Origin of the sequence: Streptomyces sp. NPDC097595 (genome assembly GCF_044761525.1) — a bacterium.
Lineage (GTDB): Bacteria > Actinomycetota > Actinomycetes > Streptomycetales > Streptomycetaceae > Streptomyces > Streptomyces drozdowiczii_A.
This window is the reverse complement of sequence record NZ_JBIWCN010000014.1, coordinates 166,868-214,207: the sequence shown is the minus strand read 5'-3', so window position 1 is coordinate 214,207 and position 47,340 is coordinate 166,868. Positions and strand designations below refer to the sequence as shown.

The window sequence follows — 47,340 nt, the reverse complement described above, 5'->3', positions numbered from 1 at the left end:
GTCGCAATCCACACCGAACCCGGAAGGCCCTCACCCGTTCAAGATCCCTCAGCCGAGATATAACTCACCCGTCCACAACCTCCTCGGACAGAACAACGGCCCTGTCCGGGTCATGAGCGGCGCGGCGGTCCATGGCTGACGAGGAGGCCGTCCCGCGTCGCCGCCAGCAGTCGTCCCGCGTACGACGCGAGCGCCCTACTGGCCGGGAAGGGGCCCGCCGGTTCGAAGGGGGTTTTGGTGACGACCGGCGGGCGGGTCAGCAACGCGTCCGGGCCGGTCGCGTAGAGACGCGCGTTGAGCACGGTCAGCGATGCCGCCCCGCCCGCGGGGCCCAGCACCGTCCACGGCGCGTCCGGGTGCGGTGCGGGCCGCCCGTACAAGGTGTCGTCGTGCGGGGTCACCGCGAACAGCGTGTTGTCGCACATCGCCAGCCCCGTCGTGCCGGCGGGGACCTCGCCCACCGGGGTCCAGGGCGCCGGCCCGGGCACCGGGTCGCGTACGAGCAGCCGGTCGTCGGTGTCCACGGCCAGCAGGGCCAGCGGCATGGGGTGGCATGCCTCGCGCGGGGCGGCCAGGCACCGGATCCGCGGCGCGGGCCCCGGGGCCGGAGGGCAGGCGGCCCACGGCAGGTTCTGGTCGGACGGCTCACGGTGGAGCAGGGTCTCGCCGTCCTCGGCGACGGCGAAGAGCCGCCCCTCGCAGGCGGCGAGCGCCCGCAGCCCCGGTGCCTGCCCCACGGCGTGCCAGGCGGGCTGCGGAGCCGTAGCGCCGAGACGGTCCAGCACGTTGCGGGTGATCCGGTCCACCACCGGATCGGCCAGCGCCCGGCCCCAGTTGATGGTGGCGGCGTTGAAGACCGTACCGGCGCCCAGCCGGAAGACGCCCATGGTGGCCCAGCCGCCCTGCCCGTACGTACGCCAGTGCCGCAGGTCGGCGGTGGCGAGCACGGCGAACGAGCGCGGGGTGCCGTCCCGGCCCGTGGCGCGGGGCACCCCGGCCGTCCAGTCGAGTTCGGCGGCGTCCGTCTCGTACCCGAGGGCGCCCCGGGCGAAGGTGTCCCCGTCGCGGAGGCCGGTTCCTTCGAAGACCCAGTGGCCGGCGAACCGGACCGTGTAGGACTCGCGGCCGATGAGGCCCATGCCCGCGCCCCAGGAGCCGGCTCCGTTGCGGAAGCTGACGCCGGTCATCGCGTTCTCGGGGCGGTCGACGGGCGAGCTGGACCACTCGACGGTCGTGAGGCGGGGGTCGGGGACGGGGTCGGACGCGGCGTCGCGATGGCAGACCATCGTGCGGCCACCGTCCTCCAGGCGCATCTGCCACCAGGCCGTGTTGCCGGCGAAGAAGGCGAGGTTGCCGCCCTTGCGGGCGAAGGTCTCGACGCTGTCGCGCATCCCGGCCGACCAGTACTCGTCGTGCCCGTTGACGACCAACAGGCGGTAGGGGGCGAGGAGTTCTTCTCCGTCGTCCAGATCGAGACCGGAACAGAACTCGACCGGATAGCCGGCCCCGGGCAGCCAGCGCAGCAACGGCTCCTCCCAGCGCTCGGGCGGCGGGCCCCCTCCCGGGTCGGTGAAGGACACCCGGGCGGCGCGGCCCGGTTCCTCGGCGTAGTAGAGGCTCCGGCCCGGCTGCCCCGCGCGGTGGTAGGCGCGCCAGGTGGCGAAGGGGATGGAGACGAGCACGGACGAGGTGGCCGCGGGCCGCGCCGCCCGCACGACGAACCACACCTCGTGTTCGGCGTCCCGCTCCGGTTCCGGCGTCTGCGGACGGGCGTCGTGGAACCGGGCCACGTACAGCGAACTGGGCCAGTCGTGCGGGATGTCGAGGGTCCACTCGGTGCCGTGCACGGACGCGCGGGCCATCGGGCGCCCGGTCACGGCGTCGGAGACGATGACGTGGCCGGTGAGCGGGGTGCCCTCGCCGGAGGTCACCGCGAAGCGCATGGACCCGCCCTGTACGCAGGACGTCGTCCCGGCACGGGCGAGGGGTCTCGGGGCCGGTTCGGCGCTCACCGGGCGGCCTCCTCGGTCTTCGTGAGGAGTGTGGGCAGCTCCGTCAGAAGGGGCGGGTTTCCGGCCGACGCGGTCACGACGACCTCCTCGATGGCGCGCAGATGGGCGTGGATGGTGTGCGGCGGCAGATACGCGGTGTCGGCGGTCAGGGTGACGGTGAGCGCGCTGTCGTCCCCGCTGACGTGCAGGCAGTACCGGCAGGCCACGCGGTCCTGGGTCGCGGGGAAGTCCAGGACGCCGCGGCGGCTGAGGGCGGCGGACTCGTCCGGGCGCGGCGCGGGGCGGGGCGCTGCCGGGCGCTCCACCAGGCGCATGTCGTTGAAGCAGCAGTACGGATGGACCTCGGTGCCGCGCTCCGCGGACATCCGGTCCAGCAGGGCGTCGAGGTCGGCGGGGTCGTAGGAGGCGGCGCGGTATCCGGCGAGCGCGGCCGGCCAGGCGCCCGCCAGCAGATCCGTGAAGTCGGCGTCCGGCCCCGCCTCGTCCATGCGCAGGATGAACAGCGCGTCCTGGGACAGCGTGCTGACCAGGGTGCGGTGGCCCTCGGCCGCGCGGTTGCCCGCGATCGGCATGACCGCCGCGACCGGGTGGCCCTGACCGGCGGCGACCAGGGCGGCCGAGGCGGTCAGCAGCACCGTCGAGCCGCTGACCCGGTGCGCGGCGGCCAGCGCCTCGACGGCCCGGGGAAGCGCGGCGGAGACCAGCCGGCCCGTCCAGAAGCGGGGCGTGCTCGGCTCGGCGACCGGCGCGGGGAACATCGTCGGGGACGCCGCCCGCAGCCCTCTCTCCCAGTGCGCGAGCGCGGCCCGGCCCGCGCGGCGGCCGGCCGGGGACGCCTGATGGCGCGCCAGGTCGAGAGGGTTCGCGGCGCAGGCCGGTCCGGCCGACCCGCGGCGGGCGAGCAGCCGCAGATCGCGGACCAGGACCTCGGCGGCGTGCCCGTCGGCTGCCAGATGGCACAGCGCCAGCACGGCGTGCGTGATCCGCCCCGCGTGCCGGACGGCTCCGAACCGTACGGGCCACTCGCCCGCGTAGTCGAAGCGGTGGGCGGTCAGCGACGACAGCAGGGCGTCGGCGGCCGTCGCGGCTTCCTGCGGATCGTCCGCCTCGACGACACGGATTTCCACCTGCCCTTCGCCGTGCAGGCGTTGGCGCGGCTCCCCGCCCTCGTCCGCGATCCGGGTGCGCAGCGCTTCGTGACGGACGAGGAGCGCCGTGAGCGCGTCCGTCAGCCGGGGCAGGTCCACCGGCGCGCCCCGGTCGGCGAGCGGCAGGACGCGGCCGATGTTGAAGTAGTGGTCGTTGGGCCGGGTGCGCCCGATCGCGTGCCAGATCGCACGCTGGCCCCAGGTCAGCGGGGCATCGCCGCTCCGGCCGCCAGCGAAGGCGAAGGACGCGGTGGCGTGCGCCGTCGCCGCCGTCACTCGGTGCCCTCGGCGGCCAGGGCCCGCACTCGGGCGGTCAGGCCCGCGAGACCTTCGGTGTACAGCGCCCGGTCGCCGAGGTCGATGAGGACGCCGTACTCCGACTCCAGGCTGTCGGCGAGCCGCAGCAGGGACAGCGAGCTGACGCCCAGCGCGGCCAGGGGTTCGGTGGAGTCCATGAGCTCCGCGGCGCCGAGCCGGCCGTCGGTGGCCCGTTCGACGAGCCGGGCGACACTCTCCGGGGTGGGGGCGGGCGCGGTCACCGGGCGGCCTCGTCGGCCAGACGGCGGCGCAGGCTCAGGGGGCGGATGTCCGGCCACACCCGGTCGACGTGCGCGACGCATTCCTCCTCGGTGCCGGTGAAGCCCTCCGCCCGCCAGCCCGCGGGCAGTTCGGCGCCCTCCGGCCAGAGGGCGTGCTGCTCCTCGTCGTTGACGGCCACGAGGTAGCGGCTGGGTTCGGTCATGGTGCTACTCCTTGCGCAGTGCGGTGACGGCGGCGGCGATGCCGCGCACGGTGGGGGCGTCGAAGAAGACGTCGAACGGGAGGTCCACGCCCAGGGTGCGGTGGATGCGGGCGGCGATGGCGGTGATGGTCAGGGAATGGCCGCCGAGGTCGAACAGGTCCTCGTCGCAGCCGAGATCGTCCAGTTCCAGGACCTCGCGCCAGATCGCGAGCACCGCTTCGGTGGTGGGGTCGGGCCCGGTTCCCGCGCCGCCGCCCGCCGCGGGTCCGCGCGCCGGGACCGGCTCCGGAAGCGCGGCCCGGTCCAGCTTGCCGTTGGGGGTGAGCGGGAACGCCTCCAGCACCGTGTACGAGGCGGGGACGGCGGCGGCGGGAAGCGCGGCGGCGAGGTGGGCGTGCAGCTCCTGGGCCGTGGGCGCCGGGCCGGCCGGGACGACATAGGCGCTCAGCCTGCGCTCGCCGTCCGCGCCGTGCACAGCGGCGGCGGCCTGCGCGACCGAGGGGTGCGAAGCCAGCCGGGCCTCGATCTCGCCCAGTTCGATCCGGTGGCCGCGCACCTTGACCTGGTTGTCCGAGCGGCCGATGCAGACGAGGCCGCCGTCGGGCAGGCGCCGCACGAGGTCCCCGGTGCGGTAGAGGCGCGCGCCCGCAGGTCCGTACGGGTCGGGGACGAAACGCGTGGCCGTCAGGCCGGGGCGGTGGCGGTAGCCGTGCGCCAGACCGGCGCCGCCGAGGTAGAGCTCGCCGGGCAGTCCGTACGGGACTGGGCGCAGCCGGGCGTCCAGGACGTAGGCGCGGGTGTTGGCGAGCGGTTCGCCGATGAGGACCTGGCCGTCGTCGCCCGCGGCGGGCTCCGCCAGGGTGGACCAGATGGTGGTCTCGGTCGGGCCGTAGACGTTCACCAGTCGTTTGCTGACGGTGCCCAGCTCCGCGGCCAGCGCGGGTGGCAGCGCCTCGCCGCCGGACAGTGCGGTGAGTCCGGACGCGTCGTCGCCGAGCCCCGCGTCGAGCAGCAGCCGCCACCCGCTGGGCGTGGCCTGGACGTGTGTGACCCGGTGGCGATCGATGAGCCCGAGCAGCGCGGGCCCGTCGCGGTGGCCGCCCTCCGGCACCAGGACGACGCGCCCGCCGCTGATGAGGGGCAGCAGCAGTTCGACCGCCGAGATGTCGAAGGACAGCGAGGTGAGCCCGAGCCAGCGGTCGTCGGGGCCGGAGCCCAGGTGGTCGCGCAACGCGCCCAGGACGTTGGCGAGCGCCGAGTGCGGCACCTCCACGCCCTTGGGGCGCCCGGTCGAGCCGGAGGTGTAGAGCACGTACGCGGGATGGGCGGGCGTCGGGCCCGGGGGCAGCGCCGGGGTGTCCGGGCCGACGGGTGCCAGGGCCTCCGGGGTGAGGTCGCCGGGCCCCTCGGGGCGTGTGGTGACGCGCAGCGCGAGGCGGGAGTCGACCCTGAGGAACGCCAGCCGTTCGGCCGGGTGGTCGGGGTCGAGCGGCAGATGGACGGAGCCGAGGACCAGCGAGGCGAGGAGGGACACCAACTGGTCGCGCCCGCGAGGCAGTTCGATGCCGACGAGGGTGCCGGGTCCCGCGCCGTGCCTGCCCAGCGCGGCGGCCGCGTGTGCGACCAGGGCGGACAGCTCCCGGTAGGTCAGGGTCTCGTCGCCGCAGACGACGGCGGTCGCGTCGGGGCGGGCGGCCACCGCCTCGGCGAACAGCGAGGGCACCGTGCGCCGGGCGAGTTCGGGCCGCGGAAGCGGCGCTGCCAGTTGCGCGGCCCGTTCCCCGGGTGTCAGCAGCGGCAGATCGCCGACCGGGGTGTCGGGACCGGCCAGTACGCCGTCGAGGAGGGCCGTCCAGTGGTCCGCGATCCGTCGCGCGCCGTCGGCGGTGAGCGCCGCCGCGCGGAACTGGAGGCTTGCTTCGACCTCCGTACCCGAGTCGACGAGCTGGAGGTGTGCCAGGTTGCGCGCGGTGCCGCAGAAGCCGAGCCAGCGGACCTCGGCGCGGACCTCGGCGCCGAAGTCGGGGCGCGGTCGCTCCGGGCGCCGCCGGTAGCTGAGGGAGAGCGGGGTCAGCGCGGTGCGTGGGGTCAGTCCGCGTACGGAACGGCCGAGCGGGACGGCCCGGTGCCTGTACAGGGCGCGTAGTTCGGCCCGCACCGTCCGGGACCAGGACGCGAAGGGCGCGTCGAGGTCGGCGGTGGTGAAGAGGGGCAGCTCGTTGACGGCCAGCCCCACGCCCGTGGCCGTGCCCGGCGTACGCAGCGACAGCTCGATGGCCGTGACGGGGGCGGCCTCGCCGTAGCGGGCGAGCAGAGCGTGCCAGGACGCGGTGAGCAGTTCGAAGCGGGTGAGCCCGAGCCGTTCGGCCGTGGCGCCCAGCAGCGCGGCCCGCTCGGGGCCGAGGCTCCACGCGACCTCCGCGCCCGGAGCGGGAGCGGTACCGGCCACCGAGGAGACCACGAGCCCCGGCAGCGCGGGAGCGGCCGGATCGCGCCAGCGGGTGGCCCAGTACGCCTCGGCGTCCGTGAGGGCGTCGGGGGACGGTGCGGCGGCCGGCTGCGGGGCGGCCGGAGCCGGTGGCCCGCCCCGGTAGGCGGTGGCCAGGTCGTCGACCAGCCGGTCCTTGGACTCGCCGTCGAAGACGAGGTGATGGGCGGTCAGGACCAGGACGTGCCGGACCGGGGACAGCCGCAGGAGTACGAAGCGGTGCAGCGGGCCGTGGGCGAGGTCGAAGGGCAGGGCCCGTTCCTGGGCGAGCAGCGCGTCGAGTGTGCCGTCGGTGCACTCGACCGTGCGCGGGTGCCCGGGTCCGGGTCCGGGCCGGGGGGTGCCGTCTGCGGCGAACACCGTGGTGAGGGACGGGTGCTGGGCGGCGACGGCGGCGCAGCCCCGGTTCAGGCGGCTGGTGTCGAGCGGGCCGACGAGACGCACGGCCAGGGTCAGGTGATAGGCGGAAGCGGTGTCCAGGGTGCGCTCGGTGAGCCAGACGCCGTGCTGGGCGGAGCTGAGGGTCGCGTTCACAGGATGGCCTCGGGGTGGTCTTGGGCGAGGATGCGGCGCAGTTCGCGTTTGAGGACCTTGCCGGCCTCGTTGCGCGGCAGGGTGTCGTGGAACAGCACGGTGGCCGGCAGTTCGTGGACGGCCAGCAGGTCGAGCAGGAAGGCCCGCAGGGCGGTGGTGGTCAGGCCGTCGTCGGCGACGACCACGGCGGCGACGACGCTTCCCAGGACCGGGTGCGGCAGTCCGAGGGCGGCGGCGTCCCGGACCAGCGGATGGGCGTGCAGGGCGTTCTCGACCTGGAGGGTGGAAACCTTGTGGGCGCCCGACTTGACGACGTCCCGCTCCCGGTCGAGCAAGTGGAGGAAGCCCTCCTCGTCCACGCGGCCCAGGTCGCCCATGCGTATCCAGCGCCCCTGGAAGGCCTCGTCGTCCGCCTCACCCACGTACGCCCGCGGAGCCGCGGCCGATCGCAGCCACAGCTCTCCCGGCCGCCCCGCGGGCAGCGGCTCTCCCCCGGGTGTGGTCACCCGCAGGTCGGCCAGGGAGGCGGGACGGCCGGGCGAGTCCGGGCGGGCTGGGTCGAAGAGCAGGGTGACCTGGGCGGGGGCGGCTTCGGTGGAGGTGTAGTAGTTGACGATCTGCGCCTTCGGGAAGGCCCGGACGAGTCCGAGCGCGACCGGCTGAGGGAGGGCGGCGGCCGTGGAACCCACCAGGCGCACGGCGTCGCGCGCACCCGATGACCCCGCGTCGGTGAGCGCGGCGGACGCCAGCAGTTCGATCGCCATGGCCGGTACGAGGAACACGCTGCCGATGTCGTGCTCCGAGAGCAGGCGCAGGAAGCGGGCCGGGGTGAACTGCGGGGCCGTGACACAGGTGGCGTACGCGTTCAGCGCGTTGACCAGCATGGTCTGCCCGGCGTTCGTGCCGACCGGGAAGGCGTGCAGGAAGGCGGACGAGTGACGCAGCGGCCGCCTGCGCTCGTCCAGGGTGCAGCCGTACGCCAGGTTGGCGTGTTGGGCTCCGACCGCCTTCGGGGTGCCGGTGGTGCCGGAGGTGTAGAGGATCTGGGCGAGGTCACCGGGCGCGGGCTCGGGCAGGTCGGGCCGGGAGGGGTGGCCGTCGGCGTCGGCCTCCGTCAGCACGGTGGTGCCCTTCGGCAGCGCGGGCGGGATGTCCCCCGTGCCGTGCAGCAGGAAGCGGGCCCGCGTGTCCGCGAGCACATGAGCGGTGGTGGCGGGCGCCGTCCGGTCGGACAGTGGGACGGCCACTCCGCCCGCCCGCAGCACCGCGAGGAAGGCGACGGCGTATTCGGTCCACCGGGCCGTGCCGTGGTGGAGCACCACGCGGTCCCCGGGGCGCACCCCGGCGGAGCGCAGCGCGCAGGCGTACGCCCCCGACCGGGCGTGCCAGGACGCGAAGTCGAGCCGTTCGCGGCCGGTGATCAGGGCGGTGCGCTCGCCGTGGGCGGTGGCCCGGTGGGCGAGCAGGGCGGGCAGTGTGGTGGCCGCCGTCGCTGTCATGTCCGGCTCTCCTTCGCGCGGCGGGCGGCGGCGATACGGGCACGCTCGCGCAGACCGACCAGATCGTCCGGCTCGGCCTCGGGCACGTCGCGGTCGAAGCGCGCCAACACCGGAAGGCGCAGGCCGAGCGCGACCAGGCCGAGCATGGCGCACCCGAAGAGCACGTACATCAGGGCGATGCCGCGCCCGGGTCCGGTGCCGATCAAGGGGCCGAAGACGGGGGCGAGCGCCCCGCCGGGCTCCATCAGGGGCCCCAGCACCGAGGAGCCGAGCGGGGCGATGATCCCGTGGCCCAGCGGCAGGGTGGACCAGGCGACGAGGGTGTTCAGGGCGAAGACGCGGCCGTGGAAGCGCTGCGGGACCTTGACCTGGACGATCGTGGAGTAGACGCCGTTGACGAGGGAGAGCGCGAACGACATGCCGAACGCTCCGGCGGCGATCACCCAGAGACCGGCGTGCAGCCCGGTGAGGGCCCCGGCCAGGGCGAGCAGTGCGGCGAGGCCGAGCATGCCGCGCAGCCGGTGGCGCCGGGGGCCGCCCCAGAACCCCATGACGACCCCGCCCAGGATCGCGCCCGCGCCGCCCGCCATCGCGACCCGCGCCGCGCCCTGGAGGTCGTCGAAGGCGAGGACCAGCGGGGTGATGAGCAGGAAGAGCGGGGAGAGGAAGAGGTTCAGCCCGGCGAACCACAGCAGCATCGCCCGGAAGCCCCGGTTGCGCCAGGAATGGGCGAAGCCGTGCCGGATCTCGGAGACGAGGGACTCGCGCCGGGTCCACGGCAGCGTCCGGGGGAACTTGACCGCGAGCAGGACGCCGATGGCCAGGACGTAGCTGACCACGTCGATGACGAGGATGCCGCCCAGACCGATTGCGGCCATCAGCGCCACGGCCACCAGCGGTACGACGAACTGGGCTGTACCGAAAGCGAGTTGGACGATGCCGTTGGCGTGGCCGAGGTACTGCTTGGGTACCAGCTGCGGGACCGCCGAGGCGTAGGCGAGCCGTTGGAAGGTCAGGGCGAGGGAGAGCACGCCCAGCAGGACGTACACCTCCCAGGAGTGCAGGTTCCCGGTGAGCAGCAGGGCCAGGAGGCCGGCCTGCGTGGTGCAGGCGGTGAGGTCGCCCGCGAGGAGCACGGTGCGCCGGTCCAGCCGGTCGACGAGGGCGCCTGCCAGCGGGCCGACGAGGATGCCGGGGACCATGGCGATCACCGCGTAGAGCGCGTACCGGGTGAGGGAGCCGGTGTTCAGCAGGATCCAGAGCGGCAGCGCGAACTCGGTCAGCGCGGAACCGGTGATGGAGACCAGCTGCCCGCTCGCGACCGCGAGGAACCGTCGCATGCTGGGTTCGGGCCCGGCGTCGGACTCCGCTTCCTCGGCGGGGGTTTCCGTGCCGGACTGTTCGGCCGCCGCCGTCACCGGCCCGGTGTCCGCGTGGAACCACCACGAGTGCCGTGGATCGCGGGCGGGCAGCTCGTCGGTCACTCCGTCGCGCACCGCGAGGTGCACGGTGGTCACCGCCTCGGCGACCTCGGTGGCCCGGTACTTGAGGAAGAAGTGACCGCCCTGGTCGAGCACGGCGACGGCGGAGCGCTCGGCCAGCAGCAGCCACTCGCGGTAGCGCTCCTGGTAGAAGTCGGCCGCCGGGTCCTGGTCGCCGATGAGGCAGATGAGCGGGGCGCGCAGCCGTGGCGCTCCGGCGGCCACGTCGACGATGGCGCGGGTGAAGTAGTCCTCGGCGGCCTGGGTGTCCCTGCGCATGTTGCCGATGATGAAGGCGGCCTGCTCCTTGTCGAGGTCGGAGGTGTTCACTCCGAGCCCGATGAGCCAGTTCGCGTAGACCCGGTCGCCGAGCAGCGGTTCGAGTGAGGCGACGCGGCTCAGCGCGTTGAGCACCCGGCTGCGTGGCCGGGCGAAGGGGAACTGGGCTCCGGCGTAGACCGCCTCCAGCGGGTGCCCGGCGGCTTCCAGCAGCCGGGAGACCGAGATCGCCAGGGCCGTGCCGACCGCGCAGTGCCCGTAGACCACGACGGGCCCCTCGGTCCGCTCCCGTACCTCCGCCGCGATGCGCTCGGCGAGTTCGTCGAACGGCACGGATTCCTCGGTGACACCGACGTCGTGGCCCGGTACGGCGACCGCCCACAGCTCGGTGTCGGCGGGCAGCGCGTCGGCGACGGGTTGGTAGACGACGGGGCTGCCGCCGCCGTACGGCACGCAGACGAAGGTGCGGGTGCGGTGGGCGGCGGACACGGGCGGGGTGAGCCGGTGCAGCAGCGGCCTCGGGGAGTCGTCGCTCTCGTCCCGGGAGGCGACGGCGGCCAGGTCGCGGACGGTGCGGTGGGTGAAGAGGTCCATGACGCTGACGGGCCGGGCGCCCGCCTCGGCCAGCCGGGCGCGGGCCCTCGCGACGACCTGGGTGGCCAGGAGCGAGTGGCCGCCGATGTCGAAGAAGTCCTCGTCCGTGCCGACCTCCGTCAGCCCGAGCACCTCGCCCCAGACCCCGGCGAGCAGGCGCTCCACCTCGGTGGCGGGCCGGGTCGCGCCGGACCGCCGCAGCTGCGGCGCGGGCAGGGCGCGGCGGTCGAGCTTCCCGTTGGGGGTGAGCGGCAGGGCGGGGACGACGGCGACCACCGAGGGCACCTGGTGTTCGGGGAGCACCCGTTTGAGGGCCGTACGCAGCCGGGCCGGATCGGGCTCGTCCGGGCCGTCGGCCACGACGTATCCGACGAGGCGCTGGTCGCCGGGCCGGTCCTCGCGCAGGACGACCGCCGCGTCGGCGACGTGGGGCTGGGCGCGCAGCGCGGCCTCGGTCTCGCCGGGCTCGATGCGCAGCCCGCGCAGCTTGATCTGCGCGTCGACGCGGCCGAGGTGCTGGAGGGTGCCGTCCGGGAGGCGGCGGGCCAGGTCCCCGGTGCGGTAGAGGCGGGAGCCGGGCGGACCGTACGGGTCGGGGACGAACCGGGCCGCGGTCTGGCCTGGCCTGCGGTGGTAGCCGAGGGCCACGGCGGTGCCGCCGATGTGCAGTTCTCCGGGGGCCCCGGGCGGCACGGGGCGCAGGGCGGCGTCCAGCACGTACAGCCGGGTGTTGTCGATGGGCCGTCCGATCGGCACCGTCTCCAGGGGCCCGGCGCACTCCCACGAGGAGACGTCGACCGCCGCCTCCGTCGGTCCGTACAGATTGGCGAGGGCGCAGTGCGGCAGCCGGCCGGTCAGTTCGCGGGCCGTGTCGGGCGGCAGGGCCTCGCCGCTGCTGATCACGCGGCGCAGCGTCGTGCACCGTTCGACGCCGTCCTCGGCGAGGAAGACGGTCAGCATGGCGGGCACGAAGTGCGCGACGGTGACACCCGTGGTGGCGATGAGGTCGAGCAGGTAGCCGGCGTCCTTCTGGCCGCCGGGCTTGGCGAGGACGATGCGCGCACCGGTGGTCAGAGGCCAGAAGAACTCCCACACCGATACGTCGAAGCCGACGGGGGTCTTCTGCAGGACGGCGTCGTCGGGTCCCAACCGGTAGGTGTCCTGCATCCACTGGAGGCGGTTGGCGATGGCCCGGTGGGTGTTGGGCACGCCCTTCGGGCGGCCGGTGGAGCCGGAGGTGTAGATGAGGTAGGCGGGGTCGTCGGGGGTGGGTCCGGCCGGTCCGCGGCGCGAGCGGGGCGGTTCCTCGGGGTCGTCCAGCAGCATGATCTGCGCGGTGCAGCCGTGCGGGGTGGGCAGTCCGCGCTGTGTGAGCAGGACGGGCGCGTCGCTGTCGGCGAGGAGGAAGGCGAGGCGTTCGGCGGGGTAGCCGGGTTCCAGCGGGGCGTAGGCCGCGCCCGTGCGCAGGATGCCAAGCAGGCCGGCGACGAGTTCGGGTGAGCGCTCCGAGCAGATGGCGACGAGGCCGCCCGGACCGATGCCCTCGGCGGCCAGCCGGGCGGCGATCCGGTCGGCCCGCTCGTCGAGCTGCCGGTAGGTGAGGGCGGGCCGGCCCTCGACGGCGACGGCGACCGCGTCGGGGGTCCGGGCGATCTGCTCGGCCACCAGGGCGGTGAGGGTGGTGGGCGGACGGTCCGCAGCGGTGTCGTTGTACCGCTCGGTCTCGGTCTCGCGCTCCTCCGGGGTGGGCCCGGCGAGGCCGGAGAGCGGGGTCTCGGGGGCGGCCGCCACGGAGCGCAGGATCCTGCCGAGGTGATCGGCGAGGCGTCCGATGTCGGCGGGGTCGAAGAGGTCGGTGTTGAAGTTGAAGGAGCCGTGCAGCCCGTCGGGCCACTCCTGGAGGAAGAGTTCGAGATCGAAGCGGGTGCCGCTGGCCCGTACCCCGAACGGCTCGGCGCTCAGGCCGCCCGCCGCCGCGGCGTCGCGCTGGGTGGCGTAGTTCTGTACGGCGAGCACGGCCTGGAAGACGGGCGGGCGCGAGACGTCGCGTGCCACCTTCAGCTCGCTGACCAGCTGCGCGAACGGCAGTTCCTGGTGCGCGTAGGCGTCCAGGCAGGTTTCGCGGGTGCGGCGCAGGAGCTCGGCGAATGACGGATCGCCCTCCAGTCGGGCCGGCAGCGCGATGACGTTGACGAACATGCCGACCAGGTCTTCGAGTTCCGGCTCGGTGCGTCCGGCGACAGGGGAACCGACGGCGAAGTCGCGCTGGCCGCTGAAGCGGGCGAGGAGGATCTGGAAGGCGGCCAGCAGCACCATGTGGACGGTCGCGTCGTGGAGCCGGCCGAGCGCCGTCAGGCGGTCGAGCAGGGCGCGGTCGACGAAGAACGCGTACCCGGCGCCCTCGAAGGTCTGGCGGGGCGGGCGGGGGCGGGAGAAGGCGAGCTCCAGCGGTTCGATCCCGGCGAGTTCGCCGGACCAGTGGGCGACCTCGGCCGCGAGCCGTTCACCGCTCAGCTGCTCGCGCTGCCACAGCGCGAAGTCCCCGTACTGCACGGTCAGTTCGGGCAGCGGATCGGGTTCACCCGCGACACCGGCGGCGTAGTGGCGCAGCACATCGCCGAGCAGGACCTCGCTGGACCAGCCGTCGCTGACGCTGTGGTGGACGACCAGGAGCAGGACGTGGTCGTCGGCGGCCAGCCGGATCAGCAGGGCCCGCAGCAGCGGGCCCCGCTCCAGGTCGAAGGGGACGGCGGACGCCTCGTCCACCAGGCGTTCGGCCTCGGCCGGTGACGAGGCCACGGCCTCGGTGAGGGCCGCCGGGCCGGGCGGGTCGATGACCAGCAGCGGGCGGCCGTCGTCGGTGGCCGGGTAGCGGGAGCGCAGCGTCTCGTGCCGGGCGACCGCCGCGTCCAGGGCGGCGCGCAGCAGGCCGGCGTCCAGCGGGCCGCGCAGCCGCCGGACCACCGGGATGTTGTACGCGGCGGTCCCCGGGGCGAACTGCTCCATGAACCACAGGCGTTCCTGCGCGAACGAGAGCGGCACGGGCGTGTCCGGATCCCGGCGCGGGATGGTGGCCCGGGCGGCGGGGCGCGCCGACAGGCGGCGGCGCAGCAGTTCCCGCTTCGCGGCCGTGAGGCGGGCGGCGGCTGGTTCCGCCGGGTGGGCGGTGTCGGCGCTCATGAGCGGGGCCGGCTTCCTTCCAGTGCGTCCTGCGCGGCCAGCAGCTCTTCGGCGTCCGTGTCCGACAGGGCGTCGATCTCGGCGGCCAGAGCGGCCTCCACGGCTTCGGCGAAGGCGGCGCAGGTGCGGTGGGTGAACAGGGTGCGCAGAGGGACGGCGAGGTCGACGGAGGCGCGGAGCCGGGCGATGACCCGCGTCGCGAGGAGCGAGTGGCCGCCCAGGTCGAAGAAGTCGTCGTCCGCGCCGACCGGCCCCGAGCCCAGGACCTGGCGCCAGATGTCGGCGACCAGTTCCTCCGCCTCGGTCCTGGGCTCCACGAAGGCGGCCCGCACGGGGGGCGCGCCGCCGGGGTCCGGCAGGGCCGCCCGGTCCACCTTGCCGTTGGGGGTGAGCGGCAGGCGGTCGAGCACGGCCCAGGCGCCGGGGACCAGGTGCGGGGGCAGCACGGCGGCCAGTTCCGCGCGCAGCCGGGCCGGGTCCGGCGCGGGCGCGTCCGGGGCCGGTACGACGTGGGCGACGAGTTGGTCGTCGCGGGCGTGGACCACGGCATCGGCCACGCCGGGCAGGGCGGTGAGCGCGGCCTCGACCTCGCCGGGCTCGACCCGGAAGCCGCGCACCTTCACCTGGCCGTCGAGCCGGCCCAGGAATTCCAGCTGTCCGTCGGCCCGGCGCCGGACCCGGTCACCGGTCCGGTAGCGACGGGCCCCCGGCGGTCCGTCCGGATCGGGCACGAAGGCGCGGGCGGTGGCCCCGGGGCGGCCCAGGTAGCCGTCGGCGACCCCGGCCCCGCCGATGACCAGTTCGCCGGGGGTGCCGGGTGGGACGGGCGTGCCATGGCGGTCCAGCACGGCCAGGGTGGTCGCGCCGATCGGGCGGCCGATGGGCGGCCTGCGCAGCCCGTCCGTCGCGCCGAGCTCCGCCGTGGTGGCGATGACCGTGGTCTCCGTCGGGCCGTAGGAGTTCACCAGCCGCACGGTGTCGCCGAACCGGGCCCGCCACGCGGCGACCGCTTCGGCGCGGAGTTGGTCGCCGCCCAGGACGACCAGGCGCAGGGTGTCCGGCCACGGGGTCTCGGCGAGGTCGGCGACGAGGTGGTGCCAGTAGGGGGTGGGCAGGTCCAGGACGGTGACCCCCGCCGCGTACGGCTCGGCCAGCTGGTCGCCGAGGGCCGCTCCGGGGCGGGCGGTGACGAGGACCGCGCCGGACGCCAGGGCCGGGAAGATCTCTTCGGCGCTGGTGTCGAAGGAGAGCGAGGCGCTGTGCAGGACCCGGTCGCTCTCGCCGAGGCCGTAGCCCTGACGCATCCAGGCGACCCGGGCGGCGAGCGCGCGGTGCGGTACGAGGACGCCCTTGGGCGTGCCGGTGGAGCCCGAGGTGTAGATGACGTACGCGGGATCGTCCGGGCCGGCCTCGGTGGCGGGGTCGGGAGGCGGACCGGCCTCGGTGCCGGGGCCGGGAGGCGGGCCGGACGGGTGGCCGGGGACGGCGGACAGGACGGGGACATCGGTGGTGAGGCCCGGGACGGGCGCGCCGTCCGCGGTCAGCAGGACCGCCGCCCCGCTGTCCCGCAGCATGAAGTCGAGCCGTCCGGCGGGGTATTCCGGGTCCAATGCGAGGAAGCCCGCGCCGACGCGCCAGGCGGCGAGCATCACGACGACCGGCCTCGGTCCCCGGGGCAGGCAGAACGCGACGAGGTCGCCGCGGCGGACCCCGGCTGCCAGGAGCCGGGCGGCCAGGGCGCGGGAGGCGTCGACGAGCTGTCCGCGCGTGAGGGTTTCCCCGGGGCCGACGAGGGCCGGGGCATCGGCGGCCCGGGCCATCCGGTCGATCGCGGCGAGGACCGTCGGGGGGTGCTCCGGCAGCGCGGGCCCCGCCGCCTCGTCCCGCAGCAGCGCCGACTCCCCCTCGTCCAGCAGGGGCAGCAGGTGCACGGGCGTGTCGGGCTCCTCCAGGGCGGCGCGCAGCAGGATCTCGAAGCGGGCGGCGAACCGGGCCACCTCCGGCGCGTCCAGGAGGTAGGTGCGGTAGCCGAAGACCGCGTGCAGGTCGTCACCGTCCGGGCGGACGTCCAGGCTCAGTTCGAACTTGGCGGCGGTGTGGCCGCCGTCCCCCTCGGCGCAGAGGAGGTCCGCGAAGCGGTGCTCGCCCAGGTCGCCGCCGCTCTGGGTGTGCACGGTCAGCAGCGTCTGGAAGACGGGCGTACGTCCGGTGTCCCGGTCCTGCCGCAATTCCTCGGTGAGTCGTTCGAACGGGACGCGTCCGTGTGTCAGGGCGCGGAGCCAGTCGCCCCGGATCTGCCGCAGCAGGGCGTCGAAGGACCGGGTTCCGGAGAAGTCGGCGCGCAGGACGAGGGTCGAGGAGAAGTAGCCGACGGTCCGCTCGCTGTCGACCGTCGTGCGCGCGGCGGTGGGCACGCCCACGCAGAAGTCGTCCTGGCCCGTGCAGCGGTGGAGGAGGAGTTGGTAGGCCGCGGCGATCACCATGAAGGGGGTGAGCCGGCGGGCACGGGCGAAGCTCTCCACCGTCCCGCCCAGACCGCGCAGGACTTGGGTGCGATAGGCACCCCGGCTGCTCGGAACGGAAGGCCGGGGGCGCTCGGTGGGGAGCGCCAGGGGCTGGGCGCCGTCGAGCAGCCGGCGCCAGTGGTCGAGGGCGGCGGCGGCCTCCGGGCCGTCCAGCCAGGCGCGCTCCCCGGCGGCGTGCGCCAGGTAGGAGGGCGGATCGTCCAGTGCGGCGCCTCCGCCGGTACGGAACGCCGAGTACAGCGCGGCGAGTTCGGAGCGCAGCAGGCCGAGCGACCAGCCGTCGGCGACGATGTGGTGCACGACCAGACAGAAGGTGTACGTGTGCTCCCCGGTGCGCAGCAGCGCGGCACGCAGCAGCGGCCCTTCCGCCAGGTCGAACGGCCGGTTGGTGAACTCCCCGATTCTGGCGGCGGTTTCGGCCTCCGCGCACCCCCGGAGATCATGGCTCTCCCAGGGGACCGGGGCCGGTGGGTCCACCACGACGTACGGACGGCCGTCGACGGCGGGGAAGCGGCTGCGCAGCGCCTCGTGCTGGCCCGCCACCGCGTCCAGCGCCGCGCCGAGGGCGTTCGCCGAGAGAGCGCCGGTGAACCGGAGCACGAGCGGGATGTTGTACGCCGGGTCCCCCGGCTCGAACTGGTCCAGGAACCAGAGGCGTTCCTGCCCGACGGAGAGGACGGCCTCGGCGGGGGCCTGGGCCTCCGGCCCGGATGCCCCGGGCGTCGCGGAGTGGGGCCGCTGGCTGGAATCGGGCATGACGCTCCTGGGGGCCGGGTCGCGGCGGTCCGGCCGCCTGGCTGAAACCGTATGCATGCACGGCCCGTGCGGGTGATGCGTGGGGAGGGAGGGACAGCTGCCCCGGGAGGGTGCCGTGATGCCGCAAATGCTAGAGAGCGACCGAACGGCGGGTCAATGGTCTGGACCAAATTGCTAGGGGTCCCGCTCAAACACCCCACGGCCCGGATCAGGGGAAAACGGCCGAAACCTGCCCCCGCGCCCGCGCCACAGACGTGACCGGGCTGTGGTGTCACGAGGTGTGACACCACAGCCCGGTGTGCGGGTTCAGGCGGTACGCAGCCAGACGCTGGTGTCGACGGGCAGCACGCCCTGGCTCAGCGGCTGGGACGAGACCAGGACCTGGGCGTCGTCCGGGAGTTGTACGGGGGTGGCGGAGAGGTTGACGATGCAGGTGAAGCTCTCACCGCGGGTGAAGGCGAGGACGTCGGGCGCGTAGTCGAGCCACTGCATGGGCCCGTCCCCCAGGGCGGGTTCGGCCGCGCGACGGGCAAGTGCCCGGCGGTAGAGGGTGAGCATGGAGTGGGGGTCGGCGTCCTGGGCGGCCGCGGTCAGCCGCGCCCAGGTCGCGGGCTGCGGGAGCCAGGGGGATGCGGCGCTGTCGGGGCTGAAGCCGTAGGGCTCGGTGGTGCCGCTCCAGGGCAGCGGGACGCGGCAGCCGTCGCGGCCGGGATCTTCTCCGTTCGTACGGTGGTAGATGGGGTCGTCGCGGCGGTGGGCGGGGATGTCCTCGACCTCGGGCAGGCCCAGTTCCTCGCCCTGGTAGATGTAGACGGCGCCGGGCAGCGCCATGGTGAGCAGGGCTGCGGCGCGGGCGCGGCGGCGGCCGAGGTCTTCGTCGACGACGGGGTTGTACTGGCGGATGCCGGCGGCGGTGCTGGTGTCGGGGCGGCCGTAGCGGGTGACGTGGCGGGTGACGTCGTGGTTGGAGAGCACCCAGGTGCTGGGGGCCCCGACGCCGACGTGGGCGGCCAGGGTCTGGTCGATGACGGTGCGCAGAGCAGTGGGGTCCCAACTGCACCCGAGGAAGTCGAAGTTGAAGGCCGAGTGGAGTTCGTCGGCGCGCAGGTACTGGGCGAAGCGGTCGGGGTCGGCGAGCCAGACCTCTCCGATCAGCGCGCGGGGCTCGGGGTAGGAGTCGGCGACGGCGCGCCAGCCGCGGTAGATGTCGTGGTTCTCGTCGAGATCGACGTAGGGGTGGGGGTCGGGGAAGACGCTGTGGTCGTAGTCGGGCAGGTCCGGGTCCTTGCTGCACATGGCGGCGGAGTCGACCCGGATGCCGTCGACTCCGCGGTCGAACCAGAAGCGGAGGATGTCTTCGTACTCGGCCCGGACGAGGGGGTTGCGCCAGTTGAGGTCGGGCTGTTCGGGGGCGAACAGGTGCAGGTACCACTGGCCGTCGGGCACCCGGGTCCAGGCGGAGCCGCCGAAGATGGACTGCCATGCGTTGGGGGGCAGTTCGCCGTCGTCGCCGCGGCCTTCGCGGAACCAGAACAGTTCGCGTTCGGGTGAGCCGGGCTCGGCGTTGAGGGCGGCGGTGAACCAGGCGTGTTCGTTGGATACGTGGTTGGGCACGACGTCGACGATGATGCGGATGTCGCGTTCGTGGGCTTCGCTGATGAGTTTCTCGGCTTCGGCGAGGGTGCCGAAGCGGGGGTCGATCCGGCGGAAGTCGGTGACGTCGTAGCCGGCGTCCGCCATGGGCGTCAGGTACCAGGGAGAGAACCAGATGGCTTCGATGCCGAGGTGCTGGAGGTAGTCGAGTCTGGAGCGCACGCCCGCCAGGTCGCCGATGCCGTCGCCGTTGCCGTCGGCGAAGCTGCGCGGGTAGACCTGGTAGATGGCTGCGTGACGCCACCAGTCGGTGGTGCGCGGGGTCATGGTGCCTGCCTTCGTATGTGGTGCGAACAGTGCGTGGGCCCGGCCGGCGGGGACTTGGGCCGGGCCCACGGGTCTCTACAGGGTGGTGCGCGGGGCCGGCTGGTGGGGAGGGGCCGGGCCCGGGTTGGGTCGGGGTTACCAGCCGGAGTTGCCGCTGCCGCGCTCGATGGTGAATCCGCCGGTCATGTTGAGGGCGGCACCGGCGGTCCCGGTGATCTTGGTGTTGGAGAAGGTGCCCTTCCCTGCGGCGTTGCCTTCGATGCCGTTGGCTCCGGTCTTGTTGATGGTCAGTCCGTCCACGCGCAGGTCGGAGACCTGCTTCTGCCAGGAGATGAGCAGTCCGCTGTAGGTGGAGTCCTCGACGGTGTTGCTCTTCAGGACGACGGGCTGGGTGATGTCGTGGACGTCGGCGTAGATCCACAGGGCACCGAGGTTGGAGTTCCAGTTCACTTCCTTGCTGCCGGTGCGGCGCAGGAGGTTGCCGGAGACGGTGGTGGTCCCGCTGAACGGTTCGCCGAACCGGGTGGAGACGGTGATGCCCGCGGCGGCGACGACGGTGTCGGAGATGAGGTTGTTCTCGACGCTGTTGCCGTTTCCGCCGTAGACGGCGGCGCCGTTGGCGAGGGACGGCAGCTGGACGGTGTTGTTGCGGAAGGCGCTGTTGGTGACCGCGGCGCCGTCCGACCACATGGCCAGGGCGTCGTCCCCGGTGCCGCGGATGCTGCTGTTGGAGACGACTGTGTCCCTTACCGCGCCGTGCAGGTTGACGCCGTCGGCGTAGGTGTTGCGGATGCGCAGATCGCTGGCCTTGAGGCCGGTGGTCGGGCTGGAGATCCAGAGGCCGACCTTGGTGTGCTGGATCCAGACGTTCTTGATGACGGACCCGGTGCCGAAGTCGCCCTCGATGGCGGCCTGGCCGCCGGCGTCGTCACGGACGGTGTTCTCACCGTCGATCATGAGGTTTTCGATGGTGCTGGTGCCGCCCTGCCCGAACAGGCCTCCCTTGAGGCCGGTGCCGCGCAGCACGGTGTGCCACACGCCCGCGCCGCGCAGCTTCACGCCGGAGAGGTTGATGTGATCGGAGATCTTGTAGGTGCCGGCCGGGAGGAACAGGCCCTTGCCCTGGTTCTTGGCCGTGTTGAGCGCGTTGTTGAGGGCTGCGGTGACGTCCTGGCCGCCCGGTGTGACGCCGAGGTCCGCGGCCGAGACGTAGCCGCTGGGCAGGGTGACGGCGGATCCGGTCTCCTCGGCCTCGATCAGGTCGAGGGTGTAGGAGGCGGCGGTGTCGTCGGTGTCCTTCTGCAGGCGCAGGACGGTGCCGGCGGGCAGGGTCTGGCCGAAGGTGGCGCGGGTCTCGTCGAAGAAGCGGTGGCCCTGACCCTCGCCCGGGTTGTTGGTGTACGGGTAGGCGCCGTAGACCCAGGCGTAGCGGGAGGTGAGGTGGAGGTCGGGCAGGGCCTTGCCGTCGGCGTAGGCGCTGAGGGTGGCGTCGATGCCCTTGCCGTCGCCGCTGTCGGGCAGTGAGTAGCGCAGGTTGACGGCGTTGGCGGGCTTGGTGAGCTTGACCTCGACGTAGTCGCCGGTCTGGGTCAGCTTGACGGCCTGACGACCGGATGCCTCCGAGGCCACGGTGAGGTAGGTGCGGTCGGGGCCGATGGCCGACCCCTTGAAGCTGCCGGCTTCGGCCTCGTAGGTGGTGAACGGCAGGGTGGCACCTACGCCACTCGGGTCCGGCTCGCCCGGGTCGGTCGGGTCGCCGGGGTCGGTGGGCGTGGTGGCCTTCAGGTTGTCGATGTTGACGTTGCCGCTGTCGTTGTCGGTGAAGGCGAGCTTGACCGTGTTGGCGCCCTCGGCGTACGAAACCGGGACGTCGACGGTCGACCAGGAGGCCCAGCCGCTGGTGGCGGGCAGGGTGACCTGAGCGGTACTGCTTCCCACGGTCAGGGTCAGCGTCTTGCTGGAGCCGGTGCCGTTGGCGTAACGGATGGTGAGACTGCCGGCCCCGCCGTAGGCGGACTGCACGCTGGTGGTGAGGGACGCGCGGCCCTTGTTGGCGTCGGTCAGTCCGCCGACGTAGCCGCTGCCGGTGTATCCCGCGTGCTCCTGCTGGCTGACCGCACCACCCGACAGGGTCGCCGACTCCGCCTCCAGCGTGGAGGGGTCCGCGGGGGTCGGGGCGTCCGGCTGTGCCGGGGTGGTGGCCTTCAGGTTGTCGATGTTGACGTTGCCGCTGTCGTTGCTGGTGAAGGCGAGGGTGAGGGTGTTGGCGCCCTGCGCGAAAGTGACCGGCACGTCGATGGTGGACCAGTTCGCCCAGCCGCTGGTTGCGGGCAGGGTGATCTGCTGGGCCGTGCCGCCCGCGGTCAGGGTGAGCGTCTTGGCCGATCCGGTTCCGTTGGCGTAGCGAACGGTGACCGTACCGGCGCCGGCGTAGGCGGACTGGAGGGTGGTCGCGATCGTGGCGCGGCCCTTGTTCGCGTCGGTCAGTCCGCCGACGTACGCGCTGCCGGTGTATCCCGCGTGCTCCTGCTGGCCGACCGCGCCACCCGACAGGGTCGCCGACTCCGCCTCCAGTGTGGAGGTGGCGGCGTAGGCGGGTGCAGGGGTGGCCAGGCTGTAGGAGAGGGCGCCGGTGAGGGCCAGGAGCATGGCGGCGGATATGGCGGCGGTGGGCTTGAGGGACTTGACGGTGCGGAGTTTCGACACGGCTGTGTGTCCTTCCGGGAGGGGGATCGCCCTTGAAAGGTCGGTGGCTGGGGCGAACGGGGTGGCCGGGCAGGTCTGCGGGGCCTGGGTGCGGGTTCGACGTGGGAGGAACGGAGCCCGATCGTGGTGGCGGCGGGCAGTGACCGAGGTGGTGGCCGGGCAGGGCTGTGCTGCGGTGATGGCCGCTGTCGAGAAGTGCCGCAGGCGTCGTGGGGGTGATGGGCTGCGGCACTGTGGGTACGCCGGACTCGCCCGTGGCGTGCTCTGGGGCAGAACCGGCGGAGGTGGGCGGAGGGTCAGCCCTTGAGGCTGCCGGCTGTGAGGCCCGCGATGATGTGCCGCTGGAAGATCAGGAAGATCACCAGCAGGGGGATCGAGGCCATGACCATGCCGGCCAGGAGCTGGTTGGCAGGCATGAATTCGGCGAGTCGGTTGAGCGCGACGGTGATGGGCTGGCGTGCCGGGTCCGGGAGGACCAGGAGGGGCCAGAGGAAGTCCTTCCACACTCCGACGACGGCGAAGATGGAGACCACGGCCAGTACGGGCCGGGACAACGGCAGGACGACGGATACCAGGACGCGCAGGGGGCCGGCTCCGTCCATGCGTGCGGAGTCCAGGAGTTCGGCCGGGATCTGGTCGAAGAAGCGTTTCAGGATGAAGATGTTGAAGGCGTTCGCGCAGGCCGGCAGCCAGATCGCCCAGGGGGTATTGATCAGGTTGACGCCGAACAGCGGCACGTCGGTGACGGTCAGGTACGTCGGCACCAGCAGGGCGGATACGGGCAGCATCAGGGTGGCCAGCATCATGCCCAGGACGATGTTGCCCAGTGCGGGGCGCAGCTTGGACAGGGCGTAGGCGGCGGACACGTCGACGAGGAGCTGGGTGAGCCAGGCGCCGGCGGCCAGGAGCAGAGTGTTGAGGAAGTAGTGGCTCAGTCCGACGTTCGTCCATGCCTGGGAATAGGACTCGGGGTGCCAGGTGTGCGGGACGAGGGTGGGGGTCGGGTCGGCCAGTTCGGAGGACGATTTCAGGGCCCCGCTGGCCATCCAGTAGAGGGGGAAGACGAAGGCGAGGGTGAAACCGAGGACGGTTGAGCACAGCACGAACCAGTAGAGGAAGCGGCCGGTGCGCCGGTTCATCTCCGCGGGGGCGATGAGGGTGCGTTCGGAGGTGTCGGACATGGTCGTTCCTTTCAGCCCTTGCTGCGGGTGAGGCGGAGGTACACCGCTGCGAAGAGCCCGAGGACGATGAAGAGCACCGTGCTCATGGCGCTGGCCATGCCGAAGTCGTTGTAGACGAATGCGTAGCGGTAAAGCAGCAGCAGGACGGTCACGGTGGCGTCGTTGGGTCCGCCGCCGGTGAGCACGTAGGGCTCGATGAAGACCTGCATGGTGCCGATGACCTGGAGCAGGAGGGTGATCATCAGGATGAACCGCATCTGCGGGATCGTCACGTGCCACAGCCGCTGGCGGATGGAGGCGCCGTCGAGTTCGGCCGCCTCGTAGACCTCGCCGGGGATGGAGCCGAGTGCGGCGAGGTAGATGAGGGTGGTGGTGCCCATGTTGGCCCAGGTGGAGACCAGGACGAGGGAGATCATGGAGATGTTCTCCGACTCGAGCCACTGCTGGGCCGGCAGATGGACGGTCTCCAGGACGTTGTTGAACAGGCCCGGGCCCGGGTCGTAGAACCAGCGCCACAACAGCATGGTGACGATGGGGGGCAGCATGACCGGGAGGTAGACGGTCATACGCAGGTACGAACGTGCGTGGCGGAACTCGTTGAGGACGACCGCGGTGAGGAAGGGGGCGGCGAATCCGAAGACGAGGGCGAGGAGGGTGAAGTAGCCGGTGTTCTTCCACGCGGTCACGAAGAGGGGGTCATCGAAGAGCCGGCGGTAGTTGTCCCAGCCCACCCAGGTGGCGGGCTGGGAGAAGGTCACCTGCTGGAAGCCGAGGAGCCAGCCGCGGATGATCGGGTACCAGGAGAAGAGGGCGAAGCAGAGCACGCCCGCGCCGAGGAAGCTGTAGGCGACGAGGTGCTCGCTGAGACGGCGCCGACGCCTGCTCGGGTTGTTCATGCTGGCCTTCTGCGGCTTGGGAGGGGAAGCTGGTTCCCGGGTGAGGGTCGGAGCCGCCATGTCACTTGACCGTCGCGAGGATGGTGTCGACCCTCTTGGACGCGTCCTTGAGCAACTGGTCGAGGTCTGCGTCCTTCTTGGTCAGGACCGCTTGCATGACGCCGTCGAGAACGGTGTAGATCTGCTGCGCGTTCGGCGGTTCGACCTTCTGGGTAAGGAGGTCGTTCCGCTCGGTGAACGGCTTGTAGTTCTCCTGCGGCACGTTGGCGTACTTCGCGTGCGCGCGTTCCTGCTTGTTTTCGGCCAGGCCGTTCAGGAGTCGGTCCAGCGGGAGTCCGATCGGGACGTCGTTGCCGGAGGCGCGCTTGTCCTCGAACTCGGTGCGGTCGGGGTTGAGGTACTTCCACAGGACCCACTCGATGCCGGCCTTGATCTTCTCCGGCGATGCCTTGGGGTTGAACATGAAGCCGTTGCCGCCGCCGAGGGTGGCCTCGCCCGGCATCGCGGCGACGCCGAACTCGCTGTACTTGCGCTCGAACTGCTTGACGATGGTGGGAATGTTGTCCGGACCGGCCATGTACATGCCGAGCTTGCCGGAGCCCATCATCTTCTGCACGTCATCGATCTGAAGCAGCTGCCGCGTACCCATGGAGTCGTCGGTCCAGCGCATGTCATGCAGCATCTGGAGCGCGTCGCGGCCGGCCTTGCTGTCGAAGGCCGCCTTCCACTTCCCGTCCTTGTCCTGGGCAGCGATATCGCCGCCCATCGAGTAGACCCACGACGTGAAGTGCCAGCCGCCCTGGTTGTTCTTGCTGTAGTCGGCGTAGCCGACCGTCCCGTCGCCCAGCGCGGTGATCTTCTTGGCGGCTGTGCGGACCGCTTCCCAGGTGGTGGGCGGCTTGTCCGGGTCGAGTCCGGCCTTCTTGAACAGGTCTCGGTTGTAGACCAGGCCGAGGGAGTACTGGCCGTTCGGCAGGCCGTAGAGCCCTCCGTCGGGTCCGGTGAACACCTTCAAGTACTCGGGCTTGATGTCCTTGACCCGTGACAGTTCCTTGGCGTACTTGGTGATGTCCGCGCCCTGGCGCCGCTGGATGAGACCCGCGGGATCGGTGAAGTAGACGTAGTAGACGTCCTCCAGCTGGCCCCCGGCGAGCTTCGCGGAGAAGGTCTTGGGGTCCATCTGGCCCTCGCGGGCATCGATTTTGATCTTCGGGTGTTCCTTCTCGAAGGCCTTGACGTCCTCCTCGAAGTACTTCCGGTCCACCGGCTGGGTCTTGGGCGGCATACCGTTCACCGAGATGGTGACCACGCCGCCCTCGGTGCCCGACGACGGAGAGCCGCCGCAGGCGGCAAGCCCTCCGGTGAGAACGCAGGCTATCCCCGCGCCGATGAATCTGCGGCGACTGCGCAGTCCGCTCATGACTGATCTACCTTCCGTGGATGCACTGCGCCGGCGCCCCGTCAACCGAAGCCCCGGCGGATACGCAGAAGGTAGAAGTCAGCCATGTAAAAAGTCAATGACATGTTGCAAAACATTGATTAGTTCGGCCGTGACCTGCCGGAACCCGGTCTCGCGGTGGAGGACCTGACGATCAGCTCCGCCTGAAACAGGGTCAGGCCCGGCACGGCCTGACGGTTGCGGATCTGCTCGTCGAGGGACTCGATCGCGGCCTCGGCCATGGCGGCCACCGGCTGTCGGCACGTCGTCAGGGGCGGGTCGACCGCGCTCATGAACGCGGAGTCGTCGAAGCCCACTACCGACAGGTCCTCCGGCACCGTGAGCCCGCGCCGCCGGGCCCCTCTGACCGCACCCAGCGCAAGAGTGTCGCTTCCGCAAACAACTGCGGTCACCCCCTTGTCGAGAAGATCGGAGATCGTACGCGCGCCCGCCTCCAGGGCGAAGAGGCTGTGACCCACCCAGGGCGTCCACTGCCTCTGGTGCACGCCCCGGGACTGCCAGAACTGTGCGAAGCCGCGCAGTTTCCGGACCGACGGCACATGGCCGCTGGGGCCGACCAGCAGTCCGATGCGCTCGTGCCCCATCCCTTCGAGGTGAAGCATGGCCTGCTGAACGGCCTGCACGTCGTCGGCGGCGATCTGCACCAGGTCGGAATTCTCGTCGGCGACGTTCACCAGCACCATCGGCACCTGCCGCTCCTTCAGCGCCGCCCCCTGCTCCGCGCCGACGTCCGTGTAGCTGGAACCGACGAACACGATCCCGCCAATGTTCTGCGCGAGCAGCATCTCGACGTAGTTGGCCTCGGAAACTCCATCTGCTGTACGAGTGCAAAGCACTGGCACATAACCGCGCTTGTTCAAACGCCCCGCCAGGGCCTCCACAAAGGAAGGGAAGACCGGGTTCTGCAGATCGGGGACCACGAGACCCACGAGCGGCGACCGCTCCGCCACCGCGCCGGCCGGACGTTTCAGACCCAGGACGTCCAGCGCCCGCAGAACCCGCTCCCTGGTCGCCGCAGCGACACTCGGGCTGCCGTTCAGTACGCGCCGGACCGTCAACTGGCTCACGCCCGCGAACTCCGCTACCTGCACTACCTTCACTGTCATGCCGCCACCATACAGACAGCTCGCAAAAACTGTTCAGACTCACGCAAAAATTTGTTGAGCAGGGCAGCAATCGGGCGCTGGGACGGCCCGGCAGCCGGTGGAGGGTCCGCCGAGGCAGATCGAGGCAGCCTGGGACCGGACCAGCGAGGACCCCACGGCTACGGGACCGAAGCAGCGGTCGGCGGCCACAGGACTGAGCCAACCAGCCGCCTCTCCCGCTCGCTCAGCGCGCGGCTCGTTGGCTCCCGGCTGCAGGGCGTCTCAGTGGCCCGTGCGATTTCCTGCCCACACCGCGGGGATTCGGCCCGACCACGGGCTTGCCTGTTCCAACTGGCCGGCGAGGCGGAAGAGACGGCTTTCGAGGCCGTATCCGGCGGCGAACTGCATGCCGATCGGAAGCCCCGTTTCCGCGTCGGCCGTCAGCGGCACAGACATGGCGGGCGTGCCCGCCATGTTGAAAGGCATGGTGAAAGGAGAGCGGTCGAAGACGGTGTCGATCCAGCCGAGGCCGTCCAGCGTCTGCGCGCTCTCGGCATAGGCGCCCAGGGGCGGGGGAAGTTCCGGCACGGTCGGGGTGAGCAAGATGTCGTAGGTGTCGAAGTGCCGGGCCAGGCTGCGGGAGACAGAGTTCCGGATCGTGAGAGCGGCGACGAACTGGGCGCCGCTGACCCGCTGCCCGTAGTGGTAGCCGGCGAGGGTCGCCGGTTCAAGGGTGGAGGAATCAATGGGCCGGCCGAAGGCGGCAGCCAGCTCGTCGACCGTGGCCGCGAGGTTCGCCGTGAACAGATGGGCATTGGCCAAGACGTACTCCTCCCAGCCGACCCCGAGGCCGACCTCGGCCTCCTCCACCTGGTGGCCGAGGGATTCGAGCAGACCCGTGGTACGAGAAAGGGCGTCGGCCACCGGTGCGGTGATGCGGCGTCCACCCCAAGCCTGGGTGACGACACCGATCCGCAGTCGGCCCGGGTGGCGGGAGACTTCCTCCATGTACGGCCGGGACGGCTCCTGGGCGAAGTAGGGGTCTCCCGGTTCCGGGCCGCTGATCCGGTCGAGCAGGGCCGCACTGTCGCGGACCGTGCGACTGACGCTGCCGGGCACGGCCAAGCCGCTGAAGAGCTCGTCGAGGTCGGGGCCCATGGAGACCCGGCCGCGGGTGGGCTTCAGCCCGAAGAGGCCGTTGTAGGCGGCGGGGACGCGCAGCGAGCCGGCGGCGTCGGTGCCATGGGCAAGCGGTACGGCCCCGGCAGCTACGGCCGCGCCCGCGCCGCCGCTGGATCCACCTGCGCTCCGCTCCAGGTTCCACGGGTTACGGGTCGCGCCGTACAGCACTGGTTCCGTCGTGATGCTGTAGGCCATCTCCGATGTCGCGGTACGTCCGAACGTCACCAATCCGGCGCGACGCAAGCGCAACATGAGGAAGGAGTCGGCGCGTGCGACGTGGCCGACCGCAAGGCGGCTGCCCAGCTCCATGCGCCGCCCGGCCATGGCGGCTCCGATGTCCTTGATCAGGAAAGGGACCCCGGCCAGCGGTGTACTGCCGGGCTTGGGTTCGTCGTCGGCCGGCCAGGTCTCCACGACGGCGTTGATCTGCGGATCAACCGCCTGAGTGGCCTCTTCGAGTGCCGATGCCTGACTCCCCGGCGGCCCTGCCAATCCTTCTGCTCGACGGATCCTGACGGCTCGTCTCACCTGCATGTCCGTCTGGCGTAGCTATTTCAAGAACCGGCAGTGGCACGGGCACGCTGGAGGTGGAGTCCTTCGGTGCTCACGCAGCTTGGCCGAGGCCGACAGCGGTCAGTTCCTGCCCGCGCATTGGGGGAAGTCGACGTCGAGCTTCGGGTCGTACGTGTCGGGCCGGATGCCGAATGCGTGCGTGCTGTACTCGGGCCGGGAACCAGTCGCTGTTCCGGCCCCCGCCCGGAACAGGGTCAGCCAGCGCCACCACGTGCCGATCGCATGCTCACACCGCTGACCGCCGCGTTCGTACGGAGTCGGAGCAGACTCCGTGAGCGGGCCCCAAACCGCATCGGTCCGGATGTGACTGAGCGCTTCACGTGGCGAGTCGAGCGCCTCGGTTGGCGGCCATGGTGGGGAGGGGGCGCCAGTTGGCGGGGACGTCGCGCATGATCAGGGCAGAGTCCAGGGCTGCGCTCCCTGATCGCCTGTAGACGGCCGCTCCTAAAGCCTCTGCAGGTCGGACGATGGATACCTGCCGGAGCCGCTTCTCTGCCTCGGCCACCACCCCGGCGGTACGCCGTCTACCGTCACACCTGCGGCAATGATCGCGCGCGGAGCCGAGCTCGGCCCTTGCCGAGGGCGCGCGCCGCCGGGCCACCGGTGCCATGCTCACCGACGCCCGGACCGTCGCGTTGCTGCGCGCCATGGCCGACGACCCCGCACTGGGCACCGAAAATCGGTTCTCCTGCGCGCCGGCCGCGATCGGCGACCGTTCCACGCCGAGGTGTTTGGCGTAGCGCATGCGCAGGCCAGCGTCTCAGGCGGAGATGCCAGGTGGCGGGGAGCGTCATCGAACCATGCGGTATTCCGTGCTCCGGAGCAGCTGAAAGGCACGGGTAGGGGCGTTCAGTGGCCGTCGCGGCGTCGTTGGTAATCCCACACCGTGTCGAGGCAGCGCTCCTCTTCCAGGGAACCGCGTTGCGGCGGGCCGAGGAGTCGTGCTGCTTCCACGCACCGTTCGTCGCCGCGGAGGGCAAGCCCGTAGACCGCAGCCAGCTGAACCAGACGGTCCGTATCGTCCAGCACAGCTGCCATGGCGTCGGCGAACACGTGATCGCGGTCCGGGCTCTCGGCAACCACGCCGCAGGCGCTCTTCCGTACCACCGCGTCCGGATCGGCCATCAGCCCCAGCAAGGCCGTACGAGCATCACCGGAAAAGGTCGGCGGCGAGGACAACGCATGGAGCCCTTCCGCCACCGCACGCCGTACCCGGGCGTCGGGATGGCCGGCGTGGGGCAGAAGGGCCGCTTCCGCGCGTGGGTCGATGTGTTCTCCCAGAGCGACGAGCACCTCGGTCAGGACGGAGACGTCCGTCTCTGTTGCCGCCCAGCCGGTGAACAGGTCCAGAGCGGGGCCGGCGAACGCGTCCTCGTCGCTGTGGTCGAACAAGTGAAGAAGACGGAGCACCTCGGCACCGAACAAGCGGCGGGACGGGTCCGGGCTCGTACGCAGTTCCCTCGCAGCGCTCCAGGTTGCGTCCTCGCGCCGTCCACCAAGCTGGAGGCTGGAACGGCTCCACGTTGCATGATCCTGCCGATCGACCTGAGCCAACGCGCGGTCCATCAACACCTCGAACGAGGCTCGTATCCCGAGCAGTTCCTCGATGTACGTGAGGATCGCCCCATGGCCGTCCCGCACCGTCATGCCGCCAAGGGTGAACTCAACGACGCTGTCGTACTCGCTGTCTTGAACCCGCTTGCGTGCGACAGCGTCCCGAGATCCGGTACGGCGTCGCAGTTCGGCCTCGACCCCCGTCTCGTGCCAGCGGCGCGCGAGGTCCCGGGCCTTCAGGAGTTCGCTCTCGGGATACCTGCCGCGGATTTCCTGGTCCAGGAGCGCCTCGAACAGAGCGGGCGAACCGGAGTCGACCGCCTCCCTCAGGGGGATGAGGTCCTCGGGGCGGCTCTGGCCCGAATCGGCGCCGTATTGAAGCAGTAATTGGGCGATGTGCCCGGCGTGCATCCGGACGGCCAAGCAGAACGCGGCGTCCACGGAGTCGGAGTCGCTGTGCTCGTGGAGAAGGATCCTCACCAGGTCCGTGTCCCCGGCCTGGACCGCGGGAATCAGGGAGGACTGGCCGCCCATCGCATCGCTCGTTCCCGTGCCCATGCCCAAGAACCTGCTCCCCCATAACACTGTCGCAGCTGAGTGTAGATCTGCCGAAACTGGCGTGACCGGGCGGATACCAGCCTGCACAGCAGGTGGGAGACCGAATACGGTCCCAGCCCTGGGGAGCACGGCGAGGTCGAGTCGGATCACGTCTACGAAGTCCGGCTTCGTCACGGCAAGCGGCTCTGGCACGACTCCTGTGAAGCCGTCACGGCGAGTCGTCTGTCTGACCTGGGATATTCGAGGCAACGGAGTGCCGGGGCTCGTATGAAGTGATCCACACGAAACTGCCTGGATGGCTCCTCGGTGCTTCTCGGGTGCCCGTGCCGTACTCGCCCTCGCTACTCGAACGTGATCGTCAGGCGCTCAGCCCACTCGTATACCAGGTCCTGCTCCGCGACAGCCTCAAGCAGGTCACGGACTTTGATGAACTGCTCCTCGCCCATCAGCGCCCGGCTAGCACTGGCATGACGCCAGATGATCTCGACAGGGCGTTCCACATCCACAGTCAGCCGGTCCCACAACGCAGCGAGGTTGGCCCCGTAGTACGGGCCGAAGTCCAACGCGCCGGCCAGAACCCTGTGCAGATCCGCTTGCGACCTCATCTCCGCACCGTTGATCTCTACCCTCACACACGCCCTCCGTCCATTCTTGGGCCAACTTCTTCAGTGTCTTTCGATCAAGATCGCAGGCACCAGCCCGGACTCGTCCCCGACGTCGTAGGCGATGCAGAGCCGTGCGGTGAAATCAATATGAGTGGATCATCGCTCATGCGCGGCAGAGCTGGCACGTGGGTTCTGCCCACCGGGCCCGCCGGGTCGTCCGCACCGTGCAACCTCGACCCTGCGGTCCGTTTTGACGACACGGCCTCGCTAGGCGCGTACGCCGCCGTGCAGCAGCGCGTCCCGCGCCGTGCGGGCGGCTTCCGCCGCGGTGTCGTGGTCGAGGGGTTCGTTCATGACGACCGTGCCGTAACTGCCGTCGTCCACCCAACTGCACGCCACGCGTGCGCCGGGAGCCTCCGTGTCGTCGGCGTACGAGACGCAGCGGAGCCTGCCCCCGCCCGGGCCGGCGTCCGGCTGCCAGATCTCGTTGATGGTCGAGTCCGACTCCGACAGCCCCAACTCGTATCCCTTCAGGAGCGTGTCGGCCGTGCCCCGGAAGTCGCCCGTCACACCGACGATGATGGTGGCCGGGTCGTCCTCGCCGTTCGCGGACGAGAAGTCACCGTAGATGTAGGTGAACGTGCCCTCGGTGTCCATGAGCTGCGTCCACAGCGACGCGTAATCGGAGTCGACCCCCTCCACCACCGGCATGGCGGAGGTCAGTTGCATGCCCCGGAACACCAGCGGCGGCGTGACCGTGTAACGCGGGTAGTCCTTGGGCGGCACGGGGCTGAACACCATCGGCGAGACCAGTGCGAACACCGCGAGGGTGAGCGCCGCGCCCAGCACCGCGAAGTCGCGCAGCCCGGGCGGGGGCGGCGGGGGCAGCGGGATCGCCGGTTCCGGTGCGCCCTCAGGGAGCGGTGGAACGCGGTCCCTGGCACGGGTGCGGGCGCCGCTCTCCAGGACGGCGAGCAGGCGATACGGGACGAGGGCCAGCACCGCGCCGGCTCCCGCCCACACCGACCAGCGCGCCGCCGCGTCGAGGACGAGCGTCAGGGCGCCTACCGCCAGGACGGCGAGCACGCTCAGATACGGCGCCCTGATCAGCCACAGGAGCAGCGTGCGGCCGGGCCGGGTGAACGCGGTGAGCGTCTCGGCGCGGATGGCCAGGCGCAGGCTGTGCGGGTGCTGCCCCGCCTCCTCCTCGGCGAGGCGGGCCGCCTCGGCCAGGTTCGGGGCGGCGGCCAGTGCCTGGCGGACGTCATGGCGCTGGGTGTGGGAGAGGGAGAGCCGGGGCGTCGCGCTCTGCGCCGTCCAGACCGGAACCGGGGCGCGGAGCCGCTGCGCCTCCGGCGAGTCGGGGGCCAGTTCCTCGACCCGTGCCACGAGTTGCGCGGCGCGGGCGGCGCGGCCGGGGCGCTCCAGTCCGTCGGCGGCCCGGCAGAGTTCGGCGTACGCGGCAAGCAGGGCCAAGTTGTCGGGGAAGGCGTCGAGGCCGCGGCGGTAGACGCGCTCGGCCTCGTCGTCGTGGTCGTCCTCGTCCTCGGCGACGTGCGCCCGGCCCAGCAGTGCGTACAGCTCCGGGTCGGGGCCGTACTCCTCCAGTGCGGCGGTGGCCCGCTCGCGTGCCTCGCCGCGGCGCTTCGCCGCGAGCGCGTCCCGTACGGCTTCCAGCGCGGCGGCAGCCTGCGGTGACCGCTGCTCCGCCTCCGGCTCTGCCGGCTGTGCCATGTCGGGCGTGTTCGTGTGCCCGGTGTCCTGCATGAAGATCCCCACCCTGTGAAGCGACCGGCGACGGCCGACGCGCCACTATCGCGGGTGGCCGGGGCGCGGGTCAACGCCAATTAGGTGACGATTACGCAGGTCAGCGGGCCAGCACGGCGAGGAGGACCTTGCCCTGGCCGGGCTCGGGGGCGACGTCCTGCGCCAGGGCGAGGATCTCGGACAGCGGGTGCGGTCGTGTCGAGCGCCCGCGTCGAGGGCCCGCGTCGAAATGCGGCGGCCGCCGTTTGGCGCACGCTGCGGGAGAATCCAGCCGGGTTCACATTCCCGCTGGGCCTTCAGGCCAGGACCAGGAGGGCAGCGATGATCACCATGGTGGCGGCGGTGCCGAGGTGGACACCGTGGATAACGGCGCGCGGCCCCTTGCTGCGGGCCACGACGGCCGCGTCACCGGCCGGTATCAGCGCGGCGGCCAGCATGACCCAGCCCAGCAGGTGAGTGGTGGCGCCGATCAGCAGGACCCCGAGCATCAGGCCGGTGCCGATGTCACGGACGCCCATGATGGCCAGCCATGACCGCATGGCCGGGTCATCGGGGCGGGTGTTGGGGATGCCGAAGCCGACGGCAGAGCGGGGCGCCCACACAAGGCGGGCCCCGACGAGGACGACAGCGGCGGCGATCAGGGCGGCCAGGGTGGTGGCGATGGCGGCGAGCATGAGACGGATCCATTTCGTGGCGGTGCCGGAGAGGTGGAAGCTGTCGGTGGAGGAGCGGGCCCAGCTCGGAGGCGGGGTACGCCTCGGCGTGCACGTAGTCCGTTGGGAGGGGAGGGGTGGATCACGCGGCGGTGACGAACCAGCCGCCTGAGGCCACCTGTCTGGAGAGGGTGGACAGGGTGCGCCGCCGTCACCGCTCGTCGGCGTCGACGAAGTGGTTGTCGTAGTCTTCGTGAAGCCGGCTCAACTCCTCCTCGTTGATGGTGGCGAGCTGTGCGAAGTACTCCTCCCGTGGCACGCCTGGCGAGAGTGCCATCAGGAGGGTGGCTGGTTCGGCACGTTCCTTCCGCAGGGCGTGGACGTCACCCTTCGGGGCGTGCACGGTGTCGCCAGGTTGCAGCGTTCGCCATGCCTGCCCGTCGAAGTAGTCGACTTCGCCTTCTTCCACGATGAAGGTCTCGCTGAAGGTCGTATGAAAGTGCGGGACAGGTCCGCGGCTGGAGGGCGACATGCGCCACCGGTAGATGCTCACCATCCCGCTGGTCTGAGCCGGACTGGCGAGGACTTCGATGGTCGATCCGCCGACGCCCAGCCGGATCGTTCGCGTCTGTTGGACTTGCTCGGATTCCCTGGAACCCCGGGCACTCGACTCTGTTTCGGTCATGGCCCGAGTCTCGGGGTTTCACCGTTCTGCTCGCGCTCACTTCGGCGGTGGCCTAACAATACGGGGATGATCCGCTACCGATTGGGCGCCGGCGCTGCGAGTGTGCGGTGGGCGATGTCACCGATCCACGAAGTGGTCAGCCTTGCCCAGCTGTTGACCGAACCGCAGCGTCACGCGATGTTCCATCCGTGGCTTCGCCGTCGCCACCTCCATCTTTCGCATCCGGACCTGCGGGCGCTCACCGTCTTCATGGCCGACGGCGCGTATCGGCCCGACTTCCTCGACCCCTCACCGATGACCGGTGAGCCGACGTTCGAGGAAGGTATGGATGCCCTCCTCTCCGCACCGGCGGACCAGACGTACGCGGAACTGGTCGATGCCATGCGGGAACGGGGCGCAGACATGGGCCGCCGGCTGCTCGACGCCCCCGAGCGAGCCAGGTCCGAGGCCGCCGATGCGCTGCGCCGCCTCTGGAGGACAGTGGTGGAACCGGAGTGGGTGGGCATGCGGCAGGCGCTGCGTGCCGAGTTGCTGGACCGGGCCATCCAGGTCAACCGTGAGGGACTACGCGCGGTCCTTCCGCGCCTGCACCCCTCCGCGGCGTTCGAAGACGACACCGTCACTGTCGAGAAGCCTGTGGACATCGACGTCGACTGCCCGCAGGGGCTCATCCTCGTTCCGTCGCTGTTCATCACCGACCGGGTGCAATGCACCACTTCGGACCATTGGACTCCGGCGATCTATTACCCGGCATCAGGACGGTACCTGTGGGCGGCGCCCTCCACTCCAAGATCCCTCCACCGTCTCCTGGGCGCGACCCGGGCGAGGATCCTTGCGGCGCTCACCACTCCGCTGCAGACGACGGCGGTGGCCGCACTGGTCAACGTCACCGCCCCGACGGCCAGCGAACATTTGGCAATCCTCCGGGACGCCGGGCTCGTCGACTGCAGCCGGGCCGGCCGCACTGCCATGTACGAACTCACCGAGGCAGGACGCACTCTCCTGACCGCAGCCCCGCCACGACCATGACAGGTCAGAAAGCTGCTGATGACCGGACAGAGCGGGGTGCCCAACGCCCCCATGGCGGCCCGCACGACGCAATCGGCGACTCCGGGCCGCTGCCCGCCGGCGTCGGGGTCGACGGAGAGGACGACCAGGGCGTGGTCCAGGGCGTGCGGCGGGGGTCGGGGCTGAGGCGACGGCCGGACGCTGTGCGGTGAGCCGGGCGAGGTGGGTCTCGCGCTGGTCCTCCCACGGCGTGGCCGTCACCGCGTTGCAGGGCGCGCTCTGGGAGCACCGCATTTGGGCCCGCACCAGCGACGCCTCGGACTGTACGGGCGCCTCCGGGCTCTCGCTGCGTCGGCGCTCGGGTTCTTGGGCAGCTCCGGCAGTCTTCCTCGAGATCGATGTCGAGTGGGCCTACGAGGCCGCACTCGACGCCCGGGAGATCACCACCTGGGAACGTGTTGATGCGGAGCCATTCGCGCAGCATGCGTAGCGGTGCCGCCCCGCCGATCGCGATGGTCGGCCACTGAGCGGATGGCAGTGACCGGCGGCGTTTCTCCATCCCCGGGAAATTCGCCCCGTGGGTCCGCGGAGAAAGGCCTCCTCACCGCCTTCGGCGGGGCGATCGGCGCATTCTGCCGAAGACGTGGTCCCCGCGTCCCGGCGGGTCTGCCACGGGCGGGAAATCGACCGCCTGCGGGCTCTTGACCATGGCTCTGACCTGGCCATTTGCCGGGAAACGGCTAGCCTGGGCGCGTCTGATGGACAACCCGGGGAGGGCGTCGTGGACGAGGAAGTCACCGCGTACGAGGAGAGCTACATCCAGGTGCTGTATGCCGCGGCTGCGTTCCGTAAGCGGCCCGGGATGTACATCGGTTCGACCGGGCCGCGGGGCCTGCACGCCCTGGTGTACGAGGTGGCGGACCGGGCGGTGAACGAGGCACTGGGCGGACGTGCCACCTCCGTCGACATCGCCCTCACCGCGGACGGTGGTGTGCGTGTCGCCGACGACGCGGCGGGCGACGCCGACGGCCTCGAACTCGAAGCCCGGCTCACCCGCACAGGGCCCGGGACAGGGTTCCGGGGCCGTGACCGTGTGCCGCTCAGCTCCTCCGGCCTGGGGCCCGCTGTCGTCAACGCACTGTCGCGGCGGATGACAGCCGAAGTGCGGCATGACGGGGCCCTGTGGCAGCAGGAGTACGCGCGTGGCGCCGCCGTCACTCCGCTCACCGAGTCCGGAACAGGGGCCGGGAACGGCACCGTGATCACGTTCTGGCCCGATGCCGAGATCTTCGGGGCCGCCGAGTTCTCGGCCGAGGCGCTGGAGGACGGGTTGCGGGAACTCGCCTTCCTGAACCGGGGCCTGGACCTCTCCTTCGCCGACCTGCGCCGCCCGGCCGAGGCCCGTTCGGTGCGGCTGCGCTTCCCCGGGGGAACGCGTGACTACCTCGACTTCCTCGAAGGCCACGAGGCGGCGCACGGCGCCGATGACACCATCGCCGTCGAGCAGGAGGACTCCCGCATGGCCGGGGTGATGGACGTGGCATTCCGCTGGTGCGACTGTCCCGGGGAGCGGTTGCGGAGTTACGCCAATAGCCAGGCCACCCCGCAAGGCACCCACGTGGCGGGGTTTCGTAGCGGGGTGACCGCCGCCGTCAACGCGTACGCACGCGAGCGGGGGCTCCTCGCGCCCGCGGCCCCTGACGTACCGCCCGACCGCATCGGCGAGGGGCTGACAGCTGTCGTGTCCGTGAAGCTCGACCAACCCGAGTTCCTGGGTGCCATCCACGAGCAGCTGGGCAACTCCGAAGTGTCGGCATGTGTAACGCAGGCTGTGGAAGAGCACCTGGGCCTGTGGCTCAGGGCTCACCCCGAACGAGCCGCGGCCGTCGTACGACGGATCACCGCAGCTTCTTGAGCCCCCAGGCCGGCCACGCGGACCCCACTGGCCTGCGCGTACGCCCAGGTTGCCGCGGTCATGGACCCCTGATGCACTCCCCGGCCCTTCCGCGGGCGCCTCAATGGCTTGATCACCAAGATGGGACTCCTGCCGTCAGGGACTCGGCCACACACCCACGTAAGCGAGACGCACCTGCTTCACGGACCGTCGGCACCCCGTGTCACACTCCTTCCCTGATCACGGGGGTGTTCGTCTCTCGTGCGCTGAAGGGGATGCGTGTGAGCAGGGTGGGGTGGGCCGTCGCCTGTATGACTGCAGTGGCGATCGGAGTGGCCGGCTGCGGGGGCGACAGTTCCGATCGGGAGGGGGACAGGACGTCCACAGCTGCCTTCACCCCGGTGACACCGAGGCCGGAAGACTCCGGCCCGATCACCAAGGCCAAGATGCGCCTGGTGCTCGACGGCATCACCAGGGATGTCGGGGCGCCGCAGAACGATCCAGAAGTGGCGTCAAGAGCGGAGACGTCCGACAACCCCATGGCCGCGTGCTTTGTCGAGTACAAGGGATTCGACAAAGCCGTGAATGTGGATCAGACCAACGCCTTGGCGGCCGCGTTGACCGCCCGTGGGTGGACACAGGCCAAGAAGCCCAACGATCGAAAGGCGCCGCACGGCACAGTCGACGTGGTGCAGGCGGTGTTCAAGAAGCGCGGCTGGACCGTGGTCATGGACTACCGCGGGTCCTCTCTCAGCCGAACGCTGAGTCTCAGCGCCTTCAACGATGCCTGCGTCAAAAAGGCCCAGGCAGCCGAGAGCAGCACCTCCTCCAACTAAGAGAACCGACACCGGTGACGACGGCTCCCCCAGCCACACCGTGGGCCGTGCGGGACACATGGGTCCCGTCAGCACATCGGGATGGATGCCGTCACAGATGAGTTTCAGCTCTCGCGAGTGAACGTGGTGACCTCGCATTCGTCGGGGTCGCCGACGAATGAGTAGAGAGGTGGATGTTTCCGGCTGCCACTGACCATGAGACCGTCACCGTAATACCCACCGTCGGCGTCGCTGTCGAGGAAGCCACTGATCTCGTGACTACGCCTCCTAGCCAGTTGGGGCGCCGACGCGGCCCGGGACAGGTCCACCGATTCCGCGTCCTGAGCGCGGCGGGCCCGGCGGGCCCGGCGGCCGAAACGGTGGAGGACCCGCAGGGGTGGCGGTCGAGTTCGATGCGCTCAGTTGCCTCGTACGATCACGGCTATGCCGCCGACCGGCCGCTCATTGCGGTACTGGGCGATCTGGAAGGGTGCGAAGGCTTCGCTGCCCACCTCGTCGGTGACGACGAGCAGCAGTTCCATGTCGCGCTGCTCCATCGGGTTCAGCGTGAGCGTGTGGGTCAGTTCGTTCTGCCCCTGGGCCTCTCCCCCGGTGGTGGTGTCCTTCAGGGACAGCCAGGCCGAGGCGTTGACCGGGCGCAGGCGCTCGTCGTTGGGGATGTTGCCCCACAGTTCCTGGGGCATCGGGCGGACGCCGATCTGATACGTGACTTCGTCGTCCGTCGGGTTCGTCGCGAGGAACGCGAAGGGCTCCGGCGCGGCGGGAGCGGCCGGCAGGACGGCCAGGTTGTGCTGGGCCCAGTGGCGGTCGTTGACGGGGTCCGCGAGCCCTCCGGCGGCCACGTTGTCCAGCGGGTGCCAGACCTTGGCCAGGAGGCAGATGTGGTTGCCCGAACTCGCCGGGATCCGTGCGGTGAGGGGGGTGGTCTCGGCCCGCCCGCCGTGCGGGGGCACCGCGACCGGCGCGAACCCGATGAACTTCGACGGGTCGGGGATGACGGGCCCGCTCACCGGCTTGGACCACCACAGGCCGACGTACGCCATCGAGGGGCTGTTCCCGCCCTGCCAGTTGCCGATGGCCACCTGGGCGGTCAGGTCCTGTCCGGGCTGGAACGCCGTCAGCGGCTGGATCCCCGAACAGAGGTACCAGCAGACGCCGTTGGGCACGGGCCGCTCGCCGTCGTCCTCCCCCACGTCGGGCACCTCGGGCGGCGGGTAGCTGTAAATGTAGAGGTAAGGCCGGTCGTTGCCCCCCTCGTGCGGCTGCTGCTTCTGGCCTCGATCGGTGTCCATGACTGAGTCCTCACAGGTCCTGGTAGGCGAGGATGTCGACGCCCACGGGGTCGTCGTCGATCGAGCCGCTGGTGGACCAGCACGGGTGTGCGGTGCCCCGGTCCGCGTCGAGGTCGAGGTTGCTGTCGCCGGGGGTGCCTCGGGCGACGTCCTGCCACCTGCGTACGCAGTCGGGGCCGGTGGCGGTGAGGACGATGCCCGGGTCTGCTCCCACGGGAACGGTCTTGGTGTAGTCGACCGGGTTCTCCATCTCGGTCCGTGGATACCGGTAGAACGTGCGGACGTCGTCCGTCTCGGGGCGGTGCGGCTGCATGGTGTCGTTCGGTACGGCGAGGAACTGGCGGTAGAGCGGGAAGCCCAGCCGCCCCTCCGGGTAGATGAGGCCGCAGCCGGACAGGAAGGCGCCGGCCTTGCCCAGGGCCTCCCACAGGCGTACGTGCAGGTCGTACAACTGGGATACGAGTTCTTCGAGTTGGGGGACTCTGGCGGCCGCCGCGAAGCCGCTGCCGGTGAGGGGTTGGCTCTGCGAGGCCAGTGCGTCCTTCTCGGCCTGGCTGAGGTCGACGGTGAACGCGTTCCGCCAGTTCTCCGCCACGTGTTTGTCCCAGAAGGTGCAGCTCTTCTCCTCGCCCCACTCCTCCCAGCACGGGCCTCCGAGCAGTACGGCGAAGCAGAGGAAGGCCAGCACGGCCAGGCAGAAGCTGCCGCAGGCGCTCTCGCTGTCGGCGGTGCTGTCCGTCGCCGTCGGCGGCCCCACCTGCCCGCCGCCGTATCCGTGGTAGGTGGTCGGTTTCACCCCGGGCCCGTGGGCGTACGGGGGTGTGGCCGTTTCCGGGGTGACGGCCGGCTGCGGTGGGTGTGCGGGGTCGGCGAAGATCTTCGTGATGAACGAGGCCGGGGGCAGGGCCGGCGCGGGCGGCTGGACGAAGGTGTCGAGGAGTTCGAGCTGTCGGATCAGGCGTTTGTAGCCCAGGGCCAGATCGGGCACCGGGCTCAGCCGCGACAGGTCGTACGTCTCCTCGATCGTCCTTCTGAGGAAGTCGGCCGTCTCGCCCGGCAGGGTCGCCTCCGGTGCGTTGTCGAAGCGCAGGGAGTCCGCGATCCCGCGGCAGCTCCGTACGTCCGGGTACCGTTCGCCGCACCACGATCCGACGGAGTTACGGGCTATGCGGTCCCGGAGCCGGTGGGAGCGGCGCGGTCCGCCGACGACCTGCGTGAGGTAGACCGAGCCGGTGGCGTTCGCCGAGTAGCCGGACAGGATGCCGAAGGCCAGGGCGCGGGTCTCGCCCGTCCCGGCTTCGCCGAATGCGGTACGTACGAGCGCGTCGGTCCTGCGTGCGAGGAACACGTCTCCCCATCCCCACTGGGCCACCGGTTCGTCCTGCTGGCGCGGGTGGCGCGGGATGTGGGCCATGGTCCGCAGCCGTTTGCCGAGGCCGTCCATCCTGAGGAACGTGCCCTTCGCGTCGCTCGTGGCGCGGCGCAGGCTCAGGGTGGCCTCGCAGAACCTCGACGCCGCTTCCGGGCTGGACGGGTCGGACAGGGCCGTCTCGATCTCGCCTCGGATTCTGCCGATCTCGGCGTAGAGGGCGAGGCCGTCCGTCCACATCTTCGCCGCTTCCTCAAGCAGGTCGGCCTCCGTGCCGTCGGATGCGGCGTGGGCGAGGACGTGGTCGAGCAGGGCGCCGAGTCTCGCGTGTGCGGGGTGGTTCGCGCAGTCGTCCGCGAGCTGGGTGCGCGCCGCGTCGAGGGCCGGGTCGACGGTGGCGGCGGCGAGGGTGTCCAGCTGCTGCGACAGGGCGACGACATGGGTTCGGGCGTCGATCATGACGCACACCCCTTTTTTTGGGTGTCGGTGATGACCCACCGGTTCTTGGGTGTCGGTGCCCACCGGAAGAGATCCGCAACGGGTAGGCCCGGCCGTCGGCGCGGTGCGCAATCCCTGCGACTCACCGGGCCTTCGACCGCGCGTTGCGGGGTTCTCGAAATGGCCTTTGCCACCAGCATCGCGCCGTTCCGTGCACCCGGCAACTCCGTCACGGGGCAGCAGCCCCTGCGTGTCGGCGCGGGGGCGGTCCGCCTCGGCACGGCAGTCAACTGCCCTGATATGACTGGCTGGTTGCAGCCATGAGCCTCACGGGCCCATGCGCTCGGGCGGGGCCTCCGTGAACTCCGTGGCGTGGTCGGCTGTCCACTGACGCAGTGTTCGCGGCGGCCTCCCGAGGATGTCGGCCACCGCCGTGGTGATGTACGCGGGTTGCCCGACCGCCGCGCTCCACGCGGCGAGCAGCATGTCGACGGCCGAGTTGGGCACCGTACCCTCGCAGAGGCTTCGGAACTCGTCCGGTGTCATCTCCTCGAACGCGATCCGGCGGCCCAGGGCGTCACCGATGACGCCCAGCTGCGCGGCTTGGGTCAACGATTCGGGGCCCGTGAGCACGTAGTCGCCTCCGACGTGACCATCCTGATGGAGCGTCCGCGCCGCGACGGCTGCGATGTCGCGGTCGTCGACCGGTGCCGACTCGGCAGCGCCGTAGGGCCACCGGACGAGCCGGCCGGCCCGGATCGCGGGCGCCCACCAGGCCAGCGCGTTCGACGCGAACATTCCCGGCCGGAGGATCGTCCGCTCAAGTCCGGTGGCCGCGATGAGCCGCTCGATGTCGGCGTGCAGCACCGCCATGGGATTGGGCTGCTGGAAGAGGGGGTGTGGCGTCTGATGCGGGGAGGAGAGAAAGACGACGCGCCGCACGTGTGCGGCCAGTCGCCCGACGACTGCCTCCGCGGTCCGGGACGGGGCGGTCCAGACGAGGAAGACCGTATCCACGCCCTGCAACGCAGGGTCGAGCGACTCGGGCACAGTGAGGTCACCGGCGAAGACCTCGACCTCCGGCGGCAACGTCGCCGCCGCCTCAGGGCGCCGGATGAGGGCTCGGACCGGCACGCCCGCGTCGAGAAGCTCACTGATGACGACGCGGCCGACCCGGCCCGTCGCGCCGGTGACGAGCACGGGAGGAATGTCTGTCTGGTTCATGCCGCCAATGAAATCGTAACCCGGTTAAAAACACAACCGAGTAACAAGCATTACGCTGGTCACATGAGCGAGTCGACGGGGCTGCGGGCCCGCAAGAAGGAGCGGACGCGTGACGCCATCGGCGACGCGGCCGTCTCGCTGTTCCTGGAACGCGGCTTCGACCGCGTCTCGGTCAACGACATCGCCGCGGCGGCCGAGATCTCCAAGCCGACGCTCTTCCGCTACTTCCCCACCAAGGAAGACCTGGTGCTGCACCGGTTCGCGGACCACCAGGGCGAGGCGGCCCGCGTCGTGCGTGACCGCGGGTCCGGCATCAGGCCGGTGCCGGCGCTGCACCGGCACTTCCGGGCCGGCCTCGATCGGCACGACCCCGTCACCGGCCTGAGCGATCACCCCGAGGTGGTGGCGTTCCATCGGCTGGTGTTCACCACGCCGAGCCTGGCGGGACGGCTCTCGCGGTACCAGCTGGAGGACGAGGAAGCCTTGGCGGACGCCCTCGGCGAAGGGATCCAGGCACGGCTGCTGGCCGCCCAGGTAGGTGCGGTCCAACGAGTCCTCGCCCGGGCCAACTGGCAGAAGATCGCCGACGGCCGAACGGCCCGCGACGTCCACCCCGAAGCCGTGGCCGATGCCGACCATGCCTTCGGTCAACTGCCCTGACAGGCCACGCTCCCGGTCGAAGACGACTCTGCGGCCCGGGGGCGGGCACGACCACGTGGCTCCCGGTGGGGCTGAAGCAGGGATCGCCGGTCCCTGGATAACCGCGGCCTTCATCCGGCCTTCGGGCCGCGCGATCGTTGAAGGGCAGGCGGCGGACCGGCCGGTCCGTCCGCACCTCGACCCGAACGGAGCCACCATGGCCCGCATCGCCCTGATCACCGGCGCCAACCGGGGCCTCGGCCGCAGCACCGCCCTGCACCTCGCCGAGGCCGGCACCGACCTGATCCTCACCTACCGCTCGCACGCCGACGAGGCCGAGGCCGTCGTGGAGGCGGCCAGGAAGCTGGGCCGTACGGCGGTCGCCCTGCGGCTGGACACCGGGGACACCGCCGAGATCCCCGCCTTCGTCGCGCAGGTGCGTGAGGCCCTGGCCCGGGAGTGGGGCCGCGACGACCTCGACATCCTCGTCAACAACGCCGGCCACGGAGTGCACGCGCCGTTCGAGGAGACCACCGAGGAGCAGTTCGACGGGCTGATGGACGTCCACGTCAAGGGCGTCTTCTTCCTCACCCAGGCCCTGCTGCCCCTGATCAAGGACGGTGGCCGCATCCTCAACGTCTCCACCGGCCTGACCCGCTTCATCGCCGCACCGACCGCCGCGTACGCCGCTGCCAAGGGAGCCGTGGAGGTGCTCACCCGCTACCTCGCCAAGGAGCTGGGGCCGCGCGGCATCGCGGTCAACGCCCTCGCACCGGGCGCCACCGGCACCGATTTCGGCGGCGGCGGGGTCCGCGACGACGAGGGCATGCGCTCCATGCTGAGCGGTGTCACCGCGATGGGCCGCCCCGGCGAGCCCGACGACATCGGGGCCGCCGCTGCGGCGCTGCTGGCCGAGGGCACCACCTGGATCACCGGGCAGCGCATCGAGGCGTCGGGCGGCATGCTGCTCTGAAGGCCCCGGCCCGCCCGGGCCCGTACACCTCCACCACCATGCCCCGGATGTCAGCCACCGGGGCCACGAGGGAGACTGAACCGTGGATCGAGCTCAACTCGCGGACTTCCTGCGCACCCGGCGCGAAGCCCTGCAACCGGAGGACGTGGGACTCCCCCGGGGGCCGCGCCGCCGCACCCGGGGCCTGCGCCGGGAGGAGGCCGCGGCGCTGAGCGGGATGTCGACCGACTACTACAGCCGGCTGGAGCAGCAGCGCGGGCCGCAGCCCTCGGAGCCGATGCTCGCCGCCATCGCCCGCGGTCTGCGCCTCTCCCTCGCCGAGCGCGACCACCTGTTCCGAATCGCCGGACACAACACCCCCTCCCGGCCCGGAAACCTGCGCTCCGACCACATCACGCCCGGTCTGATGCGCATCCTCGGGCGGCTGGACGACACCCCGGCTCAGGTCGTCAGCGATGTGGCGGAGACCCTCGCCCAGACACCGGCGGCCACCGCGCTCCTCGGCGACCAGACACGATTCACCGGACCCGAACGCAGCCTCACCTACCGCTGGTTCACCGATCCCGGCGCCCGGCTGCTGTACCCGGAGGAGGACCACCCGCTGCACAGCCGCTTCTTCACCTCCGGCCTGCGCGCCGCCTACTCGCGGCAGGGGGCGGGCGGCCGCGCGGAGCACCTGCGCGACCTCCTGCTGGAGCGCAGCCCGGAGTTCGCCGACCTGTGGAGCGCCCACGAGATCGACGTACCGCGTGTGGACCCCAAGCTGGTACGCCACCCCGAACTGGGCGTCCTCACCCTCCAGTGCCAGGTCCTGCTGGACCCGGAACAGAACCAGACGCTGCTGGTGTACACCGCCACCCCGGGTTCGGCGGACGACGAGAAGCTGCGGCTGCTGCCGGTGCTGGGAGCTCGGACGGCGGGCACCTGACGGTCCTGGCCGGCCTTCACCCCTGGCTCAGAGGTCGCTGTCGATTCCGGTCACGGCGGGCGGGCCGAGAGGGGCGTCGGATTCTTTGATTCCTGCCTTTTTCAAGGCTGCGGAAAGAATCCTGCTGGCATTCAGTTCGGCCTCGTATCGATCCCGGGCTTCCACTTCCAGACGGACGGAGAAGGTGCCGTCCTCGTTGAGCGTGAGCAGGTCCAAGCCTTCGCTCTCGCTCACATCCGTGTGCTGCGAAGCCAGTGCGCTCTCCAGGGCGGACCTTGTGGAGTCAGTGATTTCGATGCCGAATGTGCCGGGCACGGTGATGACGAAATTGGTCATTGCGACTACCGGTCCCTTTCCTCGAAGACGCGCCGTGCCACTGCTGCCTCGTCATCCACCAAACCCACCGTGTCGGGCAGTCCCAGCACGGCGCCGCAGTTCTCGCACAGCTTCCCGTCGCCGGCGGGCGTACCGCACGCCTTACAGAATCGTTGTTGAGCCTGTTGACCTTCTTCTGACGCCATGATGATTCCGTCCTCTGCTGTATGCGAGCGGCTGCACGGATCGGGTACCCAGTCGTAGCCCTCTGATTCTCCGCTATTCCATACCGCCGGAATCCGTGAAGGCTTGTCGGCTGTGCGCGAGCAGTTTGCGTACCGCGGGGTTGTGTGTGCTCTTCCAGATCAGGGCGAGGAGGGCCGGAGTCTCGACGTCGTCGATCGTGCGGGCCATGAGGCGGTCGCGGTGGGACGCGGCCATCGAGTCGCTGAGGACGGCCACGCCGAGGCCGCGCGCGGCCAGGTCCGCGATGGCGTCCGCGGCGCCGGCCTGCATCGCGATCGAGGGGTGGAGGTGCTGTGCGGCGCAAGCCTGGTCGAGCACGGCACGCAGGCCGGTGCCGGGTGGCATGCACACGATGGGATGGGCGACCAGGTCCCTCAGGACGACCCGCCGCTGTTCGGCCAGGGGGTGCCCGGCCGGGACTGCCGCGACGAGCCGTTCGCTGATGACCGTCAGCGCGTGCAGCCCTTCGGGGGCGGCTGTCGCCGTCCCGACGAGCGCCAGGTCGAGGGCGCCGGTTCGGACCCCTTCGGTGAGCCGGTCGGAGTTGTCTTCCAGCAGCGCGAGCTCCACGCCGGGATGCGCGTCGTGGAAGGCGGCGAGGGCTTCGAAGAGCGGGGTGAGGGTGCAGCCGACGACCATGCCGACGGTGAGGCGGCCCCGTATCAGGTCGGTCACCTCGTCGACCGACTGGCCGACCGCTCCTGCTGAGGCGAGGGCGGCGCGGGCGTGTTCGAGCGCGGCCTTCCCCGCGACGGTGAGGGTGACGGTGCGGGCCGTCCGGTCGAACAGCTCGGCTCCGAGTTCTCGTTCGAGCCGGCGGATCTGGGCGCTGACGCCGGACTGGCTGATGTGCACCCGCTCGGCCGCGCGGGTGAAATTCCGCTCTTCGGCGACTGCGACGAAGTACTCCAGCTGCCTCAGCTCCATGCCTGCACATTCTAGTTCGTAGAAGAACCATGTGTTGGACTTCTGATCGGCGGCCGATCACGCTGGGAAGTGCCGGTACCCCATGCGAGGAGGAACCCATGCCCGAGTACGAGAAGGCCATGCGGCCCGAGGACATCACCCGCCTGTTCGTCGAGCGGTCCAATGCCGGTGACGCGGCGGGGGTCGCCGCGCTGTACGAAGAGGACGCGGTGATGGCCTACCCGCCCGGTGCGCAGACGGTCGGGCGCGATGCGATCCGTGCCCTCTGGGAGAAGGTGCTGGCCAACCGTCCCCGCTTCGAACCGGAGCAGCCGCTGCCGACGCTGGTCAGCGGTGACATCGCCCTCACCTCGACCCCGCCCGAGGACGGGGCCGGGGCGCGGGCGCAGGTCGTCAGGCGCCAGTCCGACGGGAGCTGGCTGCGGCTGCTCGACCAGCCCGAGTTCGCTCCGCCGACGCGCTGAGCGCGCTCCCCGGCCGAGTGCTAGGGCCTGTCCAGCGGATCTTCGTGGATCAGCCCGCGGCGTCTGGTGCATCCCCAAGTTCTCGGCTTCGCTCGAACAGGGGAGACCCCACTTCTCGGCGTGCGCCCGGATCACCCTCGTACTGGACGTACTTGGGTGATTCGGGCGTGCGGCGAGAGTGCGTGCCAGGCGTCGCGGGCCCGCGAAGATCCACCGGACAGGCCCTAGAGGGAGGCCGTCGTGTCCGGTTCGCACCGCACGAGCTTCTCGAAGAGGAACTCGTGCTTCAGGAACGACGTCTCGTACTCCCCTCCGGGGTAGGGCGGGATGAGCTGAGCGGCCTGGATGAGACGCCAGCCGTCCTCCAGCGCGGCGACGCCCGTCTCGTAGGGCGGTTCGTCGCTGTCGCCGGTCGTGGGCCGGCTCGCACCGGTGCCGTCGTACCGGGCCCAGCCCACGACCACGGAGTCGAGGGCCGACGTACTCAGGTACAGGAACAGGACCTGCTGTCGCACGGTGGTGGAACTGCTCACGCGCTTCTCCTCTGCACGGGTCTGTTGGTGATGCGAGTGGCCCAGTAGTCGATGTCGAAGTCCGGATCGTCGGACAGGCGGCGCCACAGCTTGATCCGGTTGTGGACTTCCAGCCTGCCCGCAGCCGGTTCGTACCAGGGGAAGGTCCGCCTCAACTCTTCGGCCACGGCCGGGTCGTGGATGTCCTTCGTG

Annotated in this window: 35 protein-coding genes (1 of these 35 running past the window's edge); 8 read left to right on the top strand and 27 right to left on the bottom strand. The window is 71.1% G+C overall.

All coding sequences use genetic code 11. The features are described 5' to 3' along the window. Nucleotides 1–110: 110 nt before the first annotated feature. The 20 genes from ACIQZN_RS22530 to ACIQZN_RS22435 form a co-directional block, all read right to left on the bottom strand. Nucleotides 111–1,943 (bottom strand): N,N-dimethylformamidase beta subunit family domain-containing protein, encoded by a 1,833-nt coding sequence (locus tag ACIQZN_RS22530; RefSeq protein ID WP_403996665.1) that lies wholly within the window; start codon nucleotides 1,941–1,943, stop codon nucleotides 111–113. A 65-nt stretch (nucleotides 1,944–2,008) separates the two neighbouring features. After that, complete coding sequence (locus tag ACIQZN_RS22525; protein ID WP_403996638.1) at nucleotides 2,009–3,436, bottom strand: condensation domain-containing protein; 1,428 nt, start codon at nucleotides 3,434–3,436, stop codon at nucleotides 2,009–2,011. Next, on the bottom strand, nucleotides 3,433–3,699 hold the full coding sequence (locus ACIQZN_RS22520) for an acyl carrier protein (protein ID WP_403996635.1): 267 nt from the start codon (nucleotides 3,697–3,699) through the stop codon (nucleotides 3,433–3,435). Before ACIQZN_RS22520 ends, ACIQZN_RS22525 begins: the two co-directional genes overlap by 4 nt. Further along, entirely contained in the window at nucleotides 3,696–3,902 is a 207-nt protein-coding gene (locus ACIQZN_RS22515) for an MbtH family NRPS accessory protein (RefSeq protein ID WP_018520704.1), read from the bottom strand. The genes ACIQZN_RS22520 and ACIQZN_RS22515 overlap by 4 nt, the downstream gene beginning before the upstream one ends. 4 nt (nucleotides 3,903–3,906) lie before the next feature. Beyond that, the gene (locus ACIQZN_RS22510; RefSeq protein ID WP_403996632.1) at nucleotides 3,907–6,924 is read right to left on the bottom strand and encodes an amino acid adenylation domain-containing protein; all 3,018 of its coding nucleotides are present in this window, start codon (nucleotides 6,922–6,924) and stop codon (nucleotides 3,907–3,909) included. Next, on the bottom strand, nucleotides 6,921–8,423 hold the full coding sequence (locus tag ACIQZN_RS22505) for a class I adenylate-forming enzyme family protein (RefSeq protein ID WP_403996629.1): 1,503 nt from the start codon (nucleotides 8,421–8,423) through the stop codon (nucleotides 6,921–6,923). The genes ACIQZN_RS22510 and ACIQZN_RS22505 overlap by 4 nt, the downstream gene beginning before the upstream one ends. Continuing rightward, nucleotides 8,420–13,957, bottom strand: a complete 5,538-nt coding sequence (locus ACIQZN_RS22500) for an amino acid adenylation domain-containing protein (protein WP_403996626.1) — start codon at nucleotides 13,955–13,957, stop codon at nucleotides 8,420–8,422. Before ACIQZN_RS22500 ends, ACIQZN_RS22505 begins: the two co-directional genes overlap by 4 nt. Further along, the gene (locus ACIQZN_RS22495; protein ID WP_403996623.1) at nucleotides 13,954–17,238 is read right to left on the bottom strand and encodes an amino acid adenylation domain-containing protein; all 3,285 of its coding nucleotides are present in this window, start codon (nucleotides 17,236–17,238) and stop codon (nucleotides 13,954–13,956) included. Before ACIQZN_RS22495 ends, ACIQZN_RS22500 begins: the two co-directional genes overlap by 4 nt. A 306-nt stretch (nucleotides 17,239–17,544) precedes the next feature. Then, nucleotides 17,545–19,158: a glycoside hydrolase family 13 protein gene (locus ACIQZN_RS22490; protein WP_403996620.1), complete on the bottom strand. Its 1,614-nt coding sequence runs from the start codon at nucleotides 19,156–19,158 to the stop codon at nucleotides 17,545–17,547. A gap of 135 nt (nucleotides 19,159–19,293) precedes the next feature. Next, nucleotides 19,294–21,864 (bottom strand): carbohydrate-binding protein, encoded by a 2,571-nt coding sequence (locus tag ACIQZN_RS22485; RefSeq protein ID WP_403996617.1) that lies wholly within the window; start codon nucleotides 21,862–21,864, stop codon nucleotides 19,294–19,296. A 296-nt stretch (nucleotides 21,865–22,160) separates the two neighbouring features. Continuing rightward, nucleotides 22,161–23,045 carry a carbohydrate ABC transporter permease gene (locus ACIQZN_RS22480; protein WP_403996614.1) on the bottom strand — a complete coding sequence of 295 codons (885 nt, stop codon included), beginning with the start codon at nucleotides 23,043–23,045 and terminating at the stop codon, nucleotides 22,161–22,163. An 11-nt stretch (nucleotides 23,046–23,056) separates the two neighbouring features. Further along, nucleotides 23,057–23,941, bottom strand: a complete 885-nt coding sequence (locus tag ACIQZN_RS22475; RefSeq protein WP_403996611.1) for a carbohydrate ABC transporter permease — start codon at nucleotides 23,939–23,941, stop codon at nucleotides 23,057–23,059. A gap of 61 nt (nucleotides 23,942–24,002) precedes the next feature. Beyond that, a complete protein-coding gene (locus ACIQZN_RS22470; protein WP_403996662.1) occupies nucleotides 24,003–25,250 on the bottom strand; it encodes an extracellular solute-binding protein in 1,248 nt (415 codons plus the stop codon). Between the two features lie 230 nt (nucleotides 25,251–25,480). Beyond that, nucleotides 25,481–26,506, bottom strand: a complete 1,026-nt coding sequence (locus ACIQZN_RS22465; RefSeq protein ID WP_403996608.1) for a LacI family DNA-binding transcriptional regulator — start codon at nucleotides 26,504–26,506, stop codon at nucleotides 25,481–25,483. A gap of 261 nt (nucleotides 26,507–26,767) precedes the next feature. Further along, nucleotides 26,768–28,201: an amidase gene (locus tag ACIQZN_RS22460; protein WP_403996605.1), complete on the bottom strand. Its 1,434-nt coding sequence runs from the start codon at nucleotides 28,199–28,201 to the stop codon at nucleotides 26,768–26,770. Nucleotides 28,202–29,089: 888 nt separating this feature from the next. Then, on the bottom strand, nucleotides 29,090–30,352 hold the full coding sequence (locus ACIQZN_RS22455; RefSeq protein WP_403996602.1) for a HEAT repeat domain-containing protein: 1,263 nt from the start codon (nucleotides 30,350–30,352) through the stop codon (nucleotides 29,090–29,092). A gap of 341 nt (nucleotides 30,353–30,693) precedes the next feature. Then, nucleotides 30,694–30,984: a barstar family protein gene (locus ACIQZN_RS22450; RefSeq protein ID WP_403996599.1), complete on the bottom strand. Its 291-nt coding sequence runs from the start codon at nucleotides 30,982–30,984 to the stop codon at nucleotides 30,694–30,696. 240 nt (nucleotides 30,985–31,224) lie between these two features. Continuing rightward, nucleotides 31,225–32,691 carry a hypothetical protein gene (locus tag ACIQZN_RS22445; protein WP_403996596.1) on the bottom strand — a complete coding sequence of 489 codons (1,467 nt, stop codon included), beginning with the start codon at nucleotides 32,689–32,691 and terminating at the stop codon, nucleotides 31,225–31,227. A gap of 329 nt (nucleotides 32,692–33,020) precedes the next feature. Next, entirely contained in the window at nucleotides 33,021–33,398 is a 378-nt protein-coding gene (locus ACIQZN_RS22440; protein ID WP_403996594.1) for a DUF4267 domain-containing protein, read from the bottom strand. 190 nt (nucleotides 33,399–33,588) lie between these two features. Next, nucleotides 33,589–34,062, bottom strand: coding sequence for a cupin domain-containing protein (locus tag ACIQZN_RS22435; protein ID WP_403996591.1), 474 nt, complete (start codon nucleotides 34,060–34,062; stop codon nucleotides 33,589–33,591). A gap of 66 nt (nucleotides 34,063–34,128) precedes the next feature. On the opposite strand from ACIQZN_RS22435, the gene ACIQZN_RS22430 reads away from it, so the two are divergent. The 4 genes from ACIQZN_RS22430 to ACIQZN_RS22415 all read left to right on the top strand — a co-directional run bounded on the left by ACIQZN_RS22430 (nucleotide 34,129) and on the right by ACIQZN_RS22415 (nucleotide 37,800). Then, nucleotides 34,129–35,091: a DUF5937 family protein gene (locus ACIQZN_RS22430; RefSeq protein ID WP_403996588.1), complete on the top strand. Its 963-nt coding sequence runs from the start codon at nucleotides 34,129–34,131 to the stop codon at nucleotides 35,089–35,091. Nucleotides 35,092–35,320: 229 nt separating this feature from the next. Then, nucleotides 35,321–35,560, top strand: coding sequence for a hypothetical protein (locus ACIQZN_RS22425; RefSeq protein WP_403996585.1), 240 nt, complete (start codon nucleotides 35,321–35,323; stop codon nucleotides 35,558–35,560). Between the two features lie 291 nt (nucleotides 35,561–35,851). Continuing rightward, the gene (locus ACIQZN_RS22420) at nucleotides 35,852–36,985 is read left to right on the top strand and encodes a DNA gyrase subunit B (RefSeq protein WP_403996582.1); all 1,134 of its coding nucleotides are present in this window, start codon (nucleotides 35,852–35,854) and stop codon (nucleotides 36,983–36,985) included. Between the two features lie 290 nt (nucleotides 36,986–37,275). Further along, nucleotides 37,276–37,800 carry a hypothetical protein gene (locus tag ACIQZN_RS22415; RefSeq protein ID WP_403996579.1) on the top strand — a complete coding sequence of 175 codons (525 nt, stop codon included), beginning with the start codon at nucleotides 37,276–37,278 and terminating at the stop codon, nucleotides 37,798–37,800. A gap of 398 nt (nucleotides 37,801–38,198) precedes the next feature. On the opposite strand, the gene ACIQZN_RS22410 is transcribed toward ACIQZN_RS22415, so the two are convergent. From ACIQZN_RS22410 to ACIQZN_RS22400, 3 genes are all read right to left on the bottom strand, one after another. Next, nucleotides 38,199–39,092, bottom strand: coding sequence for a hypothetical protein (locus ACIQZN_RS22410; protein WP_403996576.1), 894 nt, complete (start codon nucleotides 39,090–39,092; stop codon nucleotides 38,199–38,201). Nucleotides 39,093–39,102: 10 nt separating this feature from the next. Next, on the bottom strand, nucleotides 39,103–40,920 hold the full coding sequence (locus tag ACIQZN_RS22405; RefSeq protein WP_403996573.1) for a hypothetical protein: 1,818 nt from the start codon (nucleotides 40,918–40,920) through the stop codon (nucleotides 39,103–39,105). A 306-nt stretch (nucleotides 40,921–41,226) separates the two neighbouring features. Beyond that, nucleotides 41,227–42,099, bottom strand: coding sequence for an NAD(P)H-binding protein (locus ACIQZN_RS22400; protein ID WP_403996570.1), 873 nt, complete (start codon nucleotides 42,097–42,099; stop codon nucleotides 41,227–41,229). An 87-nt stretch (nucleotides 42,100–42,186) separates the two neighbouring features. On the opposite strand from ACIQZN_RS22400, the gene ACIQZN_RS22395 reads away from it, so the two are divergent. The 3 genes from ACIQZN_RS22395 (at nucleotide 42,187) to ACIQZN_RS22385 (ending at nucleotide 44,663) form a co-directional block, all read left to right on the top strand. Beyond that, a complete protein-coding gene (locus ACIQZN_RS22395; RefSeq protein ID WP_403996567.1) occupies nucleotides 42,187–42,783 on the top strand; it encodes a TetR/AcrR family transcriptional regulator in 597 nt (198 codons plus the stop codon). Between the two features lie 196 nt (nucleotides 42,784–42,979). After that, complete coding sequence (locus ACIQZN_RS22390; RefSeq protein WP_403996564.1) at nucleotides 42,980–43,735, top strand: SDR family NAD(P)-dependent oxidoreductase; 756 nt, start codon at nucleotides 42,980–42,982, stop codon at nucleotides 43,733–43,735. Between the two features lie 82 nt (nucleotides 43,736–43,817). Then, a complete protein-coding gene (locus ACIQZN_RS22385) occupies nucleotides 43,818–44,663 on the top strand; it encodes a helix-turn-helix transcriptional regulator (RefSeq protein ID WP_403996561.1) in 846 nt (281 codons plus the stop codon). Nucleotides 44,664–44,690: 27 nt separating this feature from the next. Here ACIQZN_RS22385 and ACIQZN_RS22380 read toward each other — a convergent pair whose 3' ends face one another. After that, nucleotides 44,691–44,999: a hypothetical protein gene (locus ACIQZN_RS22380; RefSeq protein WP_403996559.1), complete on the bottom strand. Its 309-nt coding sequence runs from the start codon at nucleotides 44,997–44,999 to the stop codon at nucleotides 44,691–44,693. 258 nt (nucleotides 45,000–45,257) lie between these two features. Then, entirely contained in the window at nucleotides 45,258–46,151 is an 894-nt protein-coding gene (locus tag ACIQZN_RS22375; RefSeq protein WP_403996556.1) for a LysR family transcriptional regulator, read from the bottom strand. A 98-nt stretch (nucleotides 46,152–46,249) separates the two neighbouring features. Between ACIQZN_RS22375 and ACIQZN_RS22370 the strand changes: the two genes are divergently transcribed. Further along, nucleotides 46,250–46,615 carry a YybH family protein gene (locus tag ACIQZN_RS22370; RefSeq protein ID WP_403996553.1) on the top strand — a complete coding sequence of 122 codons (366 nt, stop codon included), beginning with the start codon at nucleotides 46,250–46,252 and terminating at the stop codon, nucleotides 46,613–46,615. A gap of 224 nt (nucleotides 46,616–46,839) precedes the next feature. Here ACIQZN_RS22370 and ACIQZN_RS22365 read toward each other — a convergent pair whose 3' ends face one another. After that, complete coding sequence (locus ACIQZN_RS22365; protein ID WP_403996550.1) at nucleotides 46,840–47,148, bottom strand: hypothetical protein; 309 nt, start codon at nucleotides 47,146–47,148, stop codon at nucleotides 46,840–46,842. Continuing rightward, on the bottom strand, nucleotides 47,145–47,340 hold the final stretch of the coding sequence (locus ACIQZN_RS22360; protein ID WP_403996547.1) for a phytanoyl-CoA dioxygenase family protein. Its footprint extends 623 nt past the window's final position; the window shows 196 of its 819 coding nt (coding positions 624–819); its start codon lies beyond the right edge, outside the window — the gene reads right to left on this strand; its stop codon occupies nucleotides 47,145–47,147. The genes ACIQZN_RS22365 and ACIQZN_RS22360 overlap by 4 nt, the downstream gene beginning before the upstream one ends.

Coding starts and splice junctions, on each gene's coding strand:
- ACIQZN_RS22530 (WP_403996665.1), bottom strand. CDS start 1,943: ATGCGCTTCGCGGTGACCTCCGGCGAGGGCACCCCGCTCACCGGCCAC.
- ACIQZN_RS22515 (WP_018520704.1), bottom strand. CDS start 3,902: ATGACCGAACCCAGCCGCTACCTCGTGGCCGTCAACGACGAGGAGCAG.
- ACIQZN_RS22505 (WP_403996629.1), bottom strand. CDS start 8,423: ATGACAGCGACGGCGGCCACCACACTGCCCGCCCTGCTCGCCCACCGG.
- ACIQZN_RS22500 (WP_403996626.1), bottom strand. CDS start 13,957: ATGAGCGCCGACACCGCCCACCCGGCGGAACCAGCCGCCGCCCGCCTC.
- ACIQZN_RS22495 (WP_403996623.1), bottom strand. CDS start 17,238: ATGCCCGATTCCAGCCAGCGGCCCCACTCCGCGACGCCCGGGGCATCC.
- ACIQZN_RS22490 (WP_403996620.1), bottom strand. CDS start 19,158: ATGACCCCGCGCACCACCGACTGGTGGCGTCACGCAGCCATCTACCAG.
- ACIQZN_RS22480 (WP_403996614.1), bottom strand. CDS start 23,045: ATGTCCGACACCTCCGAACGCACCCTCATCGCCCCCGCGGAGATGAAC.
- ACIQZN_RS22475 (WP_403996611.1), bottom strand. CDS start 23,941: ATGAACAACCCGAGCAGGCGTCGGCGCCGTCTCAGCGAGCACCTCGTC.
- ACIQZN_RS22465 (WP_403996608.1), bottom strand. CDS start 26,506: ATGACAGTGAAGGTAGTGCAGGTAGCGGAGTTCGCGGGCGTGAGCCAG.
- ACIQZN_RS22460 (WP_403996605.1), bottom strand. CDS start 28,201: ATGCAGGTGAGACGAGCCGTCAGGATCCGTCGAGCAGAAGGATTGGCA.
- ACIQZN_RS22455 (WP_403996602.1), bottom strand. CDS start 30,352: ATGGGCACGGGAACGAGCGATGCGATGGGCGGCCAGTCCTCCCTGATT.
- ACIQZN_RS22445 (WP_403996596.1), bottom strand. CDS start 32,691: ATGGCACAGCCGGCAGAGCCGGAGGCGGAGCAGCGGTCACCGCAGGCT.
- ACIQZN_RS22440 (WP_403996594.1), bottom strand. CDS start 33,398: ATGCTCGCCGCCATCGCCACCACCCTGGCCGCCCTGATCGCCGCCGCT.
- ACIQZN_RS22435 (WP_403996591.1), bottom strand. CDS start 34,062: ATGACCGAAACAGAGTCGAGTGCCCGGGGTTCCAGGGAATCCGAGCAA.
- ACIQZN_RS22430 (WP_403996588.1), top strand. CDS start 34,129: ATGATCCGCTACCGATTGGGCGCCGGCGCTGCGAGTGTGCGGTGGGCG.
- ACIQZN_RS22415 (WP_403996579.1), top strand. CDS start 37,276: ATGACTGCAGTGGCGATCGGAGTGGCCGGCTGCGGGGGCGACAGTTCC.
- ACIQZN_RS22410 (WP_403996576.1), bottom strand. CDS start 39,092: ATGGACACCGATCGAGGCCAGAAGCAGCAGCCGCACGAGGGGGGCAAC.
- ACIQZN_RS22405 (WP_403996573.1), bottom strand. CDS start 40,920: ATGATCGACGCCCGAACCCATGTCGTCGCCCTGTCGCAGCAGCTGGAC.
- ACIQZN_RS22395 (WP_403996567.1), top strand. CDS start 42,187: ATGAGCGAGTCGACGGGGCTGCGGGCCCGCAAGAAGGAGCGGACGCGT.
- ACIQZN_RS22390 (WP_403996564.1), top strand. CDS start 42,980: ATGGCCCGCATCGCCCTGATCACCGGCGCCAACCGGGGCCTCGGCCGC.
- ACIQZN_RS22380 (WP_403996559.1), bottom strand. CDS start 44,999: ATGACCAATTTCGTCATCACCGTGCCCGGCACATTCGGCATCGAAATC.
- ACIQZN_RS22375 (WP_403996556.1), bottom strand. CDS start 46,151: ATGGAGCTGAGGCAGCTGGAGTACTTCGTCGCAGTCGCCGAAGAGCGG.
- ACIQZN_RS22370 (WP_403996553.1), top strand. CDS start 46,250: ATGCCCGAGTACGAGAAGGCCATGCGGCCCGAGGACATCACCCGCCTG.